Here is a 56,010-nt window from a genome sequence, read left to right on the forward strand (position 1 = left end):
TGACGGCGAACTGCTCCAACTCGCCTGCGGCATCATCCGCTTGCGACAACTCCGAACCTCATTCTGAAACGATCAGTTAGGGCCCCGCATGCCGCGCCCGCCTGACGCCAGGCGCCGGCCGTCGTGTCCCGTCACAGGCCAGGTCGGCCCGGCCCTCGGGGCGGGGCCCAGTCCCCTCGCCTCCAGGAGTCCGGCGGGGGACACCGGTGCCCCGGAAGGTGCTGCCTCCTGTCCGGCACAGGAACGGGGTGCGGCCTTCCCGGCCCCACTGCTGCTCTGGGCAGTCCCGGGGGTCCCGGACACCTCATCGGACCCACAGGGCGGCCCCTCCGCCCCCTCCCGTCACAGCCGTATCGTCTCGCCGGAGTTGTGGGCGGGATAGGACACCCAGAGCCCGGACACCACGGCGGGAAGGTGTCCTACTCCGCACACAACTCCCCGAGCCCGGTGCTGGTGTGACCAAGGAGACGGGTGAGACCTCCCTGTGTGACAGGCGGGGAGCAGCCATGGGCGGCACAGGGCCCGACCGGGCCAGGGAGCCGACAGGCCGGGCCACCTACGCACCCCCGCCTGCACCCCCGGCCAGGCGGGGCCACACCACGGCCCAGCCACCACCCCACCCCAGCCACCCGCCTGAACCCCAACCCGCCACCCGGCCGCAGCCGCCGAGCCGACCCCGGATGCCCCACACCACTGCCGCGTACCCACCACCCACCGAAGCGAGGTCCTGTGCCTCAGCCGAAAGACGAGCCGCAGCCGCTTAGCCAAGCCGCCACCGCCCCATTCCACTGACGCGCATCCACCGGCCCGGCCGCCTCGGCCACGAACCCCGCACCGCAGAGTGGCCCCCCGTGGACCCGTTCCCCCGGGCCGCCCTCCGAGTGGGAAAAGGCGGGCGGAGGCGGCCGGTCAAGGGTGGAGCGCAGCGACATCGCGAAGCGACGCGACCGAAGGGAGCGCCCTTGACGGGGCGCCGGAGCCCGCCACACTCGGAGAGAGGGCGGCCCACACGCCCACCATGAACAGGGCGTTCACCCGCCGAACGGGCGGCGCGGAATTCCGTTGGGCGTACGGAAGTTGCGTAGGCATGACTCAAGGCCCCGCACCGCGCCCCCTGTCCGATGAGGCCCTCTCCGACCTGCTGGGCACGCAGCAGTTCGGGACCCTCGCGACGAACAAGCGGAGTGGTCATCCTCATCTGACCACCATGCTGTACAGCTGGGACCCCCAGGCCCGCATCGTGCGGTTCTCCACCACGGCGGAACGCGTCAAGGTGAAGCACCTGCTGCGGGACCCGCGCGCGGCTCTGCACGTGCCGGGTGGTGACATGTGGTCCTTCGCCGTCGCGGAGGGCGAGGCCGAGGTGTCGGAGGCGACGACCGTTCCGGGGGACGCCGTGGGGCGGGAGCTGCTGGCGATGATCCCGAAGGCGGCGAAGCCGGAGGACGAAGACGCGTTCCTGGAGCAACTGGTCACGGAACGACGGGTGGTCATCCGGTTGAAGGTGGGCCGGCTCTACGGCACGGCGCTCGACATCAAGGGCTAGAGCGGGCTTCAGGCCGGCCGGAAGACGGGAACCGCCACCCGGTCGTCCCCTTCCCCTCGCCCTTCCCCTCCCCCTTCCCTTCCCCCTTCTCCCTCCGCCTCCACTCGGAAGGTGACCGTGAGCGGCATGCCGATCCGCAGGTCCCGCTCCGGGCAGTCGACGAGCAGGGTCATCAGGCGTGGGCCTTCCGCGAGGTCGACGACGGCTGCCGTGTAGGGCGTGCGCGCGGCGAAGGGCGGCAGGTCGTTGCGGTGGACGACGGACCAGGTGTAGAGCGTGGCGCGGCCGCTCGCCCGCTCCCAGGTGACGTCCTCGCCCCAGCAGTGGGGGCAGAACTCGCGCGGGTAGTGGTGGGCCCGTCCGCAGGTGCCGCACCGCCTGATGAGGAGGTGGCCCTCGGCGGCGGCGTCCCAGTACACGCGGGTGAAGGCGTCGATATCCGGTACGGCCGGGTTCATGCGCCGACCCAGCTGGGCGCGCTGTCCAGGGAGCAGGTGTGCCACGATTCGGCGCCGCTGAGCCAAACGGTCTGCATTCCGGGTCCCTCCCATCCCAACCTGACGTTACGTCAGTTGATCGGATGCCGGGTCCCGGCGCAAGGGGCAGGACTCCGTCACCCACGCGCGCCCCGATCAATGTCGAAGCCTGCCGGACGGGAGCGGGGTGGTGATCAACGAACCCCTTACCGATCCCTGACACCCTGTTCCTGATGTCTCATCAGTTCGCTAATCTGACACTGCGTCAGTTCTAGGCCCGACGACACGACGAGCACCCGTCGAGCACCCGACGAGCACACGACGAGCCACGACGAGCAGGAGCGGCGGAACGATGCTTGGATCGACCCACGGCACCCTCACCACCGATCTCCGCGCCCGCGTGGTGGCCTGCGGGCAGACCACCGGAGCCGCCGTCCACGGCACCGCCGCGACCGAGGGCGACCTGGACGTCAGCGGTCGCCCCCTGCACGCCTCCGTTCCCGACCTGGACCGGCTCTTCCGGCCCGAGTCCGTCGCCGTCGTCGGGGCGTCCGACACCGAGGGGCGCCCCAACACCGGGATCACCAGGCAGCTGCTCCGCTGGGCCGAGCGGGTCGGCGCCCGGCTGCACCCGGTGCACCCCAGCCGCCGGTCGGTCTTCGGGCTCGACTGCGTACCCTCCGTCGCCGACCTGCCCGAGCCCGTCGACGTCGCCGTACTCCTGGTCGCCGACCCACTGCCGGTCGTCGAGGAACTGGGCGCCGCCAAGGCCAGGTTCGCCGTCGCCTTCGCGTCCGGCTTCGCCGAAACCGGCGAGGCGGGCGCGGCCGCCCAGGCCCGCCTCGCGGCCGCCGCCGAACGCTCCGGGCTACGGCTGCTGGGCCCGAACACCAACCTCAACGCCTTCGAGGAGTTCCGCGACGACCTCGACGGCCCGGCGATCGCGCTGATCACCCAGTCCGGCCACCAGGGCCGGCCCCTGTACGCCCTGCAAGAGCTGGGCGTACGCCTCTCCCACTGGGCGCCCACGGGCAACGAGGCCGACCTGGAGGCCGCCGACTTCCTCTCCTACTTCGCCGAGCGTCCCGGGGTCGGAGCCATCGCCTGCTACCTGGAGGGCATCAAGGACGGACGCTCCTTCCTGCTCGCCGCCGACCGCGCGGCACGGCGCGGCGTGCCCGTCGTCGCCGTGAAGGTCGGCCGCACGTCGGCCGGTGCGCGGACGGCCGCCTCCCACACCGGCAAGCTGACCGGCGCCGACCAGGTGGTGGACGCGGCCATGCGGCAGTTCGGCGTGATCAGGGTCGACGGACTCGACGAACTCCAGGACACCGCCACCCTGCTCGCGCGGGCCCGCCGGCCGGTGGCGGACGGCGTCGTGGTGTATTCGATCTCGGGCGGAACGGGCGCCCACTTCGCGGACCTGGCCACCGCCGCCGGGCTGCGGCTGCCGGTGCTGTCGCCGGCCCGGCAGGACGAGCTCCACCAGTGGATACCCGGCTACCTGAACGTCGCCAACCCCGTCGACAACGGCGGCCACCCGGTCGGCGACTGGCGCGGCCGCAAGATCATCGACGCTCTCCTCGCCGACCCGGACGTCGGTGTCCTGATCTGCCCGATCACCGGGCCCTTCCCGCCCATGAGCGACAAGCTGGCCCAGGACCTGGTGGACGCGGCGGAACACACCGACAAGCTGGTGTGCGTGGTGTGGGGGTCGCCGGTGGGCACCGAGGCCGCGTACCGCGAGACGCTCCTCGGCTCCTCGCGCGTGGCCACCTTCCGCACCTTCGGCAACTGCGTCACCGCCGTCCGCGCCTACCTGGACCACCACCGGTTCACCCGGGCGTACCGCTCGCCCTTCGACGAAGCGCCACGCATACCGTCCCCCTCGTACCGCAAGGCGCAGGCACTGATGCGCCCCGGCCACCGCCTGAGCGAGCACGCGGCCAAGCAGCTGCTGCGGGCGTACGGCATCCGCGTGCCGCGCGAGCAGCTGGTGACCAGCGCGGCGGCGGCCGTCCGGGCCGCGAGCCTGGTCGGATACCCGGTCGTGATGAAGGCGTCCGCCCCGCAGATCGCCCATAAGACCGAACTCGGCCTGGTCAGGGTCGGCCTGACCTCCGCGAGCCAGGTCCGCGACACGTACCGCGAGCTCACCGACATCGCCCGCTACGAGGGCGCCGAGCTGGACGGCATCCTGGTCTGCCAGATGGTCGACCGGGGCGTCGAGATGGTGGTGGGCGTGACGCACGACGACCTGTTCGGCCCGACGGTGACCGTCGGCCTGGGCGGCGTCCTGGTGGAGGTGCTGCGGGACACCGCCGTACGCGTACCGCCCTTCGGCGAGGACCAGGCGCGGGCCATGCTCGCGGAACTGCGCGGGAGGGCCCTGCTGGACGGCGTACGGGGTGCGCCACCGAGGGACGTGGAGGCGCTGGTGGAGGTCGTGCTGCGGGTGCAGCGGATGGCGCTGGAGCTGGGTGACCAGCTGTCGGAGCTGGACATCAACCCGCTGATGGTGCTGGAGCGCGGCCAGGGCGCGGTGGCACTGGACGCGATGGCCGTGTGCCGGTGACGGGGCCGATGACCGGGCCGGTGACCGGGCTGGTGAAGCCGAAAGGGACAGCATGACTTCCTCCCGCGAACAATCCGCCGAACAATCCGCCGGACAATCCGCCGACGAATCCCCCGCACAATCCCCCGAAAAGTCGCTTGAGTCATTGGTACTGCACGCCACTGACAACGGCGTCTCGTGGATCACCCTCAACCGCCCCGACACGCTGAACGCCCTCACCCCTCCCCAGCGGGAACGCCTCATCGCGCTGCTCGCCGACGCCTCCGCCGACACCGGCGTACGAGCCGTCGTCCTCACCGCCACCGGCAAGGGCTTCTGCGCCGGTGCCGACCTTCGTGCCACACCGGCCGGGGGCCGGAGCCGCGTCGCGGGCGACGTCGCACGCACCATCCGCCACGGGGCGCAGCGTCTCATCGCCGCCGTGCTGGACTGCGAGAAGCCGGTGATCGCGGCCGTCAACGGCACCGCCGCCGGGATCGGCGCGCACCTCGCGTTCGCCTGCGACCTGGTCCTGGCGGCCGAATCGGCGCGGTTCATCGAGGTGTTCGCGCGCCGTGGACTGGTCCCGGACGGCGGCGGGGCGTATCTGCTGCCTCGCCTGGTCGGGCCGCAGCGCGCGAAGGAGCTGATGTTCTTCGGTGACGCGCTCGCGGCGCACGATGCCCGTGACATGGGCCTGGTCAACCGGGTCGTCCCGGACGGCGAGCTGGAGAAGACGGCCCGCACCTGGGCGGAGCGCCTCGCCGCCGGTCCGACGCGGGCCATCGCCCTCACCAAACAGCTGGTCAACGCCTCGCTCGACACCGATCGCGCCACCGCGTTCGCCGCCGAGGCGGCCGCACAGGAGATCAACATGACGACGCACGACGCCAATGAGGGCGTGGCGAGCTTCCTGGAGCGCCGCACGCCCCGGTACAGGGGTGAGTGACGTGATGGGACACGCGGGAATGGCGGCCACGGCGGTCCGGTATCTGAGGTCCGTCGGGGCGCCGACGGCCGGTGAGGCGCCGCCGGTGCTGCGGGCGGTGCGGGAGGACGAGCGGCTGCCCGTCGATCCGGCCGAGTTCCGGCGCGTACTGGGGCACTTCGCGACCGGGGTCACGGTCGTCGCGGCGTACGACACGGAAGGCCCCACGGGGTTCGCCTGCCAGTCCTTCGCGTCCCTGTCGCTGGACCCGCCCCTGGTCGCCTTCATGGTGGCGCGTACGTCCACGACGTGGCCCCGTATCGCCCACGCCGGGGCCTTCTGCGTGAACGTCCTGGGTGCGGACCAGGCCGGGCTGTGCCGGGCGTTCGCGGTGAGCGGGTCGGCGGGGACAGACAAGTTCGCGGGCGTCCCGTACGACGCGGCGCCGGGCACGGGCTCCCCGCGCCTGGCGGGCGTCCCGGCGTGGATCGACTGCGTGGTCCAGGCCGTGCACACGGGCGGCGACCACCTGATCGTGGTGGGCCGCGTGGAGGCACTGGGCGCGGCCGACGACGGTGACCCGCTGCTGTTCCACCGGGGCGGCTTCGGCCGCCTCATGCCGTGACCGGCTCCCGCCGCCCCCGTACGACCAGGGCCCCTCCCCGCCGGTCTAGCGGAATACCAGCACGCCCCGCGCCACCCGCCCGTGGTGGGCGTCGTCGGCCGCCTTGGCGAAGTCCTCGACGGGGTACGTCTCGGTGACCAGCTCGTCGAGCAGCAGCGCGCCCCGCTCGTACAGCTCGGCGTACCGCCGGATGTCGTGCTGCGGCCGCGAACTGCCGTACCGGCAGCCCAGGATCGACTTGTCGAGGAACATCGCGGCGGGCGGGAACGTCGCCTCGGCGGCCGGCGCGGTCATGCCGAGCAGGATGGCCTGGCCGTGCCGGTCGAGGAGGTCGATCGCCTGCCGTACGAGTCCGACGTGGCCCACGCACTCGAAGACGTGGTCGGCGCCCGTCGGCAGCACGTCCCGTACGCCGCTCGTGCCGGGGAGGAAGTGCGTGGCGCCGAACCTCCGTGCCGCCGCCTCCTTCGCGGGGTTGGCGTCCACCGCGACGATCACGGACGCGCCCGCGAGCCGTGCGCCCTGGAGGACGTTGAGGCCGATGCCGCCCGCGCCGATGACGACGACGGTCTCGCCGTGGGCGACCCGGGCGCGGTTCAGTACGGCTCCGACGCCCGTCAGGACGCCGCAGCCGATGAGGGCGGCCGAGGCCATGGGGATGGACCGCGGGATCTTCACCGCCTGCACGGCGCGGACGACCGTGCGCTCGGCGAAGGCTGAGTTGCACGCGAACTGGTGGACCGGGGCCCCGTTCCCCCGCGAGAACGGCCTCCCCGGCCGCCCGATCGCCCGCCGGCACATCGTGGGCCGCCCTCGGTCGCAGTCGGCGCACGCCCCGCAGTTCGCCAGCGTCGAGAGCGCCACATGGTCACCGGGAGCCACATGCGTCACCCCCGTCCCCACCGCCTCCACGACCCCCGCGCCCTCGTGCCCGAGCACCACCGGGACCGGGAACGGAATCGTCCCGTCGATCACCGACAGGTCGCTGTGGCACAGCCCGGCCGCCGCGATCCCCACCAGCACCTCGCCCGGCCCCGGATCCCGTACGACGAGGTCGTCGACGACCCGCGCCCGCTCACCGTCGAAGAGCACACCCTTCATCGAAGCTCCTTGGGCAGGCCGAGCACCCGCTCGGCGATGATGTCGCGCTGGATCTCGTCCGAGCCGCCGTAGATGGTGTCGGCCCGGCTGAAGAGGAACATGTGCTGAAGGTCGTCGAGTGGGTACGAGCCCGGCGACCACGCCCCCGGCCCGGTCGCGCCCGCCGCGCCCCGTACCCGCATGGCCAGCTCGCCGAGCCGCTGGTGCCACCGCCCCCACAGCAGCTTGGCCACGCTCGGCGCGCCCGCGTCCCCCGAACCGCCCAGCGTCCGCAGCGCGTTCCACCGCATCACCCGCAGCTCGGCCCACTGCTGTACGAGGGCGTCCTTCAGTACGGGGTCGGCGACCGCCCCGCTCTCCACGGCCAGCCGCAGCACCCGCCCCAGTTCCGCCTCGAACCCGATCTGCTGGACGAGCGTCGACACGCCCCGCTCGACCGCCAGCAGCCCCATGGCGACCCGCCAGCCGTTCCCCTCCCCGCCGACGACGTGGGCGGCGTCCGCCTCCGCCCCGTCGAAGAAGACCTCGTTGAACTCGCTGGTCCCGGTGATCTGGCGGATGGGCCGTACCTCGATCCGGCCGGGCTGGTCCATGGGCACCAGCAGGAAGGACAGCCCATGGTGGCGTGTGGAACCCGCCTCAGTTCTGGCCAGGACGAAGCACCAGTCGGCGTCCCGCGCGAGGGAGGTCCAGATCTTCTGCCCGCTGACCCGGTATACGGTCCCGTCCCGCTCGGCCCGGGTCCGCAGCCCCGCGAGGTCCGATCCGGCGCCCGGCTCGCTGTAGCCCTGGCACCACAGTTCCTCGCCGCGCGCGATACCGGGGAGGAACCGGTTCCGCTGCTCCTCGTCCCCGTACGCGAGCAGGGTCGGCGCGAGGAGCTTCTCGCCGATGTGGCCGACCCGGCCGGGCGCCCCCACGCGCGCGTACTCCTCGGCCCAGACGACCTGCTGGGTGAGCGTGGCCCGCCGGTTGCCGTAGCCTGCCGTCTCCCACCCGAGCCCGATCCAGCCGTCCGCGCCCAGCTCCCGCTCCCAGGCACGCCCGCCCTCACCCCAGGGGTGCGCCGCGAGCCACTCCCGCGCGACGCCCCGGAAGGCCTCGTCCTCCGCCCCGAACGCGAAGTCCATGACGGGCCTACGCGTTCGGGCGGGAGTCGGTGGCCGCCGCCCTGGCCATCTCCTCCAGCCGCTCCAGCAGCGGCATGGGGTCGGTGCCGACCGTCCCGGGCAGGAACTCGGCGATCCGTTCGGGCGTCCAGGGCTCGGCCGCGTACGCCGCCCGCAGCTCGCGCGGCTGCGCCCACACCGCGATCTTGGGTCCGGCGATGGTGTACACCTGCCCCGTGATCTTCTCGGCGCGGGCCCGGTCGGAGAGCAGGTAGACGACGAGGGCGGCGACGTCCTCCGGGTCGCCGATCTCCTTGAGCTCCATGGGGACGTTGGCGGACATGCGGGTACGGGCGACGGGCGCGACGGCGTTGGCCGTGACGCCGTACTTGTGCAGCCCCAGCGCCGCGCTGCGGACCAGCGAAATGATGCCGCCCTTGGCGGCGGAGTAGTTGGCCTGGGAGACCGATCCCTGGTGGTTGCCGCTGGTGAAGCCGATCAGCGTCCCGCCTCCCTGCTTGCGCATCACCGCGGAGGCGGCGCGGAAGACGGTGAACGTGCCCTTCAGGTGTGTCGCGAGGACCGGGTCCCATTCCTCCTCGGACATGTTGAAGAGCATCCGTTCGCGCAGGATGCCGGCGACGCACACGGCGCCGTCGATCCGGCCGTACTGGGCGAGCGCGGTGTCCACGACGCGCTGTCCGCCCGCCATGGTGGAGATGTCGTCGGCGACGGCGACGGCCTCGCCGCCCGCCGCGACGATCTCCTTGACGACGGCCGCCGCGACGTCCGAGGTGGGCGCGGCGCCGTCGATCGACACGCCGTAGTCGTTGACGACGACCCTGGCCCCTTCGGCGGCGCAGGCGAGGGCGACGGCGCGCCCTATGCCACGCCCGGCTCCGGTCACGGCGACGACCTTGCCTGCCAAGAAGTTCCCCATGCCCGGCCCCTTCCCGCACTTCCCATATCTGACGACCCGTTAGATTCTACGGTCCGTCAGATGTGCCAGCACAAGACCCGGGAGGGCCCCATGTCACTGCCGGCCGCGTTCCACGAGATCGCCAAGCGCGTCAACAACTGGGGTCGGTGGGGTGAGGGCGACGAGCGGGGCACGCTGAACCTGATCACCGACGAGGTCGTACGGGAAGCCGCCGGGGCCGTACGCAGCGGGCTGCGCGTCGCGCTCGCGCTGGAGCTGCGCCAGGACGGCGTCCAGACGGGCCTCATCCCGGGCCGGGTCAACCCGCTGCACGCCATGGTGCAGATCAACCAGGAGCTGTTCGGCCCCGGCACGGTCGCGACCAGCGACGACGTCGTGACGTTCGGGCTCCAGGCGGGCACCCACTGGGACGCGCTGACGCACGTCTCGCACTCGGGCCGGATCTACAACGGCCGGCCGGCCACCTCCATCACCCCACACGGCCGCAGCGAGTTCAGCGGCATCGACAAGGCACGGCACATCGTCTCGCGCGGGGTGCTGCTGGACGTGGCCCACGCCAAAGGCGTCGAGCGGCTGCCGGGCGACCACGCCGTGACGCCTGAGGACCTGGACGAGGCGGCGGAGTTCGGCGGGGTGAGCGTGCGGGCGGGCGACATCGTGCTCGTACGGACGGGTCAGGTGCAGGTGTACCTGGCGGGCGACAAGCACGCGTACGGGTATCCGTCGCCGGGCCTGTCGGTCCGTACGCCCGAGTGGTTCCACGCCCGCGATGTGGCGGCCGTCGCGAACGACACGCTCACCTTCGAGATCTTTCCGCCGGAGATCGAGGACCTGTGGCTGCCGGTGCACGCGCTGCACCTGGTGGAGATGGGCATGCTCCAGGGCCAGAACTGGAACCTGGAGGAACTGTCCACAGCCTGTGCACAGGAGCGGCGGTACGCGTTCCTGCTGGCCGCGATGCCCGAACCGTTCGTGGGCGCCACGGGAACCCCGGTGGCCCCGGTGGCGGTTCTGTGACGCGTGCGCCCGGTAACCCCCGTACGCCGGGTAATCCTTGGGTGGCGGCGCACCCGTGCGCGCCCCGAGCACGGCACGACGGCCGCCACCCGGCTCCGGCGGGCTCACCCCGAGGGCCCTGAACAGGAGCCGCCGCCGAGCCGCGACCCGCACTCGCCGAGGGCGTCAAGCCCTCGGCGTCCCCTCGCCACGAATCGCTGTTCCAAGGGTGATCAGACAGGCACCACCCGTCAACACCTATTCAGGGATACATCCGTTACGCCCTATTTGTGACGGCGCACGACGGCGCGTATCCACCAGACTCACGCACCACCCCCGTCACCACCGGCACGCCCCGGTCCACCTCGCACCAGATGCTCTTGCCGGCGCCTTCCCGCTGCCACCCCCACCGGTCGGCGAGCCCGTCGACCAGCTCCAGGCCCCGCCCGTTGGTGTCGTCACCGTCGGCGTGACGCGGGCGCGGGGGGCGGGCGCTGGTGTCGGCGACCTCCACCCGTACCGTCCCCGCCTCCGTCGCGCCCGCGCCGAACAGCATCCGCAGCACGGCCGGACAGCCGGTGTGGACCACGGCGTTGGTGACGAGTTCCGAAATGAGCAGCACCAGCGTCTCGGCCAGTGGCTCGTCATCCCCTATCCCCGAACCGGCGAGCCGTGACCGCGCCCATCTCCGGGCCCGGCCGACCTCCGCTGGATCGGGACCGATCTCCAACTGCACCTGAAGCACCTGCACCGCTCACACCATCCGAACCGGCGGACACATCGCCTCGTGTCTCACAGCGACCACAGCCGTAACAGTTGTCACTGAACGTGATTTCCTTGTGGGACAGCATGGTTGACGTACAGTCACCGCAACAAGCGCTTCGGGCATATTCCAGCGCGAAGGAGTACGCGTGGTGCATACTGTGCGACGCACGCTGCGGGTAGTCGAACAGGGGGGCGCACCGCGCCACCGAGGGGCACGAGCGGCGGGCATTCCCGAGCGCGGAGCTGCCGCACGGGCACCACCGGAACGCACCGGCCTCTGAACCACTCGCATCCCACGGAGGTTACCGGAGCAGGCACCGACTCCGGCCCGTTACGAGCACCCGGAAGACAACAACCCGATATCAACGCTGCGTGACCGCCTCACCCTTATGGGAACGCCTCACTCTCAGTGGCTCATAGCGCCGCCGCGCACGCCTCCTCCGCATCAGCCGTTCCCATCCACCGCCGCGCCCGCACCCACGCCCTCTTGAGGTGCAGGTGCACGTCGGCCTCCCAGGTGAAGCCCATGCCCCCGTACACCTGGAGGCAGTCCCGGGCGCCGCGTACCGCCGCCTCGTCGGCCAGCAGCTTGGCGGCGGCGATGTCCACGGGATCGGCGGTGACGGCGGCCGCGTACACCGCGCCGCGCGCCACCTCCAGGCGCTCCAGCATCCCGGCACACAGGTGGGCCACCGCCTGGAAGGCGCCGATGGGGCGGCCGAACTGCTCCCGCTCGCGCGCGTACCGCGCCGCCATCTCCGTCGTACGCCCCGCGCTGCCGAGCTGCTCGGCGGCGGTGAGCAGCACGGCCACCGGGTCCCCGTACGCGGCGCCCCGCGGCACCCGGTGCAGCGGCGTCAGGGGGTCGACCGAGCGGACCGGACGGGCGCCGCTCGCTTCCCCGCCCCGTACGACGTCGGCGGCGTCCAGCCACTCCACCAGCGTCCCGTCCACGGCGGTGACGACCACGTCCCCCTCCGCCGCGCCCTGGACGTGCCCGGCCGCGAGGTGGGTGGCGACCAGGGGGCCGGGCAGCAGCACCCGCCCGGCCTCCTCGAAGGCGAGGACCGCCTCCGGCAGCCCGAGCCCGACCCCGCCGTCCTCCTCCGGCAGCCGTAGCGCGAAGAACCCGGCGTCACCCAGCGCCCGCCACAGCCCCCGGTCGAGTCCCCCGCCGCCCTCCACGGCCGCCCGCAGCACGTCCGGCCCGAACCGCCCCTCCAGCAGCTCCCGTACGCCCCGCCGCAGCGCCCGCTGGTCGTCGTCCAGTCGGAAAGGCACGTTCACCGTCCCTTCGGCAGGCCGAGGATCCGCTCGGCGACGATGGAGCGCTGGATCTGCGAGGTCCCGGCGGCGATGGTGTACGAGAGCGACGACAGCCGCTCGTGGACCCACTCCCGGTCCAGGTCGAGCGCGTCGGCGCCGCCCAGCACCTCGGCGGCCGCGTCGTACAGCTCCTGGCGGGCGTGCGAGTAGCACAGCTTGAACACCGACCCGCCCACCCCAGGGACCGAGCCGGTCGCCTCCGCCTCGCTGACGTTCCACTGGATCAGCCGCCACAGGGCGCGGAACTCGGCGTTCAGCCGCCCCAGTCGGCGCCGGAGCACGGGGTCGTCCCAGCGGCCGTTCTTCCGCGCCTCGCGCGCCAGCTCGGCCAGGACCCGGCGGCAGGCCACCACCTCGCCGGCGAACGCCGTGCCGCGCTCGTACGACAGGGTGACCATGGTGACCCGCCAGCCGTCGTTCTCCTCGCCGACCCGGTTGGCGACGGGCACGGGGACCTCGTCCAGGAACAGTTCGGCGAACTCCGCCGTCCCGGCGAGCGTGCGCAGCGGCCGTACGGTGACCCCGAGGGCGTCCATGGGCATGGCCAGCCAGGTGATGCCCCGGTGCCTGGGGGCGTCCGGGTCGGTGCGCACCAGCAGTTCGCACCAGTCGGCGACCTCGGCGTGGGAGGTCCAGATCTTGGAGCCGCTGACCACGTAGTGGTCGCCGTCCCGTACCGCGCGGGTCCTCAAAGAGGCCAGGTCGGATCCGGCCTCCGGTTCGCTGAAGCCCTGGCACCACACGTTCTCGCCCTTGAGGATCGGCGGAAGCCACCGCTCGCGCTGCCCGGCCGTTCCCTCGGCCGCGATGGTCGGGCCGGCGTGCAGCAGGCCGACGAAGTTGGCGCCCACGTAGGGCGCGCCGGCCAGCTCGGTCTCCTCCAGGAAGATCAGCCGCCGGGTGGGTGCCGCCGCCCAGTGCAGGTCGCCGTACCCGGCGTCGTACAGCATCCGCTGCCAGGCCGTGTCGTAGGCGCGGCGTCCCGGCCAGTCGGTGGGGTCGGGTTTCGGCGGCAGGCCGGGCAGCACGGCCGTGAGCCACTTCCGCAGCCGTGCCCGGAAGTCCTCTTCCTCCTCCGTGTGGGCCAGGTCCATCAGACGAGGTCCAGGCGGGGCGTCCGGGTGGCGTTCGGCCCGTCCGGGCCGACGCCGATGATGCGAGGCAGTTCCGTCATGACGCCTCCATTTTCTGACGGATCGTCAGTTGTCTCTGTCGCAGGCTAGCCCCGCACCCCTGGACCGACAAGGCGTACCGCCCTACGCTCACCGCACCGAACTGACGGTTCGTCAGCCAAGAAGGAGCGCACCGTGCCGGACACCGACACCGCACACGCCCTGGGCGCCTCGCGCACCCTGTGGGAGCTCGTCGAACGCCGCGCCCGCCTCACCCCCGACCGCTCCGCCCTCCTCCAGGACGACCGGAGCCTCACCTTCGGCGGCCTTCGCGACCGCGCCGAGCGGACGGCGGCCGGGCTGTGGAACATGGGCGTACGCCCCGGCACCGTCGTCGCCTGGCAACTGCCCACCCGCGTCGAAACCGTCGTCCTCACCGTCGCCCTGGCCCGCCTCGGCGCCGTCCAGTCCCCCGTCATTCCCTTCCACCGGGACCGGGAGGTGGGCTTCGCGCTGCGCGAGTCCAAGGCCGCCTTCTTCGCCGTCCCGGGCAAGTGGCGCGGCTTCGACCACACCGCCATGGCGCACCGCCTCGGCGCACGCGGCGTCTTCGAGGCGTACGACTCCCTCCCCGACGCGGATCCCTCCACCCTGCCCGCACCGCCCCCCACCACCGGGACGGACGTGCGCTGGATCTACTGGACGTCCGGCACGACGTCCGACCCCAAGGGCGTCCTGCACACCGACCGTTCACTGATCGCCGGCGGCTCCTGCCTCGCCCACGCACTGCACCTGACCGCCGGCGACGTCGGCTCGATCGCCTTCCCCTTCGCCCACATAGGGGGCCTCGACTACCTCGTCATGCTCCTGCTGTACGGGTTTCCCGCCGTCCTCCTCGAGAAGTTCGCCCTGCCGGACTCGCTGGAGGCCTACCGCGCGCACGGCGTGACCACGGCCGGCGGCTCCACCGCCTTCTACGCGATGTTCCTCGCCGAGCAGCGCAAACAACCGGGCGAGAAGCTCATCCCCACCCTCCGGCTGCTCGCGGGCGGCGGCGCGCCCAAGCCGCCGGAGCTGTACCACGCCGTCGTACGGGAGATGGGCTGCCGCCTCACCCACGGCTACGGCATGACCGAAGTCCCGATGATCACCATGGGATCCCCGGACGACACCGACGAGAACCTCGCCACCACCGAGGGAAGGCCGCCGGAAGGGATGGAGATACGCATCGTCGACGGCGAGGTGCGGCTGCGCGGTGAGGCGGTGTGCAAGGGCTATCTGGACCCGGCGCAGACCGCCGAGGCGTTCGACGACGACGGCTTCCTGAGGACCGGGGACCTCGGGCACCTCACGAATTCCGGGCACCTCGTGCTCACCGGACGTGTCAAGGACATCATCATCCGTAAGGGCGAGAACATTTCGGCCAAGGAGATCGAGGACCTGCTGCACCGGCACCCCGCCGTACGGGACGCGGCGGTGATCGGGCTGCCGGACCCGGAGCGCGGGGAGCGGGTGTGCGCGGTCGTCGAGAGCGACGGAGACCTGACCCTCGACACGCTGACCGCGTTCCTCCGCGGCGAGGGCCTGTCCGTCCACAAGCTGCCGGAGCAACTGGAGGTCGTGGACGCCCTGCCCCGCAACGACACCCTGCGCAAGGTGCTCAAGTACCGCCTGCGCGAGCGCTACTCCGGGTCCTGAGGATCAGGGCTCCTGGGTCATGAAGTACCGGGCGAAGGCCGTGACGGCCTCCTCCTCGTCGACCAGCCCGCTGCGGTCCAGGTCCAGCGACTCGGCCGCGAGCGCGGCCGTGTGCGACTCGACGCCCAGCGACAGCAGGGCACGCTCCACCTCCGCCGTCCCGGCCTTTCCGTCACCGTCCTGGTCGGCGACGGCGAGCAGCGCGCGCACGAAGGGGCGGGCGATCTCGGCGAACCGGTCGGGGTTGTCCCGCAGCCGCTTCACGGCGCCGCTGACGAACTCGCCCCGGCTCACCCGCTGGTCGCCGTCCACGTCCGCGATCCCGGCCAGCCCCTGCCAGAAGGCCTCGGCGCCACCGGCCAGCGCCTGCCCCTTGTCCGAACGGAACGAGGTGCCGAACTCCTCCAGCAGCCGGGTGGCCGCGGTCGTGAAGTCCTCGCGGGAGATATAGCCGTTGCCGTCCTGGTCGAAGGCGGCGAACCGGGAGGCGATCCGGCGCTGGTACAAGTCCTCTGCGTCCATGCCGGGAGGGTACGACGCGAAGGGGCCGCCGTCACGCGGACAGCTGCTCGTCCTCCTCGCCGGTCGCGGAGGCGACGTCCGCGTACACCGAGAACAGCCGCCGTACGCCGAGGGCGGCCAGGACCCGGTTGACGTGCGAGCCGTCCACGGCCCCCTGGGCGGGCAGTATCAGCCGCAGCCGGCCCCGGCAGGAGTGCAGCAGCCGGCGGGACGCGATGAGCACGCCGACGCCGCTGGAGTCGCAGAACAGCACCTGCGACAGGTCCAGGACGACGTCCCGCCTGCCCTCGGCGACCGCCTCGTGCACAGACCTGCGGACAACGGGTGAGGAGACCAGGTCCAGTTCGCCCTGGATGCTGAGCACGGTCCAGGCGCCGTGCTCCGCTTCGTCCACCGTGAGCGTCACGCGCCTACCCTTCGCCGATCCAACCGGGAACACCAGGACAACCAACCGGAAGCAGTGCTTCCTTTCCGCCGCTGCTGCCCCGTCGTCCCCCCATGAAACACGATCCACGCACAGTGACGGTTTCCTTACCGTCACGGAGCCCCCCGGCGCGCACTTGCCACAAAGAGGGGCGCGTTGTCGGTGCGGCGCATTACATTCGAGAGGAGTCGGGTCGGGAGGGCTCCGTATGGCGAAGGACACACCACCGCGTTGGGACCGCAGGATGCAGCAGCGCCTGGCGCGCGGCGAGGCGGCCGCCCTCGGTGAGCTGTACGACCGGTTCGCCTCCCTCGTGCACAACACGGCGCACCGCGTTCTCGACGACGAGTCGGCCGCCGACCAGGTCACCCGCGAGGTGTTCGGGTACGTGTGGGAGAACCCGGACGCGTACGACCCGAGGCGCGAGGGCTCCATGCGCTCCTGGATAGCGAAGCTGTCCCGACGCCAGGCCGTGCACCGGCTGCGCCAGGCGGAGGCCAGGGCGTACGCGGAGCGGGGCGGTGGTTCCACGGAGGAGCTGGAGCAGAAGGTGCGCCGCGCGGCGGTGTCCGCCCGCGCGGACTTCATCGTCCAGTCCATGCCGGCGTCCCTGCGCGCCGCGCTGGAACTGGCCTATTTCCAGCGCAGGGACTACCGCCAGACCGCCGCGGACCTCGGCGTGACCGAGGACGAGGCGCGGCGCCGGCTGCGGCTCGGGCTCCAGCTGCTGTCCACCGCGAACACCCGGCCACTGGACGGGCGGGCGCTATGACCGGGCCGCTCGACGGCGGTGGCCACGACGACGGCCAGGAGGAGGTGGGCGGCGTGCCGCGCATACCGTCCCCGCGGCGGGCCGCCGACAACTACGAGGCGCTGCCCGCCCCCGAGGCCCCACCACCTCCCCTGCCGCACAAGGTCCTGCAGTCGCTGCTCGGCGCGTGGGCGCTGTCCGCCTGCTCGCCCGAGGAGACCACCGCCGTCGAGGAGCACCTCACCGAGTGCGCGCCCTGCGCGGAGGAGGCGCTGCGGCTGCGGGACGCGGTCGGGCTGCTGCACCACGAGCGGGACCTGGACCTCGACCCGCTGCTGCGCTCACGGGTGCTGGAGAACTGCCTGGGCCGCCGCCCCGCGAAGATCCCCGTGCCCGACTGGGCCGGGCCCTACGACGCGGAGACGGCCCGGCTCGACGCGCTGCTGCGCGACATCGGCGACGCCGAGTGGCACGCGCCGGTGCGGCTCAAGTGGTTCGAGCGCGACCGGTCCGTCAGCCGCCGCACGACCGTCGCCGGGGTGATCGGCCACCTGCAGTCGCGACGGCGATCGGGCTGGACGACTCGCTGTCGGCCAAGACCCCGGCCGAGCGCACCGAGGCGTACTGGCAGGGCGCGCACCACCCGCCCACCAGAGCGGTCCGCGAGCCCTGGCGCGAGCAGACGCACACCCTGATCCGCACGGTCTCCTTCGCGGGCCGCGGGGTGGCCGAACTGTCCGTGTCGTACGGCGACTTCTCCCTGCCGCTGCGCGACGCGCTGCTCGACCGGGCCTTCGAGTGCTGGGTGCACGCGGACGACATCGCGGCCGCCGTGGACTACCCGTACGAGCCGCCCAGCGGCGCCCACCTGCACGGCATGATCGACCTGGCGGCCCGTTTACTGCCGGCCGCCCTCGCCGACCGCCGCCGCGCGGGGCTCGCCGCCCCGGCCCGCCACCTCGTGACGGCCGGCGCGCCCGGCCGCTCGCTCCACCTGGAGGTCGAGGGCTCGGGCGGCGGCGACTGGTACATCGCCCTGGACTCCCCGGCGGCGATCGGCTGCCCGGACCGCAAGGTCGCGCAGGTGGCGCTGGACGGCGTGGAGTTCTGCCAGCTGGTGGCGGGCCACATCACCCCGGAGGGAGCCGCGGCGGGCCAGGACGGCGACCGGGAGGCCATCCGCGACGTCCTCTTCGCCGCGGCCTCCCTGAGCCGCCTGTAACCACCCCGGGGCCTCCGCCCCCGGGCCCCTGAGCGGCGGCTGCCCCTGCCGGGGCGCGCGGGTGCGGTGCCCCGGGGCGTCGCGCCCTGCCCCCGCGCGGGGGCGTGGCGGGGCTCCGGCCCCGGACCGCCGACGGGGGGTCACTCGTGGGGGCTGGCGCCCCCACACCCGCAGCGTGGCAGCTCCGCGCCGCGGGTGGCGGGGCGCGAGGCTTCTGTCCCCCACCCCGCCCCTTCCCGAAACCGGGGGCTCCGCCCCCGGGCCCCTGACGGGGGGAGGTCAGTCGTGGGGGCGGGCACCCCCACGTCCCCGGCGCGGCAGCTTGGCGCCGCGAGAGGGGCGGGCGCGCTGACGAGGGGACGGGGGCCTCGCGAGGTGGTTGGGGGCTGGACCTCTGGTGGGCCCCGGAGGGGGACGCGCAGTGGGGGGTGTTCTGGGCGTAAAACGACTGAGCTTGCGAAGGAGAGCCCAGGACACCCCCACGGAGGGGACCCATCGGCAATGCCCGGGCGGGCAACACCGGGAGGCCCGGGAGGCCCGGGGGCTGGGCGGGTTCGTAGGGGGGAGCCCCTACGCGAAGACGACGGTGCGGCGGCCGTTCAGGAGGATGCGGTGTTCCGCGTGCCACTTGACCGCGCGGGCCAGCGCCTGGCACTCCACGTCGCGGCCGATGGCCACCAGTTGCTCCGGCGTGACGTCGTGGCCCACCCGCTCGACCTCCTGCTCGATGATCGGGCCCTCGTCGAGGTCGGCCGTCACGTAGTGGGCCGTCGCGCCGATCAGCTTCACGCCGCGCGCGTGCGCCTGGTGGTAGGGCTTGGCGCCCTTGAAGCTCGGGAGGAACGAGTGGTGGATGTTGATGATCCGGCCGCTCAGCTGCTTGCACAGGTCGTCCGACAGGACCTGCATGTAGCGGGCCAGCACCACCAGCTCGACGTTCTCCGCGCGCACCAGCTCCAGCAGCTCGGCCTCCGCCTGCGCCTTGGTGTCCTTGGTGACCGGAATGTGGTGGAACGGGATGTCGTACGAAGCGACGAGCTCGGCGAAGTCGGTGTGGTTGGAGACGACCGCCACGATGTCGACCGGCAGCGCGCCGATCCGCGTACGGAACAGCAGGTCGTTCAGGCAGTGGCCGAACTTCGACACCATCAGCACGACCCGCATGCGCTCGTCGGCGCGGTGGATCTGCCAGTCCATCGCGAAGGAGTCCCCGACCGCCGCGAAGCTCGCGCGCAGCTTGTCCACCGTCACCGGCGCCTCGGCCGAGAAGTGGACCCGCATGAAGAACAGGCCGGTGTCCCGGTCTCCGAACTGCTGACTGTCCTCGATGTTGCAGCCGGTGATGAAGAGGTAACTCGAAACGGCGTGCACAATGCCCTGCTTGTCCGGGCAGGAGAGCGTGAGGACGTACTGGTCGGTCATCCTGGCAGGATGCCACATCCGGGGCAGGCCACCGGACCGCGGTCCGTCACACGGAACGTCACGACGTCACACGGAACTCGTCATGATCCGCAGCACGTCCAGCGACCGCGGCGGCGCGTCCGGGTCCTCGCCGTCGTTGGCGGCCAGCCGTACGTGCGCGTCCCGGGCCGCCCGTACCGCCTCCGGCCAGCCGTGGTGCCCCATGTAGGCGGAGACGGGGGCGTCCGGCCCGACCTGGTGCATGATCCGCAGCACCCGCAGCACCGCGACGTCGACCAGCGCGGCCTCGCCGGAGTCCCGGAAAATGGTCCCGACGTACTTCTCGGCGGACCAGTTGTCCAGCCAGGTGTCCTCGACGAGCCGGTACACGGCGTCGGTGACGTCCCCGTACCCCTCCAGGCCGGCCAGCCAGCACTCCTGGTGGAAGACGGGGTCGGAGAGCATGTGCAGCGCCGAGCGTACGTTGGCGCGCCAGCGCCACCACGGCATGTCGTTGAGCGGCATGCCGCCCATGGTGGGGGAGCGACGGCCGCGACGGGAAGAGTTCACGGAAGCTGACACGTTTCGATCGTACGTTCCCCCGAAAGACCCGGTGACCGCCCCCCGCAATTCACCTCGGCGTCACCCAGCGTTGAACCGGCCTCACTCCCGCGTTACCCATGGGGCGGAATTGTGCATGACCATGACCGGTAATGGCAGGCGACGCTCCACCTCCACCCTCTCCCTCATCAGGACTGCGGCGGCACTCGGCTCGGCGTGCCTGCTGGCCGGGTGCGGGGTCCTCCCTGGGGCCACGGGGGGCTCCAGGGACCCCGTCACCGTGATGACCTGGGCCCCGGAGAACACCCGCGCGACCAATATGCCCGGCATGCCCGCCATGGGGCAGGCGTACGCCCGCTGGATCAACGCCCGGGGCGGTATCAACGGCCGGGAGCTGCGCGTGCTCACCTGCAACGAGGGCAACGAGCCCACGGCCGCCGCCGCGTGCGCCCGGCGCGCGGTCCAGGAGGACGTGGTCGCCGTCGTCGGCTCGTACAGCCAGAACGGCCGCGCCTTCATGCCCCCGCTGGAGGCCGCGGACATCCCGTACATCGGCGGCTACGGCATCACCGACGACGAGTTCCGCAGCCCCGTCTCCTACCCCGTCAACGGCGGCCAGGCCGCGCTGCTGGCCGGCAACGGCGTCCAGCTCGCGGACTCCTGCGACCGCGTCTCCCTCGTCCGGCCCGACTCCATCACCGGCGCCGACCTGCCGTACATCCTCAACTCCGGCCTGGCTCAGGGCCACCACCGCACCGCCGCCGACATCCCGGCCGCCGAGGACGCCGGCGAGTACACCGACGAGGCCCGGCAGTCCCGCAAGCGGGCGGGCGAGGAGGGCGGCTGCGTCACCGCCGCGCTCGGCGAGCACACCGCGAACTTCTTCGACTCCTTCCGCCGGCTCCCGCCCGACGGCCGGGACGTCAAGGTCTCCTCGGTCCTCGGCAGCGTCGACCAGCCGCTCGTCGACCGCACCGGCGGCGCGAACGGCCCCTTCGAGGGCGCCTACATCACCGGCTGGTACCCGGAGGCGGGCGACGAGCGCTGGAACGGGATGAAGCAGGTGATCCGGGAGCATGCCTTCGCCGACAACCGGATCGACCCGGCCGACGCGGGCGTCCAGACGACCTGGATCGCGTACACCGTCCTGACCCGGGTCGTCGAATCGCTCGGCGACGAGGAGATCACCGCGAGCCGGATCGGCCAGGCGCTCACCCGCGGGGTCCAGGTGGACACCGGAGGCCTGACGCCGCCGCTTCGCTGGCGCTACGAGGACATGCTCGGTACGCCGGGCACCCCGCGGATCGTGAACCACCAGGTCACGTTCCAGGTCGTACGCAAGGGACGGCTGGTGGCGCACAAGGACGGGTTCGTGGACGTCGGTCCGACGCTCCGCAAGGCCGCCGCCCTGTAGCACCTCCGCCGCGGGTCAACCACCCCGCGGGTCAGAGCTGCTGCGGCTGGCGCGAGGTCAGGCCGTACGTCCTGGCGATGCCGTTCCACAGCTCCGAGGCCTGCTTCTTGGCGGCCGTCGCCTCACCGCTGGCCCTGTTGCCCTGGGCGAACCGGTCCGTGCTGCGCGCCTTGCCGCCCTTGCAGCCCTTCTTGCCCTTGACCTCGCCGGCCCAGGCCGCGTAGTGGTCGTCGGCGGAGGCCGAGGCCTGCCAGGCCCGGGTCAGCGCGGTGCTCAGCTCGGCGTGGTTCGGGAGCTTGTCGACGGCCAGGCCCTGGAGCCGGGTCACCAGCTCACGGCGCTGCCCGGCGGCACCGCGCAGGTCCGTGGCGGCCTGGTCGAGGTTCTGGCACTTCTTGATGTTCTCGACGGAACGGATCACCGTGTCGCGGCTGTTGTTGCTGTCCGCGAGCAGCTTATCGAGGGCCTCCGCCTGCGTCCTGGCCGGGTCGGGCGCCGCCTGGGAGCCGCCGGCGCCGGGGGTGGGCGAGCTGGCGGCGGCGACACCGGTGTTGTCGGACGTGCCCTTCTTGTCGTCCTCGCCACCGCTGAGCAGGGCGCCGGCGCCGAGCCCGAGGACGGCGCAGCCCACGACGACGGCCGCGATCAGCGGCAGCTTGGACTGCCGGCGCGGCGCGGGATCGCGGTACGGCTCCTGGTACTGCGGTACGGGCTGGGGCGCCTGAGCCTGGGCCTGGTAGGGCGGCCGGCTCTGCTGGTGCGGCGCCTGGGCCCCGTACGTGGGCATGTGCTGCGTCGCGGCCGCGTCGTCGCGGAACAGGCTGTCGAACTCGGCCGGGGGCTGCCGGTCGCCCGGCGCCCCGGGGCGTATCCCGTAGGGCGCGCCGGACGGCTGGGGCGGGACGGGCGCCATGTACTGCGTGGCGTCCGCGTCGGGGCTTCCGGACGGCCGGGTGCCGAGGAACTGCGTCGACTCGGCCGGGCTCTCGGCGGGCATGGGCATCGGCATGGGCATCGGCCCGGCACCAGGAGCAGCGCCCGGTCCCGCGCCCGGTCCGGCGACCGGCGGGAGGTACTGCGTGGCGTCCGCGTCGGCGGCGCCCTGCGGCATCTCGGGCGGCAGCGGCTGCGCGACGGTCCCGTACGCCTGCTGCGGCTGCTGGTGCTGCTGGTGCTGCTGCGGCTGCTGGTGCTGGTACGCCCCCGGCTGCTGGTCGTACGGGCCCGGCTGCTGCTGCTGCCCGCCCGGCGGTCCCCAGGGGCCGCCCCACGGCTGGCCCCCGGCCGGCCCGGCGCCCGCCGTACCCCAGGTCTCACTGCCCTCGGCGGGCAGCACGACACCCTCGTGCGCGGGCCGTGCCGCCGGAAGGTGCGGCTCCTGACCCTGTCCGCTCTGCGTCACCGGGACTCCTACGTGTGAACGGGTAAACCTGTAAACCTACGGAAGCGTCGGCTCACGCTACCGGGTGACACAGAGCCCGCGCACACGTGTGTGGCAGCAGTAACAAGAACCTCCCCCAAGACGCTGTTAAGCCGGCGCCCCCTAAAAGGCCCCCACCAACCGGGGCCCCTACGCGGCCTGCAACTCCAGCCGCGCCCCGAACTCGCGGACCGCGGGCTCGTCCGCGTACGGCTCCAGGCGCTGCTGGAGGTCGTCCAGGTACTCCGCGCCCCTCGACGACCGCAGCGTGCCGAGCAGTTCGGCGGCGCGCGTGCCCGTGTGGCAGGCGGCCTCCACCTCCCGCTGCTGGACCTGTGCCGTGGCCAGCAGGACCAGGCCGATCGCCCGCCGCCGCGCCCGCGTCTCCGGGTGGCCGTCCAGCGCCTCGCCGGCCGCCCGCGCCGCCTCCTCGGGCCGGCCCAGGTCCCGGTAGCAGTGGGCCAGTTCGTCGGCGAGGTACGCCCGGTCGAAGTGGACGATCCACTCCGGGTCGTCGCCCGACTCCGGGTCGGCCCGGTCCATCGCGGCCACCGCCCGGGCCGCCACCTCCTGGCACACGCGTACATCGCCGAGCAGGGCGTGCCCCCGCGCCTCGGCCGCCAGGAACATCGCCTCCGCCCGCGGCGGGACGTGCCCCCGCGCCCCTTCCTGCGCCGCCCGCGCCAACTGGGCGATCTCGCGCGGGTTTCCGAGCTGGGCCGCCAAGTGGCTCATGGACGCGGCCAGTACGTACCCGCCGTACCCACGGTCCCCGGCCGCCTGCGCGAGCCGCAGCGCCTGGATGTAGTACCGCTGCGCCAGCCCGGGCTGCCCCGTGTCCACCGCCATGTACCCGGCGAGCTCCGTCAGGCGGGCGACGGCGGCGAACAGGTGACGGCCGACGGTGTCCCGGTACGAGCCGGACAGCAGCCCCGACACCACGCTGTTCAGGTAGTGCACCACCACGGGCCGCACATGGCCGCTGCCGAACCGGTGGTCCAGGTCGACCAGCGCGGCCGTCATCGCCCGTACCGCCTCGACGTCCGCCGTCCCGACCCGCGCCCCGGCCTGCCGGGCCACCTGCGGGTCGGCGCCCGTGATCAGCCAGTCCCGGCTCGGCTCGACCAGCGCGGAGGCGGCCACCGTCGAACCGGTCAGGAAGTCCCGCCGGCCCACGTCGCTGCGCCACAGCTCGCAGACCTGCTCGATGGCGCCGAGCACGGTCGGCGAGAACTGCAGACCCACGCCGGACGCCAGGTTCTTGCCGTTGGCCATGCCGATCTCGTCGATCGTGACCGTACGCCCCAGCTTGCGGCCGAGCGCCTCGGCGATGATCCCGGGGGCCCGCCCACGCGGCTGCTGGCCGCGCAGCCAGCGCGCCACCGACGTCTTGTCGTACCGCAGATCGAGCCCGCGCTCCTGCCCGACCATGTTGACGCGGCGGGCGAGCCCGGCGTTGGAGCACCCTGCTTCCTGGATGAGAGCCTGCAGCCGTTCGTTCGGCTGACGGGCGACGAGCGGCCTGGCTGCCATGACTACCCCCTGTTGCCGCGGTGATCAGTCTCGCTGATCACTGCCCGGCTGATATACGGAGAATGCAGAAGTTGACCTGCGAATACTGACGAAACCGATGAAGCACCAAGAAGGGCACGGACAGTTACGGAAGAGATCGGAAGACAACGGAAGACACGGAAGAGCCGGTCGTGCCGCAAGAGCCGATGAAGGCTGATACGTCGTGCAATGGCGGGAGACCGCCGCATTGCCACCACCCCCGACTGTGGCTACCCGCCCACCGCTCCCGGCCCCCATGCGCGCCCCCGTCCGTGCATCCATGCGCCCCGGATGCCGAATCGATGCTCCTCGGCCTCCCCTCCCGCGCCCCGTAACCCCCTGTGGGGCCGGTAGTTGAGTTGTCCGTGGAAGAGACCATCGGAGTCACGGAAGCCGCACAGATCCCCAAGCAGCGAGGTGAGCAGCTGCTGGACTGCGCCGTGCGGTATGCGGAAGAGCGGCACTGGGACGTGTTCCCCGGCACCTGGCTGGAGGCGGTCGACGGCATGGAGCGGTGCTCGTGCGGCGAGGCCGCGTGTCCCGCCGCGGGGGCGCACCCGGCCCGGCCGGACTGGGCGACCCAGGCGACGGGCAGCGCGGTGGGGGCGCGCCGGCTGTGGGGGAAGCAGCCGCGGGCGTCGATCCTGCTGCCGACGGGCCGCACCTTCGACGCGCTGGACGTCCCGGAGTCGGCGGGCTTCCTGGCGCTGGCGCGGATGGAGCGGATGGACCTGACGCTCGGCCCGGTCACCTGCACCCCGGACCGCCGGATGATGTTCTTCGTGCTGCCGGGTGCCGCCGCCAAGGTGCCGGACCTGGTGCGCAAGCTGGGCTGGTCGCCGAGCGGGATCGACCTGGTGGCGCGGGGCGAGGGCCAGTACGTGGCGGCGCCGCCGACCCGGGTGGGCGGGCACGGGGCGGTGCAGTGGGCGCGCCGTCCCACGCCGGCGAACCGGTGGCTGCCGGACGCCGAGGAGCTGATCAGTCCGCTGGCGTACGCGTGCGCGCGGGAGGCCGCCGATGCCCGGTCCCGGCAGTCCGGACCGTCCCGGCAGTCCTGACCGGTCCTGACTGCCGGTTTCCTGCCTCCCCGTGCTTACCGGCGCGTACGTAGGCTGGGTCCCGTATCCACGGGGAACGGGGACTACGGGAGGCAGTGACCGTGCCGGACCAGATGACGGAGGGTCTCGCGCCCGCTGTGCGGGTCGAGGGGCTGTGGAAGCGGTTCGGTGAGCAGATCGCCGTGGCCGGGATCGATCTGGCGCTGCCGGCGGGCCGGTTCATCGGGCTGGTGGGCCCGAACGGGGCGGGCAAGACGACGACGCTGTCGATGGTGACGGGGCTGTTGCGGCCCGACCAGGGGCGGGTCGAGGTGGCGGGGCACGACGTGTGGCGCGACCCGGCGGCTGTGAAGGCCCGGATCGGGGTCCTGCCGGAGGGGCTGCGGCTGTTCGAGCGGCTGTCGGGGCGGGAGCTCCTCGCGTACACCGGGCGGCTGCGAGGGCTGCCCGGCGACGAGGTGGACAAGCGGGCCGCCCAGTTGCTGGACGTACTGGACCTGGCGGGGGCGCAGAACAAGCTGGTCGTGGACTACTCGACCGGTATGCGCAAGAAGATCGGCCTGGCGGCGGCGCTGCTGCACAACCCGGATGTGCTGTTCCTGGACGAGCCGTTCGAGGGCGTGGACCCGGTGTCGGCGCAGACGATCCGCGGGGTGCTGGAGCGGTACACGGCCTCGGGTGCGACGGTGGTGTTCTCCAGTCATGTGATGGAGCTGGTGGAATCGCTGTGCGACTGGGTCGCGGTGATGGCGGCGGGCCGCATCCGGGCGCAGGGCACGCTGGCGGAGGTGCGGGGCGGGGCGCCGTCGTTGCAGGCCGCGTTCCTGGAACTGGTGGGCGCGCGGGGGCGGGACGCGGGCGAGTCGCTGGACTGGCTGGGCGGTGGGCGGTGACGCTCACGGGGGTGTTCGTACGGCTCAAGTTGTCGCTGTTGCGCAATGGGCTGCGGCAGTCGGCGGGGCGTACGGCGGCGTATGTGACGTCCGCGGTGCTGGCGCTGTTGTTCGCGGCGGGGCAGTTGCTGGGGCTGGTGCTGCTGCGGGGCAGTGAGCACGCGGGCACCGTCGTGGTGTTGCTGGCGGGGCTGCTGGCGCTGGGGTGGGCGGTGATGCCGCTGTTTTTCCCGAGCGGCGACGAGACGCTGGATCCCACGCGGTTGGTGATGCTGCCGCTGTCGCCGGGGCCGCTGGTGCGGGCGTTGCTGGTGTCGTCGCTGGTGGGGATCGGGCCGCTGTTCACGCTGTGTCTGGCGGTGGGGTCGGCGGTGGCGCTGGCGCGCGGGGCGTTCGCGATGGTGGTGGCGGTGGTCGCGGTGCCGCTGGTGCTGCTGGTGTGCGTGGCGCTGGCGCGGGCGGTGGCGGCGGGGAACGTACGGCTGCTGACGTCGCGCAAGGGGCGGGACCTGGCGGTGCTGAGCGGTCTGGTGATCGCGGTGGGCATCCAGTTCGTCAACTTCGGTGTGCAGCGGCTGAGTCGGGCGGGTGGGCTGTCGGCGCTCGATCCGGCGGCGGAGGTGGTGCGGTGGATTCCGCCCGCGTCGGCGCTGGCCGCGGTCGACTCGGCGGGCGAGGGCGCGCACGGGGAGGCGGTGGCCGGGCTGGTGCTGTCGGCGGCGGCCCTGGGTGCGCTGCTGTACGCGTGGCGGCGCAGCCTGGTGAAGCTGATGACGGCTCCGGACGGTTCGACGCTGGCGGCGGCGTCGCGTCCGTCGCGCCGTGAGTCGGCGGCGTCCTCCGGCCTCTTCGACCGCCTCGAGGGGCGTGCGGGAACGGTGGTGCAGCGGAGCCTGCGGTATGTGGCGCGTGACCCGAAGACGAAGGCAGCGTGGGTGACGTCACTGGCGATCGGCCTGATCGTGCCGCTGTTCAACGCGTTGCAGGGCACGGGGTCGGTGTACTTCGCGTGTTTCGCGGCGGGGATGCTCGGCGTCCAGATGTACAACCAGTTCGGCCAGGACACCTCCGCCTTCTGGATGGTCGCGATGACGATCTCCTCGGCGCGGGACGCCTATGAGGAGTTGCGGGCGCGGGCCCTGGCGCTGCTGCTGGTCACCTTGCCGTTCGCGGCGCTGGTGACAGCGCTGACGGCGGCGGTGCTGGGCGACTGGCGGACGCTGCCGGAGGCGCTGGGGCTGTCGTTCGGGGTGCTGGGCGCGATGCTGGGCACGGGCGCGGTGGCGTCGGCCCGCTTCCCGTACTCGATCCCGCAGGACAGCGGCTTCAAGAACGTGGCACCGGGGCAGGCGGGGCTGGCGTGGATCTCCATCCTGGGCGGCATGGTCACGGCGGCGCTGCTGTGCGCCCCGCTGATCGCCCTCACGGTCTGGCTGAACGTGACGGGCACGGGCATGTCGGGCGGCCTGCTCCTCCTCGCCCTCGGCGCCGGCTGGGGCACGCTGCTGACCTGGACGGGCCTCCGCCTCGCCGCGCCCCGTACGGCGGCGCGCCTCCCGGAGATCCTGGCGGCGGTCAGCAAGGGCTGAGGCGAGGTGTCAGGAGGTCAGGACGCCGTCGAGGAAGGGGGTGATGGCGGTGCGCCAGCCGTCGGGCTGGTCGTAGTGGACGAGGTGGCCCGCGTCGGGCACTTCGGCGTACTGGCCGTGGGGCAGGACGCGGACCATCTCCTGGGCCTCCGCGCGTCCCAGTTCGCCGTCGAGGCCGCGGACGACGAGAGTCGGGCAGCGGACCTGGGCGAGGGACTCCCAGTGGGCGTCGTAGACCCAGGTCTCGCGGGAGGTGAGCATCTGGCGGCGGGAGAACAGGGGGCGCCAGCCGTCGGGGCCCTCGGTCATGACCTCGGCGAAGAACTCGCCGCGCGCCGGGTTGGGGCGCTCCACCCAGGGGTCGTCCTCGCCGAACCACTTGCGTACGTCGGCGAGCGTGGCGAAGGGCAGCGGCCAGGAGTGGAACCAGTCCTTCCACTCGCGCTGGGACGCGGCGCCCAGGGCGGAGGCCCGCATGTCGCAGATGACCAGGGCCCGGACGAGGTCGGGGCGCTCGGCGGCGAGCTGCCAGGCGGTCAGGGCGCCCATGGAGTGACCGATGAGGGTGACGGGGGCGAGCCCGAGCTGTTCGACCGCGGCGGCGGTGTCGGAGACGTACGCCTCGCGCGTGAAGGGGCCCTCGGCGGGCTTGTCGCTGCGGCCGTGCCCGCGCTGGTCGAGCGCGACGGCCCGGTGCCGCTCGGCGAGCCAGCGGGCGGTGGTGGTCCAGTGCGAGGCGCGGCCCATCAGGCCGTGGAGGAGGAGCACCCCGGGAGCGGGGTCGGCGTCACCGGGCGTCCGGCCCTTGGGCGGGTCGGCGAACTCCCAGGCGGCGAGGCGTAAGCCGTCGGCTCCGGTCAGGTCGATGCGTCGCACCATGTGTCCTGACACCCCCTTCTGTCACGTGCGCGGCCAGACTATCGAACCTGCATTCGAAAACGGGGGTCTCGCACGCAACACCGCTCGTTCGAGTGACCCGGCTCAAGGATTGACGGCCGCCGCCGAGGGGAGATCTTCATCGGGAGGCGGGCCGCTCGGGGAAAACGGTCCGAGGGGGATGACCCTGAGAGCTCGGGGCTCCGGGTCAGCACAGGGGAGGTGAGGCCCCGGCGCCGATCGGCGCCGGGGCTCTCCACATGTACGGATACGTGTGACGGGCGCATCAACCTGCTCCCTCCCCGGTCGCGGAGCCTCGGCTCACGCCGACTCAGGTCATATGCCTGAGCCAAGACTGGCACGCGAGGCGCCCGGGCGCTGCCCTTCCGGTCGAAAGCGCGTTCCGTGACGGATGCCGGTGGGATCCACCGCCGACCGGTGCGCGGGGCGCCGCACGACCCGGGGGCCCGGGCAGGGCATCGGGCGACGCTCCGGTGCCGTGCGGGGGTCGCCCCGCACGACGGGTCAGCGCTTGGCGACGAACACGTGCGACGCCACGTCGGCGCCCAGCTCCGCGGCCTCACCGCTGCTGCCGACGAGCACACCGCCGGCCGACTCCGTCACGCTCACCACCGAGCCGGGCTGCACGCCCGCGCGACGCAGCGTGTACATCAGCTGGGCGTCCGTCTGGATCGGCTCGCCGATGCGGCGCACCACGACGGTCTTGCCCTCCGGGCCCGCGTCGAGCTCGGCCAGCGACACCATGCCCTCGTCGAGGAACGCCTCGGTCTCCGCCTTCTCGCCCAGCTCTTCCAGGCCCGGGATCGGGTTGCCGTACGGCGACTCGGTGGGGTGGCGCAGCAGCTCCAGCACGCGGCGCTCCACCGCCTCGCTCATCACGTGCTCCCAGCGGCACGCCTCGGCGTGGACCTGCTCCCACTCCAGGCCGATCACGTCGACGAGCAGGCACTCGGCGAGCCGGTGCTTGCGCATCACACGGGTGGCCAGGCGGCGGCCCTCGTCGGTCAGCTCCAGGTGCCGGTCGCCCGCGACGGTCACCAGACCGTCCCGCTCCATCCGCGCGACCGTCTGGCTGACGGTCGGCCCGCTCTGGTCCAGCCGCTCGGCGATGCGGGCGCGCATGGGCACCACACCTTCCTCTTCCAGCTCGAGGATGGTGCGGAGATACATCTCCGTGGTGTCGATCAGTCCGGACATACGTGCCCCTCGAAAAGAATCGTGCGCTGGCCCTGACTCAATTCTTGCGCATCGCGCCGACAACCGTGCCGCCCTGTGGACAAGCCGGTATTGACAGAGCAATGGTCCAGACCGCAACGTGATCCGCGACACGGAGAGAAGGGGCCTTGACGCCATGGGCGAGAGCGAGCTGGCAGGTCGGTTCTTCGACGCCGCGATCGGCCTGCTCCAGCGGGTGCGGGACGAAGAGGCGCGGAACATCGCCGCCGCCGGCGCGGCCGTCGCCGACACGGTCGCCGAGGGCGGCCGACTGTTCGCGTTCGGCGCGGGCCACTCGTCCCTCGCCGCCCAGGACGTGGTCTACCGGGCCGGTGGCCTCGCGCTGGTCAACCTGCTCGCCGTACCGGGCGTCGTCGGCGTCGACGTCATGCCCGCCACCCTCGGCTCGGCACTGGAGCGCGTGGACGGCCTCGCCGGCGCGGTCCTCGACTCCTCGCCCGCCACGGCCGGCGACGTACTGATCATCGTCTCCCTGTCCGGCCGCAACGCCCTGCCCGTCGAGATGGCGATGAACGCCCGCGCTCTCGGCCTGAAGGTCATCGGGGTGACGTCGGTGGCGTACGCCGAGGAGACCAAGCCCCGGCACGTGTCGGGCACCTTCCTCAAGGACCACTGCGACATCGTCCTCGACTCCAAGATCGCGGTCGGGGACGCGGAGCTCACCCACGAGGGCGTCGAGGCACCGTTCGCGCCGGCGTCCACGGTCGTCACCAGCGCCCTGATGCAGGCGGTGATGGCGGCCGCCACCGAGGCCCTGGTCGCCCGCGGCATCGAACCGCCCCTGCTGCGCTCCGGCAACGTCGACGGCGGACACGAATGGAACGGCCGCGTGATGAACGAGTACGCGGACCGGATCTTCTTCCGCCACTAGGCCGCCAGGCCCGGGGCCCGCCCCCGGGCGCGGCCCGACCGCCCTGGCCACGAGCTCTTGGCCGTCCCCGGCCCGGAGCCCCCGCTCACACCCGCCCGGGGCCCGACCGCCCTGGCGCGGGCCGCGCCTCCTGGCCCGGGGCAGACCGCCTTGGCCCGGAGGCGGGCCACCCGTGGCCGCGGGCGACCGCCCGGGGCCGGGCCGCCCTGGCCCGGGGCCGTCACCCGGGGTCGGGAAACCGGGGCATCCTGGCCTCGGCCCCCCGCCCTGGCTGGGGCAGCCGGTCACCCGTGGGGCCGGGCAGACCCGATCAGAAGCGGACGCGGACCGTCAGGCCGCCCTCCGGGGCCGGGTTCGCCGTGGCCGTCGCCGACGCGCCGTGGGCGCGGGCGATGGAGGCGACGATCGACAGGCCGAGGCCCGCGCCCTCCCCCGGGGCGTGGCGGCGTTCGGTGAGGCGGCGGAACGGCTCGAAGAGGAGGGGGACGGTGTCCTCGGGGACGACCGGGCCCGTGTTGGACACCTCGATGCCCTCCGGTCCCGTACGAACGGACACGTGCCCGCCCGCCCGGTTGTGCCGGATGCCGTTGGCGACCAGGTTGTGCACCAGCCGGTCCAGCAGGACCGCGTCGCCGGCGACCGTCGACGGCTCGGCACGGACCGAGACCGTCACACCCCGCTCGGCCGCCTCCCCCGCGAGGGCGTCCACAGCCACCCGGGCGACCTCGTGGACGGCCACCGGCTCCCGGTGCTCCAGCCCCTGGTCGGAGGCGGCCAGCAGCAACAAACCGTCGATGATCCGCTCGCTGTCGTCCGCGACGCAGATCAGCTTCGTACGGATCCGGGCCACCCGCTCCCGGTCCGGCTCCCCCGCCAGGCCGATCTCCGCCGCCGCCCGCTGCACCGCCACCGGCGTACGCAGCTCATGGGCCGCGTTCGCCGCGAACCGCTGCTGTGCGCCGACGAGCTGCTCCATCCGTTCCAGCATCCCGTCGAAGGTGTCCGCGAGCCGCTTCAGCTCCCCGGGCGGGCCCGCCAGCGCGATCCTCTCGTGGAGGTTCTCGCCCGACAGCCGCCGTGCCGTCTCGGTGATCACCGCGACCGGCCGCAGCACGCGCCCCGCCATCCACCACGCCACGGCCACCGAGACCACCGCGTACAGCGCGAGGACCAGCAGCGACACGGTCAGCAGACGGCTCAGCGCGGCATCCTCGGCCGCGTCGCTGAGCTGCCGCGTGACCGCGTAGCCGCGCGCCACCGTCCCCGGCGGCACGGGCATCGGGCTGGCCGGCACGGCCGAACGGCTCGGCACCGGCAAGGAGGGGTCGAGCGTCGAGGCCGGGACGGCCGTCGTCACCGCCGTACTGATCGAGGTGTAGAGCCCCTGCCGTACGAGCAGGTAGACCACCCCCGTCAGCAGCGCGCCCGCCAGCACCAGAAGCCCGCCGTACAGCGCGGTGAGGCGGGCCCGCTCGCTGCTCACGAGCCGATCCGGTAGCCCGCGCCCGGCACCGTCTCCACCACCGGCGGCTCCCCCAGCTTGGCGCGCAGCTTGCTCAGGGCGACGCGTACCGCGTTGGTGCGGTAGCTGGTGTGCTCCTCCCACACCTGCTCGATCAGGTCCTCGCCGCTGAGGACCGCGCCCTCCGCGCGCAGCAGCGCCTCCAGTACGGCGAACTCCTTGCGCGACAGGTGCAGGTGCCGCCCGTCGCGGCTGGCCTGCCGCCGTGCCGTGTCCAGCACGATCCCTGCCCGCTCCAGGACCGGCGGCAGGGCGGGCCGCGCCCGGCGCCCGAGCGCCAGCACGCGCGCGAGGAGCTCGTCGTACGCGAACGGCTTGGTCAGGTAGTCGTCGGCGCCCAGGCCCAGGCCCTCCACCCGGTCCCGTACCGTCCCCGACGCGGTCAGCATCAGGATCCGGGTCAGCAGCCCCTGGCGCACCACCCGGCGGCACACGTCGTCACCGTGCAGCCCTGGCAGGTCCCGGTCCAGCACCAGCACGTCGTACGCCCCGAACCGCAGCTTCCGCAGTGCCTCCAGGCCGTCCGACGCCACGTCGACGGCGAGCGCGTCACGGCGCAGGCCCTCCGCGATCATCTCCGCGAGGAACTCCTCGTCCTCCACCACCAGTACGCGCATGCGTCCTGTGTAACCCACAGGCACCTTTCGGCGGTGTTAACGGATCCCTTGGCAGCGGCGAAACACCCGTCCCGGGCACCCTCCACAGCCATGAGAATCCGACACTGCACAGCCATCGCCGCCCTCGCCCTGCTCGCCGCCGCCTGCTCGGGCACGGAGAACGGGACCAAGAGCGAGGACGTCAGCGGCGAGGGCAAGAAGGCCGACCAGGCCCTGGAGTACCGCAAGTGCCTGCGCGAACAAGGCCTGGACGTGCCCGAGCCCAAGCCGGGAGAGGACCCGCGCGGCATCGCCATCGGCGGCGACCTGAGCAAGGAACAGATGGAGAAGGCCTTCAAGGCATGCCGTAGTAAGAGCGGCGCCGCCGGCTCCGGGGAGATCACCCAGGCCGACAAGGACAAGGCGCTGAAGTTCGCCCGCTGCATGCGGGAGAACGGGGTCAACATGCCCGACCCGAAGTTCGACGGGGCGGCGCAGCAGGCGCTGCCCATGCCGACGGCCGGCCCGGAGAAGGAGAAGTTCGACAAGGCGATGAAGGTCTGCGGGGGCGAGACCCGGTGACCCGCCGCCGACTCGTCGTCGCGCTCGCCGTCATCGTCCTGGCGGCGGGCGGCGGCGCCGCCGTCACCGCGTACAGCGCCCCCGAGCAGAAATCCGCCCCGAAGAAGTCCACGACCGCGACCGCCCCCGTCGAACGCGGCGACCTGAAGGACAGCAGTCAGCAGACCGGCACCCTCGGCTACGCCAAGGAACGCCGCATCAACGCCGGGCCGTCCGGCACCCTCACCTGGATCGCGGGCGCCGGGTCCACCGTCGAGCGCGACGAGCGGCTGTACGAGGTCGACGGCCGGCCCGTCCGCCTCCTGTACGGCACCGGGCCGATGTACCGGACGCTGAAGCCCGGCGACAAGGGCCGGGACGTCGAGCAGCTGGAGGAGAACCTCCGCGACCTCGGGTACGGCTCCGGGCTCGCCGTCGACGAGAAGTACACCGAGGGCACCGCCGACGCCGTCAAGCGCTGGCAGAAGTCCCACGACCTGAAGCAGACCGGCCGCATAGGCCCCGACCAGATCACCTTCGCCTCCGGATCCGTCCGGGTGAAGGAGACCGGCGCGGCGGCCGGGGACCCGGTCGGGCCGGGCAAGCCCGTCCTCACCGTGACCGGCGCCGAACGCGTCGTACGCTTCCAGCTCCCCGTCGCCGACGGGTCCCTGGCGAAAGCCGGCACCAAGGTCACGGTCGACCTCCCGGACGGCACCAGCGCGCCCGGAAAGGTGACGGGTGTGGGCAAGACCGCCAAGGCGGGCGACGACCCGCAGGACAAGACCCCGAAGATCGACATCACGGTGTCGTTCGACGACCCGGACAAGGTCAAGGCGTTCGACCAGTCACCGGTCACCGTGAACCTCACCGGCGAGACCCGTGAAGGCGTCCTGTCCGTCCCCGTCAACGCCCTCCTCGCCCTCCCCGGAGGCGGCTTCGGCGTCGAAGTTGTCGAGAACGGCCGCAGCCGGGACGTCAAGGTCGAGCTCGGCATGTTCGCCGAAGGCAGGGTCGAGGTCAGCGGCGGTGGGCTGCGTGAAGGCATGAAGGTCGGGGTGCCGTCCGTATGAGCACGGTCGTACGGCTGACCGGCGTCACCAAGGAGTACGCGGGCGGCGTCACCGCGCTCGACGGCGTCGACCTGACCGTCGGGCAGGGCGAGCTGGTCGGGATCGTCGGCCCGTCCGGGTCCGGCAAGTCCACCCTGCTGCACATCGTCGGCACGCTCGACCGGCCGACGGCGGGGCGCGTGGAGATCGCCGGGCACGATGTGGCCTCCCTGTCCGACCGGCGCCTGTCGGCGCTGCGCGCCCGGCACATCGGGTTCGTCTTCCAGGCGTTCCACCTGGTGCCGGGCGTCAGCGCCCAGGACAACGTCGCCGAAGGGCTCCTCTACTCCGGCCTCCCCCGGGCCCGCAGACGCGCCCTCGCCGCCGAGGCGCTGGCCCGCGTCGGGCTGGCCGACCGGCAGGAACACCGGCCGCACGAGCTGTCCGGCGGCCAGAAGCAGCGCGTCGCCATCGCCCGGGCGGTCGTCGGCCGCCCGGACCTCCTGCTCGCCGACGAGCCGACCGGGGCGCTGGACTCCGCGTCCGGCGAGGCCGTCATGGACCTGCTGCACGCCCTGAACGCCGAGGGCGCCACCATCGCCGTCATCACGCACGACACGGAGATCGCGGATCGGCTGCCGCGCCAAGTACGCATCCGGGACGGCCGGATCGTCGCGGACGTACGGAAGGTGGCGGCCTGATGTCCTCTCGTACGCGCCTGAGGGCGGCCCGGCTCGGGCCGCGTGACGTCCTGCACGTGGGCGCCGCCGGGCTGCGCAGCCGGCCGGTGCGGATCGTGCTGTCCGCGCTCGGCATCGCCATCGGCATCGCCACGATGATCGCGGTGGTCGGCATTTCCGCCTCCAGCAAGGCACAGCTGATGCGGCAGCTCGACGCGCTCGGCACCAACATGCTGGTGGCGACGCCCGGCGAGTCGATGTTCGCCGGGCAGGACGTCAAGCTGCCCAAGGACGCGCCCGGCATGGTCGGCCGCATCGACGGCGTACAGCAGGTCGGCGCGACGGGCGACGTGGCCCGGTCGGTGCGCCGCTCCGAGAAGATCCCGAAGGAGGAGACCAGCGGCATCGCGGTGAAGGCCACCACCGAGGACCTGCTGAAGGTGCTGCGCGGCGAGGTCGGCCGCGGGACCTGGCTCAACAGTGCCAATGGCCGCTACCCGTCGGTGGTGCTGGGCCACGTCACCGCCCAGCGGCTCGGCATCACCGAACCGGGGCGGCAGGTGTGGATCGGCGACCGGTACTTCACGGTCGTCGGCATCCTCGACCCACTGCCCCTCGCCCCCGAGATCGAACGGTCCGCCCTGGTGGGCTGGGCGGCGGCGGAACGGCTGCTCGGCTTCGACGGGCACCCGACGTCCGTGTACGAGCGGTCCACGGACGCGTCGGTGCAGTCCGTGCGCTCCCTGCTGGCGTCCACGGTCGACCCGCGGAACCCGCAGAACGTCCGGGTCACCGACCCATCGTCGGCGCTGCGCGCCAAGGCGGCGACGGAGGGCGCCTTCTCGACGCTGCTGCTCGGACTGGGCGGGATCGCGCTGCTCGTCGGCGGGGTCGGGGTGGCCAACACCATGATCATCTCGGTGCTGGAGCGGCGCCACGAGATCGGGCTGCGCCGCTCGCTGGGCGCGACGCGGGGCCAGATCCGGATCCAGTTCGTCACCGAGTCGCTGATGCTGTCGGGGCTCGGCGGCCTGTCGGGCGTGGCGCTCGGCGCGGCCGCCACGGGCGCGTACGCCGCGTCCGGCGGCCTGCCGTGGGTCGTACCGCCCTGGGCGGTGGGCGGCGGCTTCGGCGCGACGCTCGCCATCGGCACGGTGGCCGGGCTCTACCCGGCGGTGCGGGCGTCCCGCCTGTCCCCGACGCTGGCGCTGCACGCGGGGTGAACGCGCCGTTCGCCGTGCGGCGGCCGGGGTGGGGCCGTGCAGGGTCGTCCCCGCAGAGGTTGGCGGCGGCTGGTGGGCTCCCTTTCCGGTGCCCAAGGCCGCCGGCCTCGAGGAGACGAGCCCGGAGGGGCCACGCCCCCCACCCACGGGGGTAGCCGCCGCTCGGGCACCGCCCCGTGGGGCACCGGGAACAGGTACCGCGCCGGGGGGCACCGAGATAAGGGCACCGCCCCGGTTCCGTTGTGCCCACCCGTTCCGCCCTGCGGAACGACTGCCCACAACGGGCGGGGGGCTGCCCACAACGGGCGGGGGCGGGACCCCCGACGGGGGGACTGCCCACAACGGGTAGGGGCGGGACCCCGACGGGGTGACTGCCCACAACGGGCGGGGGCGGGACCCCGACGGGGTGACTGCCCACAACGGGCGGGGGCGGGACCCCGACGGGGTGACTGCCCACAACGGGCGGGGGCGGGACCCCGGCGGGGGGACTGTCCACAACGGGGGGCCCGGCGGGGGTGACTGCCCACGACCCGCGGGGCGGGGCGGTGGGGGTTACCCCGCCAGGTCCACCGCCGCGGCGACGCGGACCGCGACGCTCTCCGCGTACAGCGCGTCCGGGCGCTCGAAGGCGGGGCGGCTGCCCGAGCGGAGGAAGGTCACCACGCCGAGCGTCCGGCCCCGGCTGCGGAGCACCGCGCACAGGGCGTGGGCCGCGTCCCCGGGCCACTGGCGGTCGGCCGCCCACGACTCCGAGGACGCGCTCGCCCGTACCGAACCGGCCCGCTCCGCCGCCTGCAGCGCTGGGTGCCGCGCCGCGTACCGCACCGGGATGCCCGCGCCCGCCAGGCGGGCCACCGGGCCCGGCGCGCCGGCCGGGGAGGCGGCGGCCCGGACGAGCCGGTCGCCCTGGAACAGGTCCACCAGCACATGGTCGGCGAACCCGGCGAGCGCGAAGTCCAGATACGTGACCGCCGCCTCCATCGGGTCCTCGCACTCCGCGGCGGCGTTGCCCGCCCGGTGCAGCTGGCTGGACCGGAACCGCAGCCGGTCCGCCTCCTGTTCCGCCAGCTTCGCGTCCGTCACGTCCTGGAACAGCCAGCCGACGCCCAGCGGCACCGGCTCCTCCGCGAGCGGCGACGCCAGCCGCAGGAACCCGCTGCGCCAGCAGCGCCGCCGCTCGCCCTCCGGCGTCCTGAGCGTCACCCACAGCTCGACCAGCGCCCTGGGCGCGCCCTCCGCCAGGACGTGGTGCAGGGCGCCCTCCAGATCCTCCACGCCCTGGACGACCAGCTCGCCGAGCGGCCGCCCGAGCAGCGTCGTACGGCCGCAGCCCAGCGCCCGCGCGGCATGGGCGTTCACGATGGTCGGCCGGAGGTCCACGTCGACCAGGACCACGCCCCAGGACGCGTCCTCGAACAGGGCCTCGCTGAGCGCGATCGACCGCTCCAGGTCGATCTGGGCGTGCACCTCGCTGAACGCGCAGTACACGCCGGCGGGCCGGCCGTCCGCGCCCCGTACCCCGGCCGACTGCGTCCGCACGAGCACCCGGCCGCCGTCCTTGCGCAGGAGGGCGAATTCGTGGACCTGGCGGCCGGGCGCTTCCATGACGGCCATCAGGCGCCGGTGTACGTCGTCGGCGTCCGCGCTGCGCACGGCCCACCCGGCGAACCCGCGCCGTCCGACGGCCTCCTCGGCGCTCCACCCGAGGATCCGCTCGGCCTCGCGGTTCCAGTGGGTGATCGTGCCGTCCGCGTCGAAGGCGCACAGCGCGGCGTCCATCCCGTCGAGCAGCGCGGCGAGCAGATCAGCCCCGGCCCCGACCCGGTCGTCCGGCTGGCCGACCCGGCCGGACCCGGCGGCCCGGTCGGGCTCGTCGGGTCCCAGAGCACTGGTGGTCTCGCTCCTGGACGCACTCATCCCGGCACCCCCTGCAGGACGTGTACACACGTGCAGATGCACGCCCGGTCATTCAACTGGAACGTGACTCAGAACACACCCCGTTCCCGGAAATCGGCCCGGCCCAAAAAACCGGTTGTCGGGCGCGGGAGCCGTTCCTAGGGTGTGGGGCACACGAAGAAAGGAGGTGATCCGGAAGTGGTTTCTTTTCGGATGCGTGAGGTGACTGCGGGCTGAGGCCCGTCGTCGCACTCTGTGCAATGTCGGCAGGCCTCCTGCCGCAATCCAAGCAGTCACCGACCCGTGGGCTCGCCGGCACATCCGGCCGGCCTCTCCGTCAGGAGAGCCAGAGCCCGCGGGTTTCTGCTTGCCGCGCGACCGTGGCCTGAGTACGTACGCGTGCGTCCGCGTGCGCGGCTCTGAGTACCTGTGACGATGCCCGGCACGGCCGGCGGCGGCCACGATGGCCGGCATGAACACAACCGACTCGGCCGAGGCCGGGACAGAGACCGCTCCTCGGCCGCACGGCCCCTTCGCACCCAGCACCGGGGCCGTACGCGCTTTCGCCGGGGTCGGGCTGCTGTTGCTCGCGGTCACGTTCGTCGGCACGCTCGCCATCGTGCTGCACCAGGCGTTCGGGGGCGACGGGGCGAGCGGCCCCATGACGGAGCTCGCCATGTGGTCGCTGGGCCTGTCCGGCCTCGTGGGGCTGTGGGCGCTGTGCCTGCCCCGTGACGCGGTGGACCACCGTGTGCGGAGCGGGGCGGTGTTCGTCCAGTACGCACTGGCGGTGGCGGGACCGCTGCTGGCCTCCGTCGACCTCTCCTGAGGCTCGCCCTGGGCCCTACGGCGCCAGCCGCTCGACCCGCCACGCCTCGCCGTCCCGTACGTACCGCAGCCGGTCGTGCAGCCGGTTCTCGTGGCCCTGCCAGAACTCGACCGTGTCCGGGGCGACCCGGAAGCCGCCCCAGTGGGGCGGGACCGGGACCTGCTCGCCCTCCGGGTAGCGGGTCGCGAGCTCCTCGTACCGGGCGAGCAGCTCGGCGCGGGAGGCGATCACGGACGACTGCTCGCTCGCCCAGGCGCCGAGCTGGGAGCCGTGCGGGCGGGTGCGGAAGTAGGCGGCCGTCTCGTCGCGCCCGACGCGGGTCGCCGTGCCGGTGACGAGGACCTGGCGGGCGACCGGGTGCCAGGGGAAGAGGAGCGAGACGTACGGGTTGGTGTCCAGCTCCGAGCCCTTGCGGGAGCCGTAGTTGGTGAAGAAGACGAAACCCCGCTCGTCGTAGTGCTTCAGCAGCACCGTGCGCGACGAGGGCCGGCCGTCGGGCGTCGCCGTCGAGACGATCATGGCGTTCGGCTCGACGATCGCGGCGCTGTCGGCCGCCTCCTTGAACCAGCGTGCGAACTGGCCCATGGGGTCGGCCGCGAGGTCCGCCTCCAGGAACTCGGCGGTGCGGTACTGCTCGCGCATGTCGGCGGGATCGAGAGCTGCGGGGTCCAGAGCGTCTGTCACAAGGCCATCCTGCCGCAGCACCCCAGTCTGCCCGGCACCGCGTGCCACTAATCCTCCCTGACCGGTTCGGCGGAGTGTGCCGGATGTCACGCTTCCCCGCATCGGGGGAACCCGACAGACTCATGCGCTGGGTCACTGTTCCCTCCCTACGACGGTGAGGATGACCACCAGCCTTACGGGGCATCACCGCACCACCGGAAGACACACCTCACGAGGAGCCGCCTGATGTCCGACTTCGTACCCGGACTCGAAGGAGTCGTCGCGTTCGAGACGGAGATCGCCGAACCGGACAAGGAGGGCGGCGCCCTCCGGTACCGCGGCGTCGACATCGAGGACCTGGTGGGTCAGGTCTCCTTCGGCAACGTGTGGGGCCTGCTGGTCGACGGGGCGTTCAACCCCGGCCTGCCGCCCGCCGAGCCGTTCCCGATCCCGGTGCACTCCGGTGACATCCGCGTCGACGTCCAGTCCGCGCTCGCCATGCTCGCGCCCGTGTGGGGCCTGAAACCGCTGCTCGACATCGACGAGGAGCAGGCCCGCGACGACCTCGCGCGTGCCGCCGTCATGGCGCTGTCGTACGTCGCCCAGTCGGCGCGCGGCCAGGGCCTGCCCATGGTCCCGCAGAGCGAGATCGACAAGGCGCAGTCGGTCGTCGAGCGGTTCATGATCCGCTGGCGCGGTGAGCCGGACCCCAAGCACGTCAAGGCCGTGGACGCGTACTGGACGTCCGCCGCCGAGCACGGCATGAACGCCTCGACCTTCACCGCCCGTGTCATCGCCTCCACGGGCGCGGACGTGGCGGCGGCCCTGTCGGGCGCCGTCGGCGCCATGTCGGGACCGCTGCACGGCGGGGCGCCGTCCCGCGTCCTGGGCATGATCGAGGAGATCGAGCGCACCGGTGACGCGGGCGCGTACGTCCGCCAGGCCCTGGACAAGGGCGAGCGCCTGATGGGCTTCGGCCACCGCGTCTACCGCGCCGAGGACCCGCGCGCCCGCGTGCTGCGCCGCACCGCCAAGGAGCTGGGCGCACCGCGCTTCGAGGTGGCGGAGGCGCTGGAGAGGGCCGCCCTGGAGGAGCTGCACGCCCGCCGCCCGGACCGGGTCCTGGCGACGAACGTCGAGTTCTGGGCGGCGATCGTGCTGGACTTCGCGGAGGTCCCGGCGCACATGTTCACGTCCATGTTCACCTGCGCCCGCACGGCCGGCTGGTCCGCCCACATCCTGGAGCAGAAGCGCACCGGCCGCCTGGTCCGGCCCTCGGCCCGCTACGTCGGTCCGGGCTCGCGCAGCCCGCGCGAGATCGCCGGCTACGAGGACATCGCCGGCTGACCGGCCGTACGTACGGGAACGGCGCCGCCCCTTCGCGGGGCGGCGCCGTTCGCGTCCGTGCGCGTCGTCAGAGGCTGATGAGCTGGACCCGATCACCGCAGAGGCGGGACATGTCGTCGATGTCCGAGGTGAGCATGAAGACCGGCCCCGGCTGGCGCAGCGCCATCTCGGCGACCGTGGCGTCGATGGCGTACTTGTGGCCGTGCAAACCGGTGTCCTTGAGCAGCCGCGCTGCGGCCTTGGCGGACTGCTCGGTGACGGGTTCGACCTTCACCCGCGACAGCAACCACTGAAGCCGAGGAAGGTTCACCCCGTCGTACATCACCTCGACGATGGTGTTGGCGCAGACCACAAGCCTGGCGCCCACGTCGTAGAAGACCTGGATCTTCGTTGTGGCCTTCCGGTCCCGTGTGATCCAAGCCGACAGGCCCTCGGAGTCCAGGACGACGGAACTGATGTGGTCGCTCAAGCTGTCCTCGCCGAGTTCTGCCCTGTGTCCATGCCGAGCGCCCCGAAGATCTCGGCGCGTGCCTCAGCGAGTTCCTCCTCGGTGAAGGCTCCGTACTCTTCCTGATAGAGCCGCAGTTCCTCCCCCAGCAGGTCGTGCCGTATCCGTTCGGCCACGGCCTCGGCCACGAATCCGGACACGTTGTCCGTCGACTTCTTCAGAATCTCCACCAGAGCGGTGGGGAGAGTCACCGTGATACGCGTCGTCTCGGCCATGCGACAAGCCTACCGCCGACACGCATACCCCGATATGCACTTTCGGGTGAACTCTCGGTCAGCCCAGCACCTCGTCCAGCAGCTTCCCCCACTGCGCCACCACCCGGTCCCGCCGCGTCCGGTCGTCCGTCAGCAGGTTCGCGAGGCCCAGGCCCCGCGCCATGTCCAGCAGGCCCTGGACCGTCTCCCGTACCCCCGGGCGGGACTCGTCGGCGCCCAGCAGCTCGACGGCGATGCGGTGGGTCTCGCGGCCGACCCGCGCCTCCAGCTCCGTCACCCGGGGCCGCAGCTGCTCCTCGTTGGAGGCCGCCACCCACAGGTGCAGCGCCGCCCGGAACAGCGGGCCGGTGTACAGGTCGACCAGGGCGGCGACGACCGCCGCGCGGTCCTGCACGGGCAGGGCGCGCAGCGCCTGGGAGCGCTCCTCGGCGACGTACTCGACCGCCGCCGTGAACAGGTCCTCCCGCGTCGGGAAGTGGTGCTGCGCCGCGCCCCGCGAGACACCGGCCCTTTCGGCGACGACGGAGACGGTGGAGCCCGCCCAGCCGTGTTCCGCGAGGCACGCCACGGCCGCCGCGAGGAGCCGCTGCCGGGTGGCCCGGCTGCGGTCCTGCTTCGGCTCCTTCGCGGCAGTCGTCACAACACCCATACAGGGTCCCGTCGTTCGAGGAAGGCCGTCATTCCCTCGCGTGCCTCCGCCGAGGCGAAGAGCGAGGCCGAGCGCTGTACGAGATCCTCCGCGTCACGCTCGAACATCTCCAGCACCCTAGCCGTCACCAGCCTCTTGGCCTCCGCCAGCCCCTGCGGGGACGCCCGGCGCAGCCCGTCCAGTACGGGCACGAGGGCGTCGTCCACGTCCTCCCCGACCACCGTCACCAGCCCGATCCGGGCCGCCTCGGCCGCGTCGAACCGCTCACCGGTGAGGTAGTAGCGGGCGGCGGCCCGCGCGTCGAGGCGCGGCAGCAGGGACAGGGAGATCACCGACGGCGCCACCCCGATCCGCACCTCCGTCAGCGCGAAGTCCACGCCCGTCCCCGCCGCCACGATGTCGCACGCCCCGACGAGGCCCAGCCCCCCGGCCCGTACGTGCCCCTCCACCCGGGCCACCACCGGCTTCGGCAGCTCCACGATCGCCCGCAGCAGCGCCACGAACGTGTACGGGCTGGGCGGCGCCTTCAGGTCGGCACCCGCGCAGAACGTGGACCCGGTGTGCGTGAGCACCACCGCCCGTACCGCCGGGTCCTTGCCGCAGCCGTCCAGCGCCTCGGCCAGCTCGCCGACCAGCCGCGCCGACAGGGCGTTGCGGTTGTCCGGGGAATCCAGCGTCAGGGTCGTGATGCCCCGCTCGTGCGCGGTGGTGACGAGACTCGTCATGCGCCTTCTCGCTCCCTCAGTTCGCGCCGGAGGATTTTCCCCGACGCCGCCCTCGGCACGCCGTCGATGAACTCGACGCGCCGGATCTTCTTGTACGGGGCGACCTTCCCTGCCACGAACGCGATGATGTCGTCGGCCGTCAGTTCGCCGGCGTCCGGCTGACGCACCACGTACGCGTTCGGCACCTCGTTGCCGTCCTCGTCGTACACCCCGATCACCGCCGCGTCAGCGACGCCGTCATGGGTCAGCAGCAGCGCCTCCAGCTCGGCGGGGGCGACCTGGAAGCCCTTGTACTTGATCAGTTCCTTGACCCGGTCGACGACGAACAGCCACCCGTCCGCGTCGACCCGCCCTATGTCCCCGGTGTGGACCCACCCCTCGGCGTCGATCATCGCGGCGGTCGCGTCGGGCCGGCCCAGGTACCCCTTCATCACCTGTGGGCCCCGGATCGCGATCTCGCCCTCCTCGCCGGGGCCGGCGTCCTTGTCCGGATCGTCCAGCGACAGGATCCGCATCTCGGTGTTGGGCAACAGCTTGCCCACCGTGCCCGGTGGGGGGTCCGTCGCGTCCAGCGGGACGACGTGCGTGCCGGGCGACAGCTCCGTCATGCCGTACGCCTGCCGTACCGGTGGCAGGCCGAGGCGGGCCGAGCAGGCCTCGGCGAGGCGCGCGTCCAGCGGGGCGGCCGCGCTGACGATGTACTCCAGCGACGACAGGTCGTAGCGCTCGACAGCCGGGTGCTTGGCGAGCGCGAGGACGATCGGCGGGGCGACGTACAGGGCGTTGACGCGGTGCTTCTCGATCGCGGCGAGGAACTGGTCGAGGTCGAAGCGGGGCAGGACGACGACGGTGGCGCCCTGCCGCAGCGGGGCGTTCATCAGCGCGGTCAGCCCGTATATGTGGAAGAAGGGAAGCACCGCCAGGATCCGGTCCCCGGGGCCCATCGGGATCGTCGGCTCCAGCTGCGCCAGGTTGGTGGCGATGGAGCGGTGCGTGAGCATGACGCCCTTGGGGACGCCGGTGGTGCCCGACGAGTACGGCAGGGCCGCGAGGTCCTCGTCCGGGTCGATGGCGACGGCCGGTTCGGGCGCGGCCCCGCCGAGCATGTCGAGGATCGAGCGGTGCCCTTCGGCCTCGTCGCACACGAAGATCTCCGCCACGCCGCCCGCCAGTTCGGCGGCCCGCCGCGCGGCGGCGAGGAGCGGCGAGACGGTGACGATCCAGCGGGCGGAGGAGTCCCGCAGCTGCTTGGCGAACTCCTCCGGCGTGGCCAGCGGGTGGACGGTGGTGACAGCCGCTCCGGCGCGCGTCGCCCCGTAGAAGACCACCGGGTAGGCGACCGTGTTGGGGCTGTGCAGGGCCAGGACGTCACCCTTGCGCAGCCCCGCCTCGGCGAGCGCGGCGGCGACCCGCCGGTGGTAGGTGTCGAGCCTGCCGTACGTGAGGGTCAGGTCGCCCGCCCCGTCGACGAGGGCGACCTCGTCGGCGTACGCGGGTGCCGACCGGCCCAGTACCGCGTCGTGGATGGGGAGGGAGACGGTCGGGACGTCCGCGTACTCGCTGTGGAACACCATCACGGCTCCTACGGGTCAGTACGACTTGGGCAGGCCGAGCGATTGGTGGGACACGTAGTTCAGAATCATTTCCCGGCTTACCGGAGCGATGCGTGCCACTCGGGACGCGGTGATGAGCGACGCGAGACCGAACTCGCGCGTGAGACCGTTTCCGCCGAGGGTGTGCACGGACTGGTCGACGGCCTTCACGCACGCCTCGGCGGCGGCGTACTTGGCCATATTGGCGGCCTCACCCGCGCCGATGTCGTCCCCCGCGTCGTAGAGGTGGGCGGCCTTCTGCATCATCAGTCGGGCCAGTTCCAGCTCGATGTGCGCCTGGGCGAGGGGGTGGGCGACGGCCTGGTGGGCGCCGATGGGGGCCTTCCAGACCTGGCGGTCCTTGGCGTACGCGACGGCCTTCGTCACCGCGTACCGGCCCATGCCGAGGGCGAAGGCGGCGGTCATGATGCGCTCCGGGTTGAGCCCGGCGAACAGCTGGAGCAGCCCGGCGTCCTCGTCGCCCACCAGGGCGTCCGCCGGGAGGCGTACGTCGTCGAGGGTCAGCTCGAACTGCTTCTCGTGGGCGTTCAGTTCCATGTCGATCTGCCGGCGCCCGAAGCCGGGCGCGTCACGCGGGACGACGAACAGGCAGGGCTTGAGCTTCCCCGTCCGGGCGTCTTCCGTACGCCCCACGATCAGGGTGGCGTCGGCGATGTCGACGCCGGAGATGAAGACCTTGCGGCCGGTGAGCACCCACTCGTCCCCGTCGCGGCGGGCGGTGGTGGTGATCCGGTGGGAGTTGGAGCCCGCGTCGGGCTCGGTGATGCCGAACGCCATGGTCCGGGTGCCGTCGGCGAGGCCCGGCAGCCAGCGGGCCTTCTGTTCGTCGGTGCCGAAGCGGGCGATGACGGTGCCGCAGATGGCGGGCGAGACGACCATCATCAGCAGCGGGCAGCCCGCCGCGCCCAGCTCCTCCAGGACGATGGACAGCTCGGCCATGCCGCCGCCCCCGCCGCCGTACTCCTCGGGCAGGTTGACCCCGAGGTAGCCGAGCTTGCCGGCCTCGGCCCAGAGCGCCTCGCGGTCGTGTTCCCGCCCGTGGCGGCGGCCGAGTGCGGCGACGGCGGCGCGGAGGGCCTGGTGCTCTTCGGTCTCAAGACGTCCGGTCATGCCTGTTCCTCCTGTACTTCCTGTACGACGGCGAGCAGGGCACCGACCTCGACCTGGCGGCCGGGGGCGGCGTGGAGCGCGGTGAGCGTGCCGGAGGCGGGAGCGGTGATCCGGTGCTCCATCTTCATCGCCTCCAGCCAGACGAGCGGCTGCCCCGCCTCGACGCGGGCACCGACCTCGACGCCGGCGACCCGGACGACCGTGCCGGGCATGGGCGCGAGCAGCGAGCCGGGCGCGGTGCGCTCGGCGGGGTCGGTGAACCGGGGGTGGGCGGCCAGCCGGTACGGCCCGACATGGACGGTGCCGTCGTCGTACGCGGCCACCTGGAAGCGCCGTACGACGCCGTCCACGTCGAGGCTCACGCACCCGGGCGAAACGGCCACCACGCGCGCGTGCGGGTGGGATTCGACGGTGAACCCGCCGTCCCGGGTGGGCCGGTAACGCACCTCGTGGTCGCCGTAGCGGGCGCTCTGCGGCTGCGACGGTACGTTGCGGAAGGCGCCGAACCGCCCGGAGCGGCGGGACGCGGCGGCGAGGGCGGCGGCGACGGCCGCGTACGCCTCACCGGGCTCGGGGGCGGTCAGCCCGGCGAGGTGCCGCTCGTAGAACCCGGTGTCGAGGCGCCCCGCCACGAAGTCCGGGTGCCGCAGCGACCGCACGAGCAGGTCCCGGTTGGTGACCGGCCCGTGCAGCCGGGCCCGTACGAGGGCGTGCGCCAGCTTCCGCACGGCCTCGGCACGGGTGGGCGCGTGGGCGACCACCTTGGCGAGCATGGCGTCGTAGTGGACGCCGACCGTGTCCCCGGCGGCGTACCCGGCGTCGACGCGCACGCCTGTGGGGAACTCCAGCGCGTGCAGGACCCCCGTCTGCGGGGCCCAGTCCCTGGCCGGGTCCTCCGCGTACAGGCGGGCCTCCACGGCGTGACCGGACGGGGCCGGGGGTTCGGGCGGCAGCGCGTCGCCCTCGGCCACACGCAGTTGCAGGGCCACGAGGTCCAGGCCGAAGACCGCCTCCGTGACGGGGTGTTCGACCTGGAGCCGGGTGTTCATCTCCAGGAAGTACGCCTGGTCACCGGCGACCAGGAACTCGACCGTGCCCGCGCCGACGTACCCCACCGCCCGCGCCGCCGCCACCGCCGAGGCGTGCAGCGTCTCGCGGAGGGCGGCGCTCAGGCCCGGTGCCGGGGCCTCCTCGATGACCTTCTGGTGCCGCCGCTGGAGCGAGCAGTCGCGGGTGCCGAGCGCCCACACCGTGCCGTGCGCGTCGGCGAGGACCTGGACCTCGACGTGGCGGCCGCGCTCGACGTACGGCTCCGCGAACACCTCGCCGTCCCCGAACGCCGAGCGTGCCTCGGCGGTCGCCGCCGCCAGCTCACCCGGCAGCGCGGCCAGGTCCCGGACGACCCGCATGCCCCGGCCACCCCCGCCCGCCGCCGCCTTCAGCAACAGAGGGAGGTCCTCGGACGTGGCCTTCGCCGGGTCCACGGGCGCCAGGAGCGGCACGCCGGCCGCCGCCATCAGCTCCTTCGCCCGCGTCTTGGACGCCATCGTCTCGATCGCCTTCGGCGGTGGGCCGATCCACGTCAGCCCCGCGTCGAGGACCGCCCGCGCGAAGTCGGCGTTCTCGGACAGGAACCCGTACCCCGGGTGCACCGCGTCCGCGCCCGCCGCCAGCGCGGCCTTCACGATCAGGTCGCCGCGCAGATACGTCTCGGAGGGCGCCGCCCCCGGCAGCCGTACCGCCGTGTCGGCCTCGCGGACGTGCAGGGCGGCCGCGTCCGCGTCGGAGTGGACGGCCACCGTGTCGATGCCGAGCGAGCGGCACGTACGGAAGACGCGGCAGGCGATCTCGGCCCGGTTGGCGACAAGGACAGAAGAGATCATGGAGTGGTCCTCACATCCGGAAGACGCCGAAGCCGCCGCGCGCGCCTTCGACCGGGGCGGTGTGGATCGCGGAGAGGCACAGGCCGAGGACGGTCCGGGTGTCGCGCGGGTCGATGACGCCGTCGTCGTACAGCCGCCCCGACAGGAACACCGGCAGCGACTCGGACTCGATCTGCTGCTCCACCATGGCGCGCAGCGCGGCGTCGCCCTCGTCGTCGTACGGCTGCCCCTTCGCCGCCGCCGACGCGCGGGCGACGATCGACAGGACGCCGGCGAGCTGCTGCGGGCCCATGACGGCGGACTTGGCGCTGGGCCAGGCGAACAGGAAACGGGGGTCGTAGGCGCGCCCGCACATGCCGTAGTGGCCGGCGCCGTACGACGCGCCCATGAGGACCGACAGGTGCGGGACCTTCGAGTTGCTGACCGCGTTGATCATCATCGCGCCGTGCTTGATGATGCCGCCCTGCTCGTACTCCTTGCCGACCATGTAGCCGGTGGTGTTGTGCAGGAAGAGCAGCGGGATGTCCCGCTGGTTGGCGAGCTGGATGAACTGTGCCGCCTTCTGGGACTCGGCGGAGAACAGCACCCCTTGGGCGTTGGCGAGGATCCCGACCGGATAGCCGTGCAGGCTTGCCCATCCGGTGGTGAGCGAGGGCCCGTACAGCGGCTTGAACTCGTCGAAGTCCGAGCCGTCGACGATCCGGGCGATGACCTCGCGCGGGTCGAAGGGCGTCTTCAGGTCGCCGGGCACGATACCGAGGAGTTCCTCCGGGTCGTACTTCGGCGGCTCGGCCGGGCCCGGATCGGGGTGGGCCTTGCGGTGGTTGAGGCGGGCGACGATCCGGCGGGCCTGCCGGATCGCGTCGGCCTCGTCGACGGCGTAGTGGTCCGCGAGCCCCGACACGCGCGCGTGCATCTCGGCGCCGCCGAGCGACTCGTCGTCGCTCTCCTCCCCGGTGGCCATCTTCACGAGCGGCGGGCCGCCGAGGAAGACCTTCGACCGCTCCTTGATCATGACGGTGTGGTCGGACATGCCGGGCACATAGGCGCCGCCCGCCGTCGAGTTGCCGAAGACGACCGCGATGGTGGGGATTCCGGCGGCGGACAGCCGGGTGATGTCGCGGAACAGCGCCCCGCCGGGGATGAAGATCTCCTTCTGGGACGGCAGATCCGCGCCGCCGGACTCGACGAGGGCGATGCAGGGCAGGCGGTTGGCGTACGCGATCTCGTTCGCGCGCAGCGCCTTCCGCAGCGTCCAGGGGTTGGACGCGCCGCCGCGTACGGTCGGGTCGTTGGCCGTGATCAGGCACTCGACGCCCTCGACGACCCCGATGCCGGTGACGAGCGACGCGCCCACGGGGTAGTCGCTGCCCCAGGCGGCCAGCGGGGACAGTTCGAGGAACGGCGCGTCGGGGTCCAGGAGCAGCTCGATGCGCTCGCGGGCCAGCAGCTTGCCCCGCCCCCGGTGCCGGTCGACATACTTCTCGCCGCCGCCCGCGAGCGCTTTGGCGTGCTCGGACTCCAGCGCGGCGAGCTTGGCGAGCATGGCCTCGCGGTGGGCGGCGTAATCGGGCCCGGTGGGGTCGAGGGCGGTGGGGAGGACGGTCACAGCAGGGCCTCCGGGATGTCGAGGTGGCGGGCGCGCAGCCATTCGCCCAGCGCCTTGGCCTGGGGGTCGAACCGGGCCTGGGCGGCGACGCCCTCGCCCAGCAGGCCGCTGACGACGAAGTTCAGCGCGCGGAGGTTCGGCAGGACGTGCCGTACGACTTCCAGCGGCGCGGTTTCCGGGATCAGTTCGCGCAGCCGGTCGACGGTCAGCGCGTGGGCGAGCCAGCGCCACGCCTCATCCGTGGGCGCCCACACGCCCACGTTGGCGTCGCCGCCCTTGTCGCCGCTCCTCGCCCCGGCGACCAGCCCGAGCGGGGCGCGGCGTAGCGGACCGTCCGGGAGGGGTTCGGGGAGGGGCAGCTGAGGGACGGGCTCCAGGGCCCGCGTGCTCGGCGGTGCCGGGACCACCAGGCGCTCGCCGTCCGGGAGTACGGCGGTGTGCGTGACGGTGCCGGGGTCGACGTACACCGCCTCGAACACGCCGTAGGGCGCGCCCTTTCCCGGCGGGGCGGTCACGTGGAAGCCGGGGTAGCTGCCGAGGGCCAGCTCGATGGCCGCGCCGCTCACGGCCCGGCCCACCGCGTCGGGGTCGGCGTCCCGGACGACCAGCCGCAGCAGGGCGCTGGCCGTCTCCTCCGTACCGGCGTCCGGCCGGTCGGTGCGGGCCAGCTCCCACCGCGCCTCGGCGCTCTTCGCGAAGGAACCCTCCAACTGCTCCCGTACCAGCCGCGCCTTGGCCTCGATGTCGAGTCCCGTCAGCACGAACACGACCTCGTTGCGCCAGCCGCCGAGCCGGTTCAGCCCGGCCTTCAGCGTCGGAGGCGGCGCCTCGCCCCGTACGCCGGAGATCCGCACCCGGTCGCGGCCGTCCGCCTCCAGCCGCACCGTGTCCAGCCGCGCCGTCACATCCGGCCCCGCGTACCGGGCGCCCGCCGTCTCGTACAGCAGTTGCGCGGTGACCGTGCCGACGTCGACGACCCCGCCCGTACCGTCCTGTTTGGCGATGACGGAAGACCCGTCCTCGTACAGCTCGGCGACCGGGAAGCCGGGCCGGCGTATGTCGTGGCGGGCGAAGAAGGCGTAGTTGCCGCCCGTCGCCTGCGTCCCGCACTCCAGGACGTGCCCGGCGACCACCGCGCCCGCCAGCCGGTCGTACGCCTCCGGCCCCCACCCGAACCACCACGCCGCCGGCCCGCTGACCAGCGCCGCGTCCGTGACCCGCCCGGTCACCACCACATCCGCCCCGCCGCGCAGGCACGCCGTGATGCCGCCGCCGCCCAGGTACGCGTTGGCCGTCAGCGCCCCGTCCGGCACCGGCAGCTGGTCGCCCTCCACGTGCGCGACGCGCACCTCCGGCAGGCCGAGCCGCCGCGCGAGGGCGCGCAGCGCGTCGGCGAGACCGGCCGGGTTGAGGCCGCCGGCGTTGGTCACGATCTTCACGCCCCGCTCGTGGGCGAGCCCGAGGCCCTCCTCCATCTGCTTCAGGAAGGTCTTGGCGTAGCCCAGCTCGGGGTCCTTGAGCCGGTCCCGGCCGAGGATGAGCATGGTCAGCTCGGCGAGGTAGTCGCCGGTCAGGACGTCCAGGTCGCCGCCGGTGAGCATCTCGCGTACGGCGTCGAAGCGGTCGCCGTAGAAGCCGGAGGCGTTGCCGATCCGCAGCGGCCGCTTCATGCCGCTCCCCTGGGCCTGCGCCCCGGACCCGCCGGTCCGGCGAAGGCCTGCGCGATGCCGATCCATCGGTCGGCGTCGGGGCCCTCCGCCCGTACGGCCAGGTCGTCGCGGTGGGCCCGCTGGGTGACCAGCAGGCAGAAGTCGAGGGCGGGCCCGGTGATCCGCTGGGGGGCGTCTTCCGGACCAAACGCCCAGAGGCTTCCATCGGGCGAGGTCAGCTCCACCCGGAAGGGCTCGGCGGGCGGTGTCATGCCCCGTACGGCATAGGCGTAGTCCCGGGCCCGTACGCCGATCCAGGCGACGTGCCGCAGCCGGGCGGTCGGGGGGCGTACGGCGCCGAGGGCGTCGGCGATGTCCTGGCCGTGCGCCCAGGTCTCCATCAGGCGGGCGGTCGCCATGGACGCGGCGCTCATGGGCGGCCCGTACCAGGGGAAACGGGCCCCTGCGGGAGCGGCCGCGAGGGCGTCGAGGAGCCGTGAGCGGCCGTCGCGCCAGCGGGCGAGGAGCCTGGCGGGCGGTTCGGCGGCGCCTGCCTCCGCCCCGTCGTCGACGAAGGTGTCGGGGGCCTCGAGCGCCTCGTCGACGTGCGCGGCGAACCGGTCCGCGTCCGTGACGGCGAGCAGGGCCGCGTCGTCGGTCCACGCCAGGTGGGCGATCTGGTGGGCGACGGTCCAGCGGGGGGCGGGGGTGGGCGTGGCCCAGCCGTCCGGTTCCAGGCCTGCGACCAGCCGGTCGACTTCCTCGCTCTCGTCGCGCAGATCATCCAGCAGGGCTTGGGACACGGAGCGCTCCCTCCGACGGCACGGGGCACGGACACGGCAGTGCGTGCCCCGGAGCATGGCAGCGCCCGGAGAAACAAGCAAGCGTGCTTGCTTTACTTTTTCGGCTTTCCGGCCACCTGGGACCGCACCGCCCCCATGCTGGCCGCGATGACCAGCGCTATCGCCAACGCGTCGGTGACGGACAGGGCTTGGTGCAGCACGAGGAACCCGGCCGTCGCCGCGATCCCGGGCTCCAGGCTCATGAGGATCGCGAAGGTCGGCGCGGGCAGGCGGCGCAGGGCGAGCAGTTCGAGGGTGTACGGGAGGACGGACGACATCAGCGCGACGGCGAGGCCCAGGGCGATCGTCGACGGCACCAGCAGCTTCGACCCGGCCTCCACGATGCCCAGCGGCAGGCTCAGCACCGCGCCGACGGCCATCGCGAGCGCCAGCCCGTCCGCCTGTGGGAACCGCCGCCCGGTGCGGGCGCTGAAGACGATGTACGCCGCCCACATCACGCCCGCCGCGAGCGCGAACACCGCGCCCACGGGGTCCAGCCGGTCGAATCCTCCCCCGCTCAGCAGCACCACCCCGGCCAGCGCGAGCCCGGCCCACACGAAGCTGACCAGCCTTCGCGAGGCGACCACCGACAGGACGAGCGGCCCGAGCACCTCCAGGGTGACGGCGGCGCCCAGCGGGATGCGGTCGGCGGCCTGGTAGAAGAGCACGTTCATCCCCGCCATGGCGGCGCCGAACGCCAGCACCGTCCCCCAGTCGGCCCGCGCGTACCCCCCCACCTTGGGCCGGCACACCGCCAGCAGCACGAGGGCGGCGAGGATCAGCCGCAGCGTGACCACCCCGAGGGCACCGGCGCGCGGCATCAGCAGCACGGCGACGGCCGACCCGAACTGCACCGACAGCCCCCCGGCCACCACCAGCGCCACCGGCCCGACCGCGCCCCGCCGCCGGGCGACACCGCCCTCGGGATGCGCGGCGGCGACCTCGGGCAGCGCGACGGCTGCGGCGTCGGCGGTACGGGCATCGGTAGGGGTGGCGTCCACCGGGACCTCAGGACTTCCTGCTGGGCATATTCCAGCGACACATTCATCAGTTCGGGTTGCGTACCGACGGTACGGGACCGGAGTTCCCCATTCCGCACCAAGAATCCGGAGGGCACGTTCTCCGACGGAAAGTGAGTGTATGGTCATGACGCTGATGGACATGGGTACGGGTACGGGTACGGGTACGTATCCGTCGACACAGAGGAGGGTCGTCACGATGGCTGACGCGAACATCCGGATCCCCGTCGAGGCCCGCGACCGGCTCGCGACCATCGCGGCTGCCGAAGGCATGTCGCTGCGCGCCTACCTCTCCAGCCTCGCCCAGAGCCTCCTCACCCCGGAGGAGCGCAAGGCGCAGGCCGACGAGGCCCGCCGGATCCTGCACGAGTGGAACGGCTACGACCCCACCGACGAGGAGCTGGCGCAGGCCGACGCCGAACTCAACCGACGTATTGCCGAGGCCCTCCGTTGAGCACCACACTCCACGTCATCATGGACGACACGGCGCTGGTGGCCGCCGGACGAGGGAACTTCCTGGCCTCTCGCGTGATTCACCGCGCCCACAACGAAGCCGGGTGGCGCCTGTACGCGCCCACCTGCGCCCTGGTCGAGGCGGATCGCACCCACCCCGGTACGGCTGAGCACTTCGCGAGCATGCCCGGCGTCGTTCTGCTGGAGCTGGATACGCCCGCCGCTCTCGCCGTCGCCAAGCAGGACACGTGGTCGATGGCCCACGTGCTGCACGCCGCCGAACCGACACCGGAGCGGCCGAGCGGCGGGGTCGTCGCCACGATGGAACGCGACCGCTGGAAGGGCGCCCCCGTCCGCCTGCTGGACCTCAATCCCTGAGTCCGGGTTCCGGGCTCTCCGCCGGGTCGCCCCGGCGGAGAGCCTCCGCCAGCACCTCCGCCAGGTGCCTGGCCCGCACCCCCGCCAGCTGGTCCAGTTGCGTGCGGCAGGAGAAGCCGTCCGCCAGGATCTCGGTGCCGGGGGGCGCCGTGCGGACGGAGGGCAGCAGCTGCTCCTCCGCGCAGGCGACCGAGACGTCGTAGTGGCCGCGCGTGAACCCGAAGTCGCCGGCCAGACCGCAGCAGCCGCCGCTCAGCTCGCCGGTGAGGCCCACGCGGGTGCGCAGCCGGCGGTCGGGGGCGTCGCCGAGGACCGCGTGCTGGTGGCAGTGGGTCTGACCGGCGACCGGCCGGTCCAGGCGCGGGGGCTGCCAGTCGGGGGCGTACTCCTCCAGGGCCTGGGCGAAGGTGCGTACGGAGTCGGCCAGGCGGCGCGCCCGGGGGTCGTCGGGGAGCAGCTCGGGCAGGTCGGTGCGCAGGGCGGCGGCGCAGCTGGGTTCGAGGACGACCACGGGGGTGCCCAGGGTGGGCGCCATGGTGTCGAGGGTGCGGCGCATGACGGTACGGGCCCGGTCGAGCTGGCCGGTGGAGACGTACGTGAGGCCGCAGCACACCCGGTGCGGCGGCAACGCGTGCCGCAGACCGGCCGCCTCCAGGACGGTGACGGCCGCGCGGCCCACGGACGGGGACAGGTGGTCGGTGAACGTGTCGGGCCACAGGAGCAGGTCGCCCGCCGTGTTCCCCCGCCGCCCGTACCAGCGGCGGAACGTCTCCGTCGCCAGCTCCGGGATGTCCCGCTCCGGTGCGATGCCCGCCACCCGCTTGGCCAGGGCCGCGAGCGGGCGCACCCGTGCGGCGGCGTTGAGGACCCGGGCGAAGGGCGCGGCGAGGCGCAGCCACTGCGGCAGGCGGCCCATCGCGTAGTGGGCGGCCGGGCGCAGCCGCCCCGCGTAGTGGTGGTGCAGGAACTCCGCCTTGTACGTCGCCATGTCGACCCCCACCGGGCAGTCGCTGCGGCAGCCCTTGCACGACAGGCACAGGTCCAGCGCGTCCCGCACCTCGGGTGACCGCCAGCCGTCCGTCACCACCTCGCCCGCCAGCATCTCGTGCAACAGCCGGGCACGGCCGCGCGTCGAGTGCTGCTCCTCGCCCGTCACCCGGAAGGACGGGCACATCACCCCCGGGCCCTGGCTGGGGCCGTCCACCCGGCACTTGGCGACGCCGACACAGCGCCGTACGGCGGTGGCGAAGTCCCCGCCGTCGTGCGGGTAGCCGAAGGCGACGTCCACGCGCTCGCGCGGCAGCACGGCGAAGCGGAGGTTGTCGTCGAGGCGGGCGGGCCGGGCGAGCATGCCCGGGTTCATGCCTCCGGCCGGGTCCCACAGGTCCTTGAACCGGCCGAAGAGGGCGACCAGCTCGCCCCCGTACATCCTGGGCAGCAGCTCGGCGCGCGCCTGCCCGTCGCCGTGTTCGCCGGACAGCGAGCCGCCATGGGCGACGACGAGATCGGCGACGTCCTCGGAGAACCGCCGGAAGCGCTCCACCCCGCCCTTCGACACCAGGTCGAAGTCGATACGGACGTGGATGCAGCCGTCGCCGAAGTGCCCGTAGGGCGTACCTCGCAGTCCGTGCCGGGCCAGCAGGGCGCGGAAGTCGCGGAGGTACGCGCCGAGGCGGGCGGGTGGTACGGCGCAGTCCTCCCAGCCGGGCCAGGCCTCGGCGCCTTCGACGGTCCGGGTGGCGGTTCCGGCGGCGTCCTCGCGGACCCGCCACAGGGCGCGCTGGGCGGCCGGTTCGGTGACCACGCTGGCGTCCAGGGCGTCGGCGATGCGCAGGAGCCGGGCCGCGTGCGAGGCGGCCTCCTCCGGCGTCGCGCCGCCCGTCTCGGCGAAGAGCCAGGCGCCGCCCCGGGGCAGCGCGGCGCGGGCGGCGGGGTCGCGGACCAGGTCCTCGGCCATGCCCTCCACGGTGAGCGGACCGTACGGGAGGAGGCCGGGTGC

Annotated in this window: 51 protein-coding genes and 1 pseudogene (1 of these 52 only partly in view); 21 read left to right on the forward strand and 31 right to left on the reverse strand. The window is 73.0% G+C overall.

Annotated features, from left to right (window positions below; translation table 11 throughout):
* The first annotated feature begins 1,087 nt into the window (after positions 1–1,087).
* Positions 1,088–1,546 (forward strand): PPOX class F420-dependent oxidoreductase, encoded by a 459-nt coding sequence (locus BKD26_RS16195; protein ID WP_084898569.1) that lies wholly within the window; start codon positions 1,088–1,090, stop codon positions 1,544–1,546.
* An 8-nt stretch (positions 1,547–1,554) separates the two neighbouring features.
* Here the strand turns inward: BKD26_RS16195 and BKD26_RS16200 are convergent, their stop codons facing one another.
* Complete coding sequence (locus BKD26_RS16200) at positions 1,555–2,004, reverse strand: Zn-ribbon domain-containing OB-fold protein (RefSeq protein WP_179166569.1); 450 nt, start codon at positions 2,002–2,004, stop codon at positions 1,555–1,557.
* A 370-nt stretch (positions 2,005–2,374) separates the two neighbouring features.
* Between BKD26_RS16200 and BKD26_RS16205 the strand changes: the two genes are divergently transcribed.
* Genes BKD26_RS16205 through BKD26_RS16215 form a run of 3 tightly spaced genes read left to right on the forward strand, consistent with a single transcriptional unit; the run spans position 2,375 to position 6,129 of the window.
* Positions 2,375–4,597: an acetate--CoA ligase family protein gene (locus BKD26_RS16205; protein WP_084898571.1), complete on the forward strand. Its 2,223-nt coding sequence runs from the start codon at positions 2,375–2,377 to the stop codon at positions 4,595–4,597.
* Between the two features lie 52 nt (positions 4,598–4,649).
* On the forward strand, positions 4,650–5,525 hold the full coding sequence (locus tag BKD26_RS16210; RefSeq protein ID WP_084898572.1) for an enoyl-CoA hydratase-related protein: 876 nt from the start codon (positions 4,650–4,652) through the stop codon (positions 5,523–5,525).
* A 19-nt stretch (positions 5,526–5,544) separates the two neighbouring features.
* On the forward strand, positions 5,545–6,129 hold the full coding sequence (locus BKD26_RS16215; protein ID WP_084898573.1) for a flavin reductase family protein: 585 nt from the start codon (positions 5,545–5,547) through the stop codon (positions 6,127–6,129).
* 45 nt (positions 6,130–6,174) lie between these two features.
* Here the strand turns inward: BKD26_RS16215 and BKD26_RS16220 are convergent, their stop codons facing one another.
* From BKD26_RS16220 to BKD26_RS16230, 3 genes are read right to left on the reverse strand one after another with little or no spacing between them, the layout of a single operon-like run.
* Positions 6,175–7,230: a Zn-dependent alcohol dehydrogenase gene (locus BKD26_RS16220; RefSeq protein ID WP_084898574.1), complete on the reverse strand. Its 1,056-nt coding sequence runs from the start codon at positions 7,228–7,230 to the stop codon at positions 6,175–6,177.
* Positions 7,227–8,360 (reverse strand): acyl-CoA dehydrogenase family protein, encoded by a 1,134-nt coding sequence (locus tag BKD26_RS16225; protein ID WP_084898575.1) that lies wholly within the window; start codon positions 8,358–8,360, stop codon positions 7,227–7,229. The genes BKD26_RS16220 and BKD26_RS16225 overlap by 4 nt, the downstream gene beginning before the upstream one ends.
* Before the next feature lie 7 nt (positions 8,361–8,367).
* On the reverse strand, positions 8,368–9,279 hold the full coding sequence (locus BKD26_RS16230) for an SDR family oxidoreductase (protein ID WP_084898576.1): 912 nt from the start codon (positions 9,277–9,279) through the stop codon (positions 8,368–8,370).
* A gap of 90 nt (positions 9,280–9,369) precedes the next feature.
* Here BKD26_RS16230 and BKD26_RS16235 point away from each other — a divergent pair, with 90 nt between their 5' ends.
* Complete coding sequence (locus BKD26_RS16235) at positions 9,370–10,296, forward strand: cyclase family protein (protein WP_084898577.1); 927 nt, start codon at positions 9,370–9,372, stop codon at positions 10,294–10,296.
* A gap of 256 nt (positions 10,297–10,552) precedes the next feature.
* Here the strand turns inward: BKD26_RS16235 and BKD26_RS16240 are convergent, their stop codons facing one another.
* The 3 genes from BKD26_RS16240 to BKD26_RS16250 form a co-directional block, all read right to left on the reverse strand.
* Complete coding sequence (locus tag BKD26_RS16240; protein ID WP_084898578.1) at positions 10,553–11,026, reverse strand: ATP-binding protein; 474 nt, start codon at positions 11,024–11,026, stop codon at positions 10,553–10,555.
* A gap of 428 nt (positions 11,027–11,454) precedes the next feature.
* On the reverse strand, positions 11,455–12,321 hold the full coding sequence (locus tag BKD26_RS16245; RefSeq protein ID WP_084898894.1) for an acyl-CoA dehydrogenase family protein: 867 nt from the start codon (positions 12,319–12,321) through the stop codon (positions 11,455–11,457).
* Between the two features lie 2 nt (positions 12,322–12,323).
* Positions 12,324–13,460 carry an acyl-CoA dehydrogenase family protein gene (locus BKD26_RS16250; RefSeq protein ID WP_084898579.1) on the reverse strand — a complete coding sequence of 379 codons (1,137 nt, stop codon included), beginning with the start codon at positions 13,458–13,460 and terminating at the stop codon, positions 12,324–12,326.
* Between the two features lie 213 nt (positions 13,461–13,673).
* Between BKD26_RS16250 and BKD26_RS16255 the strand changes: the two genes are divergently transcribed.
* Positions 13,674–15,176: an AMP-binding protein gene (locus tag BKD26_RS16255; protein ID WP_084898580.1), complete on the forward strand. Its 1,503-nt coding sequence runs from the start codon at positions 13,674–13,676 to the stop codon at positions 15,174–15,176.
* Positions 15,177–15,179: 3 nt separating this feature from the next.
* Here the strand turns inward: BKD26_RS16255 and BKD26_RS16260 are convergent, their stop codons facing one another.
* Positions 15,180–15,698 (reverse strand): EF-hand domain-containing protein, encoded by a 519-nt coding sequence (locus BKD26_RS16260; RefSeq protein ID WP_084898581.1) that lies wholly within the window; start codon positions 15,696–15,698, stop codon positions 15,180–15,182.
* A 31-nt stretch (positions 15,699–15,729) separates the two neighbouring features.
* The gene (locus BKD26_RS16265; protein WP_084898582.1) at positions 15,730–16,104 is read right to left on the reverse strand and encodes an STAS domain-containing protein; all 375 of its coding nucleotides are present in this window, start codon (positions 16,102–16,104) and stop codon (positions 15,730–15,732) included.
* 226 nt (positions 16,105–16,330) lie between these two features.
* Between BKD26_RS16265 and BKD26_RS16270 the strand changes: the two genes are divergently transcribed.
* Complete coding sequence (locus BKD26_RS16270; protein WP_084898583.1) at positions 16,331–16,894, forward strand: sigma-70 family RNA polymerase sigma factor; 564 nt, start codon at positions 16,331–16,333, stop codon at positions 16,892–16,894.
* Positions 16,891–18,095: pseudogene (locus BKD26_RS16275) on the forward strand (zf-HC2 domain-containing protein). The gene BKD26_RS16270 and the pseudogene BKD26_RS16275 overlap by 4 nt, the downstream one beginning before the upstream one ends.
* 570 nt (positions 18,096–18,665) lie before the next feature.
* Here BKD26_RS16275 and purU read toward each other — a convergent pair.
* Positions 18,666–19,517 carry a formyltetrahydrofolate deformylase gene (purU, locus tag BKD26_RS16280; RefSeq protein ID WP_073757330.1) on the reverse strand — a complete coding sequence of 284 codons (852 nt, stop codon included), beginning with the start codon at positions 19,515–19,517 and terminating at the stop codon, positions 18,666–18,668.
* A 66-nt stretch (positions 19,518–19,583) separates the two neighbouring features.
* Complete coding sequence (locus BKD26_RS16285) at positions 19,584–20,030, reverse strand: hypothetical protein (protein WP_084898584.1); 447 nt, start codon at positions 20,028–20,030, stop codon at positions 19,584–19,586.
* A gap of 169 nt (positions 20,031–20,199) precedes the next feature.
* On the opposite strand from BKD26_RS16285, the gene BKD26_RS16290 reads away from it, so the two are divergent.
* Entirely contained in the window at positions 20,200–21,471 is a 1,272-nt protein-coding gene (locus BKD26_RS16290; RefSeq protein ID WP_084898896.1) for an ABC transporter substrate-binding protein, read from the forward strand.
* 31 nt (positions 21,472–21,502) lie between these two features.
* Here the strand turns inward: BKD26_RS16290 and BKD26_RS16295 are convergent, their stop codons facing one another.
* Positions 21,503–22,873, reverse strand: coding sequence for a hypothetical protein (locus tag BKD26_RS16295; protein WP_179166562.1), 1,371 nt, complete (start codon positions 22,871–22,873; stop codon positions 21,503–21,505).
* Between the two features lie 168 nt (positions 22,874–23,041).
* On the reverse strand, positions 23,042–24,424 hold the full coding sequence (locus tag BKD26_RS16300; RefSeq protein ID WP_084898585.1) for a transcriptional regulator: 1,383 nt from the start codon (positions 24,422–24,424) through the stop codon (positions 23,042–23,044).
* Positions 24,425–24,807: 383 nt separating this feature from the next.
* Between BKD26_RS16300 and BKD26_RS16305 the strand changes: the two genes are divergently transcribed.
* The 3 genes from BKD26_RS16305 to BKD26_RS16315 all read left to right on the forward strand — a co-directional run bounded on the left by BKD26_RS16305 (position 24,808) and on the right by BKD26_RS16315 (position 27,985).
* On the forward strand, positions 24,808–25,503 hold the full coding sequence (locus BKD26_RS16305) for a bifunctional DNA primase/polymerase (protein ID WP_084898586.1): 696 nt from the start codon (positions 24,808–24,810) through the stop codon (positions 25,501–25,503).
* A 113-nt stretch (positions 25,504–25,616) separates the two neighbouring features.
* The gene (locus BKD26_RS16310; RefSeq protein ID WP_084898900.1) at positions 25,617–26,396 is read left to right on the forward strand and encodes an ABC transporter ATP-binding protein; all 780 of its coding nucleotides are present in this window, start codon (positions 25,617–25,619) and stop codon (positions 26,394–26,396) included.
* A gap of 11 nt (positions 26,397–26,407) precedes the next feature.
* A complete protein-coding gene (locus BKD26_RS16315) occupies positions 26,408–27,985 on the forward strand; it encodes a transporter (protein ID WP_241518687.1) in 1,578 nt (525 codons plus the stop codon).
* 9 nt (positions 27,986–27,994) lie between these two features.
* Here BKD26_RS16315 and BKD26_RS16320 read toward each other — a convergent pair whose 3' ends face one another.
* Both BKD26_RS16320 and BKD26_RS16325 read right to left on the reverse strand, forming a co-directional pair.
* Positions 27,995–28,864 carry an alpha/beta hydrolase gene (locus BKD26_RS16320; RefSeq protein WP_084898587.1) on the reverse strand — a complete coding sequence of 290 codons (870 nt, stop codon included), beginning with the start codon at positions 28,862–28,864 and terminating at the stop codon, positions 27,995–27,997.
* Positions 28,865–29,386: 522 nt separating this feature from the next.
* Positions 29,387–30,079, reverse strand: coding sequence for a metal-dependent transcriptional regulator (locus tag BKD26_RS16325; protein ID WP_073757323.1), 693 nt, complete (start codon positions 30,077–30,079; stop codon positions 29,387–29,389).
* A 154-nt stretch (positions 30,080–30,233) separates the two neighbouring features.
* Between BKD26_RS16325 and BKD26_RS16330 the strand changes: the two genes are divergently transcribed.
* Positions 30,234–30,989: an SIS domain-containing protein gene (locus tag BKD26_RS16330; protein ID WP_084898588.1), complete on the forward strand. Its 756-nt coding sequence runs from the start codon at positions 30,234–30,236 to the stop codon at positions 30,987–30,989.
* Between the two features lie 310 nt (positions 30,990–31,299).
* Here BKD26_RS16330 and BKD26_RS16335 read toward each other — a convergent pair whose 3' ends face one another.
* Positions 31,300–32,472: an ATP-binding protein gene (locus BKD26_RS16335; RefSeq protein ID WP_084898589.1), complete on the reverse strand. Its 1,173-nt coding sequence runs from the start codon at positions 32,470–32,472 to the stop codon at positions 31,300–31,302.
* The gene (locus tag BKD26_RS16340) at positions 32,469–33,128 is read right to left on the reverse strand and encodes a response regulator transcription factor (protein WP_084898590.1); all 660 of its coding nucleotides are present in this window, start codon (positions 33,126–33,128) and stop codon (positions 32,469–32,471) included. Before BKD26_RS16340 ends, BKD26_RS16335 begins: the two co-directional genes overlap by 4 nt.
* A 90-nt stretch (positions 33,129–33,218) precedes the next feature.
* Between BKD26_RS16340 and BKD26_RS16345 the strand changes: the two genes are divergently transcribed.
* From BKD26_RS16345 to BKD26_RS16360, 4 genes are read left to right on the forward strand one after another with little or no spacing between them, the layout of a single operon-like run.
* Positions 33,219–33,689, forward strand: coding sequence for a hypothetical protein (locus BKD26_RS16345; RefSeq protein ID WP_084898591.1), 471 nt, complete (start codon positions 33,219–33,221; stop codon positions 33,687–33,689).
* On the forward strand, positions 33,686–34,741 hold the full coding sequence (locus BKD26_RS16350; protein ID WP_241518688.1) for a peptidoglycan-binding protein: 1,056 nt from the start codon (positions 33,686–33,688) through the stop codon (positions 34,739–34,741). The genes BKD26_RS16345 and BKD26_RS16350 overlap by 4 nt, the downstream gene beginning before the upstream one ends.
* The gene (locus tag BKD26_RS16355) at positions 34,738–35,421 is read left to right on the forward strand and encodes an ABC transporter ATP-binding protein (protein ID WP_084898593.1); all 684 of its coding nucleotides are present in this window, start codon (positions 34,738–34,740) and stop codon (positions 35,419–35,421) included. The genes BKD26_RS16350 and BKD26_RS16355 overlap by 4 nt, the downstream gene beginning before the upstream one ends.
* On the forward strand, positions 35,421–36,623 hold the full coding sequence (locus BKD26_RS16360; RefSeq protein ID WP_084898594.1) for an ABC transporter permease: 1,203 nt from the start codon (positions 35,421–35,423) through the stop codon (positions 36,621–36,623). Before BKD26_RS16355 ends, BKD26_RS16360 begins: the two co-directional genes overlap by 1 nt.
* 552 nt (positions 36,624–37,175) lie before the next feature.
* Here the strand turns inward: BKD26_RS16360 and BKD26_RS16365 are convergent.
* The gene (locus BKD26_RS16365; RefSeq protein WP_084898595.1) at positions 37,176–38,540 is read right to left on the reverse strand and encodes a PAS domain-containing protein; all 1,365 of its coding nucleotides are present in this window, start codon (positions 38,538–38,540) and stop codon (positions 37,176–37,178) included.
* A 451-nt stretch (positions 38,541–38,991) separates the two neighbouring features.
* On the opposite strand from BKD26_RS16365, the gene BKD26_RS16370 reads away from it, so the two are divergent.
* Complete coding sequence (locus BKD26_RS16370) at positions 38,992–39,348, forward strand: hypothetical protein (RefSeq protein WP_143662661.1); 357 nt, start codon at positions 38,992–38,994, stop codon at positions 39,346–39,348.
* Positions 39,349–39,363: 15 nt separating this feature from the next.
* Here the strand turns inward: BKD26_RS16370 and pdxH are convergent, their stop codons facing one another.
* Positions 39,364–39,990, reverse strand: coding sequence for a pyridoxamine 5'-phosphate oxidase (pdxH, locus tag BKD26_RS16375; RefSeq protein ID WP_084898903.1), 627 nt, complete (start codon positions 39,988–39,990; stop codon positions 39,364–39,366).
* A 267-nt stretch (positions 39,991–40,257) separates the two neighbouring features.
* Here pdxH and BKD26_RS16380 point away from each other — a divergent pair, with 267 nt between their 5' ends.
* Positions 40,258–41,358: a citrate synthase 2 gene (locus tag BKD26_RS16380; RefSeq protein ID WP_084898597.1), complete on the forward strand. Its 1,101-nt coding sequence runs from the start codon at positions 40,258–40,260 to the stop codon at positions 41,356–41,358.
* 67 nt (positions 41,359–41,425) lie between these two features.
* Here BKD26_RS16380 and BKD26_RS16385 read toward each other — a convergent pair whose 3' ends face one another.
* The 11 genes from BKD26_RS16385 to BKD26_RS16435 form a co-directional block, all read right to left on the reverse strand.
* Positions 41,426–41,827, reverse strand: a complete 402-nt coding sequence (locus BKD26_RS16385; protein ID WP_084898598.1) for a PIN domain-containing protein — start codon at positions 41,825–41,827, stop codon at positions 41,426–41,428.
* Positions 41,824–42,081: a hypothetical protein gene (locus tag BKD26_RS16390; protein ID WP_084898599.1), complete on the reverse strand. Its 258-nt coding sequence runs from the start codon at positions 42,079–42,081 to the stop codon at positions 41,824–41,826. Before BKD26_RS16390 ends, BKD26_RS16385 begins: the two co-directional genes overlap by 4 nt.
* A 58-nt stretch (positions 42,082–42,139) precedes the next feature.
* A complete protein-coding gene (locus BKD26_RS16395; RefSeq protein WP_084898600.1) occupies positions 42,140–42,730 on the reverse strand; it encodes a TetR/AcrR family transcriptional regulator in 591 nt (196 codons plus the stop codon).
* Positions 42,718–43,455 (reverse strand): enoyl-CoA hydratase family protein, encoded by a 738-nt coding sequence (locus BKD26_RS16400; protein WP_084898601.1) that lies wholly within the window; start codon positions 43,453–43,455, stop codon positions 42,718–42,720. The genes BKD26_RS16395 and BKD26_RS16400 overlap by 13 nt, the downstream gene beginning before the upstream one ends.
* On the reverse strand, positions 43,452–45,029 hold the full coding sequence (locus BKD26_RS16405; RefSeq protein ID WP_084898602.1) for a 4-coumarate--CoA ligase family protein: 1,578 nt from the start codon (positions 45,027–45,029) through the stop codon (positions 43,452–43,454). Before BKD26_RS16405 ends, BKD26_RS16400 begins: the two co-directional genes overlap by 4 nt.
* 15 nt (positions 45,030–45,044) lie before the next feature.
* Positions 45,045–46,178 (reverse strand): acyl-CoA dehydrogenase family protein, encoded by a 1,134-nt coding sequence (locus BKD26_RS16410; RefSeq protein ID WP_084898603.1) that lies wholly within the window; start codon positions 46,176–46,178, stop codon positions 45,045–45,047.
* A complete protein-coding gene (locus tag BKD26_RS16415) occupies positions 46,175–48,061 on the reverse strand; it encodes a biotin carboxylase N-terminal domain-containing protein (RefSeq protein ID WP_084898604.1) in 1,887 nt (628 codons plus the stop codon). Before BKD26_RS16415 ends, BKD26_RS16410 begins: the two co-directional genes overlap by 4 nt.
* Positions 48,062–48,071: 10 nt before the next feature.
* Entirely contained in the window at positions 48,072–49,670 is a 1,599-nt protein-coding gene (locus tag BKD26_RS16420) for a carboxyl transferase domain-containing protein (protein ID WP_084898605.1), read from the reverse strand.
* Positions 49,667–51,340 carry an acyclic terpene utilization AtuA family protein gene (locus BKD26_RS16425; protein WP_084898606.1) on the reverse strand — a complete coding sequence of 558 codons (1,674 nt, stop codon included), beginning with the start codon at positions 51,338–51,340 and terminating at the stop codon, positions 49,667–49,669. Before BKD26_RS16425 ends, BKD26_RS16420 begins: the two co-directional genes overlap by 4 nt.
* Positions 51,337–52,122 carry a TIGR03084 family metal-binding protein gene (locus tag BKD26_RS16430; protein ID WP_241518689.1) on the reverse strand — a complete coding sequence of 262 codons (786 nt, stop codon included), beginning with the start codon at positions 52,120–52,122 and terminating at the stop codon, positions 51,337–51,339. Before BKD26_RS16430 ends, BKD26_RS16425 begins: the two co-directional genes overlap by 4 nt.
* Positions 52,123–52,214: 92 nt before the next feature.
* The gene (locus BKD26_RS16435) at positions 52,215–53,111 is read right to left on the reverse strand and encodes an EamA family transporter (RefSeq protein ID WP_241518703.1); all 897 of its coding nucleotides are present in this window, start codon (positions 53,109–53,111) and stop codon (positions 52,215–52,217) included.
* Between the two features lie 268 nt (positions 53,112–53,379).
* On the opposite strand from BKD26_RS16435, the gene BKD26_RS16440 reads away from it, so the two are divergent.
* Positions 53,380–53,634, forward strand: a complete 255-nt coding sequence (locus tag BKD26_RS16440; RefSeq protein WP_084898904.1) for a hypothetical protein — start codon at positions 53,380–53,382, stop codon at positions 53,632–53,634.
* Positions 53,631–54,011 (forward strand): hypothetical protein, encoded by a 381-nt coding sequence (locus tag BKD26_RS16445; RefSeq protein WP_179166563.1) that lies wholly within the window; start codon positions 53,631–53,633, stop codon positions 54,009–54,011. The genes BKD26_RS16440 and BKD26_RS16445 overlap by 4 nt, the downstream gene beginning before the upstream one ends.
* Here BKD26_RS16445 and BKD26_RS16450 read toward each other — a convergent pair.
* Positions 54,001–56,010, reverse strand: partial view of an FAD-binding and (Fe-S)-binding domain-containing protein gene (locus BKD26_RS16450; protein WP_084898612.1) — the 3' portion only. Its footprint extends 825 nt past the window's final position; the window shows 2,010 of its 2,835 coding nt (coding positions 826–2,835); its start codon lies beyond the right edge, outside the window — the gene reads right to left on this strand; it ends in the stop codon at positions 54,001–54,003. The two genes, BKD26_RS16445 and BKD26_RS16450, sit on opposite strands and share 11 nt — an antisense overlap.

The organism is Streptomyces sp. CB03238 (assembly GCF_002099185.1).
Classification (GTDB): Bacteria; Actinomycetota; Actinomycetes; order Streptomycetales; family Streptomycetaceae; genus Streptomyces.

Bases quoted from the DNA above. Each gene is read 5' to 3' on its own strand.
- BKD26_RS16195 (WP_084898569.1), top strand. From the start codon at position 1,088: ATGACTCAAGGCCCCGCACCGCGCCCCCTGTCCGATGAGGCCCTCTCC.
- BKD26_RS16200 (WP_179166569.1), bottom strand. From the start codon at position 2,004: ATGAACCCGGCCGTACCGGATATCGACGCCTTCACCCGCGTGTACTGG.
- BKD26_RS16205 (WP_084898571.1), top strand. From the start codon at position 2,375: ATGCTTGGATCGACCCACGGCACCCTCACCACCGATCTCCGCGCCCGC.
- BKD26_RS16210 (WP_084898572.1), top strand. From the start codon at position 4,650: ATGACTTCCTCCCGCGAACAATCCGCCGAACAATCCGCCGGACAATCC.
- BKD26_RS16215 (WP_084898573.1), top strand. From the start codon at position 5,545: ATGGCGGCCACGGCGGTCCGGTATCTGAGGTCCGTCGGGGCGCCGACG.
- BKD26_RS16220 (WP_084898574.1), bottom strand. From the start codon at position 7,230: ATGAAGGGTGTGCTCTTCGACGGTGAGCGGGCGCGGGTCGTCGACGAC.
- BKD26_RS16225 (WP_084898575.1), bottom strand. From the start codon at position 8,360: ATGGACTTCGCGTTCGGGGCGGAGGACGAGGCCTTCCGGGGCGTCGCG.
- BKD26_RS16230 (WP_084898576.1), bottom strand. From the start codon at position 9,279: ATGGGGAACTTCTTGGCAGGCAAGGTCGTCGCCGTGACCGGAGCCGGG.
- BKD26_RS16235 (WP_084898577.1), top strand. From the start codon at position 9,370: ATGTCACTGCCGGCCGCGTTCCACGAGATCGCCAAGCGCGTCAACAAC.
- BKD26_RS16250 (WP_084898579.1), bottom strand. From the start codon at position 13,460: ATGGACCTGGCCCACACGGAGGAGGAAGAGGACTTCCGGGCACGGCTG.
- BKD26_RS16260 (WP_084898581.1), bottom strand. From the start codon at position 15,698: ATGGACGCAGAGGACTTGTACCAGCGCCGGATCGCCTCCCGGTTCGCC.
- BKD26_RS16270 (WP_084898583.1), top strand. From the start codon at position 16,331: ATGGCGAAGGACACACCACCGCGTTGGGACCGCAGGATGCAGCAGCGC.
- purU (WP_073757330.1), bottom strand. From the start codon at position 19,517: ATGACCGACCAGTACGTCCTCACGCTCTCCTGCCCGGACAAGCAGGGC.
- BKD26_RS16285 (WP_084898584.1), bottom strand. From the start codon at position 20,030: ATGGGCGGCATGCCGCTCAACGACATGCCGTGGTGGCGCTGGCGCGCC.
- BKD26_RS16290 (WP_084898896.1), top strand. From the start codon at position 20,200: ATGACCGGTAATGGCAGGCGACGCTCCACCTCCACCCTCTCCCTCATC.
- BKD26_RS16300 (WP_084898585.1), bottom strand. From the start codon at position 24,424: ATGGCAGCCAGGCCGCTCGTCGCCCGTCAGCCGAACGAACGGCTGCAG.
- BKD26_RS16310 (WP_084898900.1), top strand. From the start codon at position 25,617: ATGACGGAGGGTCTCGCGCCCGCTGTGCGGGTCGAGGGGCTGTGGAAG.
- BKD26_RS16320 (WP_084898587.1), bottom strand. From the start codon at position 28,864: ATGGTGCGACGCATCGACCTGACCGGAGCCGACGGCTTACGCCTCGCC.
- BKD26_RS16325 (WP_073757323.1), bottom strand. From the start codon at position 30,079: ATGTCCGGACTGATCGACACCACGGAGATGTATCTCCGCACCATCCTC.
- BKD26_RS16330 (WP_084898588.1), top strand. From the start codon at position 30,234: ATGGGCGAGAGCGAGCTGGCAGGTCGGTTCTTCGACGCCGCGATCGGC.
- BKD26_RS16340 (WP_084898590.1), bottom strand. From the start codon at position 33,128: ATGCGCGTACTGGTGGTGGAGGACGAGGAGTTCCTCGCGGAGATGATC.
- BKD26_RS16345 (WP_084898591.1), top strand. From the start codon at position 33,219: ATGAGAATCCGACACTGCACAGCCATCGCCGCCCTCGCCCTGCTCGCC.
- BKD26_RS16355 (WP_084898593.1), top strand. From the start codon at position 34,738: ATGAGCACGGTCGTACGGCTGACCGGCGTCACCAAGGAGTACGCGGGC.
- BKD26_RS16360 (WP_084898594.1), top strand. From the start codon at position 35,421: ATGTCCTCTCGTACGCGCCTGAGGGCGGCCCGGCTCGGGCCGCGTGAC.
- BKD26_RS16365 (WP_084898595.1), bottom strand. From the start codon at position 38,540: ATGAGTGCGTCCAGGAGCGAGACCACCAGTGCTCTGGGACCCGACGAG.
- BKD26_RS16370 (WP_143662661.1), top strand. From the start codon at position 38,992: ATGAACACAACCGACTCGGCCGAGGCCGGGACAGAGACCGCTCCTCGG.
- pdxH (WP_084898903.1), bottom strand. From the start codon at position 39,990: ATGCGCGAGCAGTACCGCACCGCCGAGTTCCTGGAGGCGGACCTCGCG.
- BKD26_RS16380 (WP_084898597.1), top strand. From the start codon at position 40,258: ATGTCCGACTTCGTACCCGGACTCGAAGGAGTCGTCGCGTTCGAGACG.
- BKD26_RS16390 (WP_084898599.1), bottom strand. From the start codon at position 42,081: ATGGCCGAGACGACGCGTATCACGGTGACTCTCCCCACCGCTCTGGTG.
- BKD26_RS16395 (WP_084898600.1), bottom strand. From the start codon at position 42,730: ATGGGTGTTGTGACGACTGCCGCGAAGGAGCCGAAGCAGGACCGCAGC.
- BKD26_RS16400 (WP_084898601.1), bottom strand. From the start codon at position 43,455: ATGACGAGTCTCGTCACCACCGCGCACGAGCGGGGCATCACGACCCTG.
- BKD26_RS16405 (WP_084898602.1), bottom strand. From the start codon at position 45,029: ATGGTGTTCCACAGCGAGTACGCGGACGTCCCGACCGTCTCCCTCCCC.
- BKD26_RS16410 (WP_084898603.1), bottom strand. From the start codon at position 46,178: ATGACCGGACGTCTTGAGACCGAAGAGCACCAGGCCCTCCGCGCCGCC.
- BKD26_RS16415 (WP_084898604.1), bottom strand. From the start codon at position 48,061: ATGATCTCTTCTGTCCTTGTCGCCAACCGGGCCGAGATCGCCTGCCGC.
- BKD26_RS16425 (WP_084898606.1), bottom strand. From the start codon at position 51,340: ATGAAGCGGCCGCTGCGGATCGGCAACGCCTCCGGCTTCTACGGCGAC.
- BKD26_RS16440 (WP_084898904.1), top strand. From the start codon at position 53,380: ATGGCTGACGCGAACATCCGGATCCCCGTCGAGGCCCGCGACCGGCTC.